Genomic DNA, 55,656 nt, shown 5'->3' on the forward strand with positions numbered 1-55,656 from the left:
GATTTGACATGGGTTCGGGTGCCTTAGGCTGGACGAAGCCGGCAGGCCTGGCGGGACGCTTTACCCCGCCGGGCCTGCCGGCTTTGGCCTGCCCCGGGTACCCGTAAGGGCCCCATGTCACATCGAGCCGGCCCGCACCACCAAGCCACCTGAGCGTCGAACTCACGGTCCTCGAACGTAGGACTCACGCGCCCCGAACGTAGGACTCACGCGCCCTCAACGTAGGACTCACGGGTCCCCAACGTTCGACACACGGGTCCTGAACGTTCGACACACGCGTTCCGGACGTAGGACACGCGTGACGCGAACGTAGGACACGCGCGGGTTTACGGGTCCAGCTCCCGCGCCACCGCCCGCACCACCTCGGCGATCAGCTTCGTGTTCTTGCGGTCCGGGTACCGCCCCCGCCGCAGCTCGGGCTGCACCTTCAGCTCCAACAGCTTGATCATGTCCTCGATCAGGCCGTGCAGCTCCTCCGCGGGCCGCCGCCGGGCCTCCGCCACCGAGGGCGCGGGGTCGATCAGCCGGACCGACAGCGCCTGCGGCCCGCGCCTGCCCTCGGCCATGCCGAACTCGATCCGCTGACCGGCCTTCAAGCCCTCGACACCCGGAGGCAGCGCGGATTTCCGCACGTAGACGTCTTCGCCGCCGTCCTGGGTGACGAAGCCGAAGCCCTTCTCCGAGTCGTACCACTTGACCTTGCCGGTCGGCACCGTTCCCACCATTCCTTCAAGCGATCACACGACGAACGCGCCCCGGGCGTGCCCGAGGCGCGTCCCACCAGATTAGCCAGAACACCGCCGGCGGGGCACCTCCGATCGCGCGACTACCCTTCACCCCATGTCGACCCCGAAGCTGATGCCCCTGGCAGTGGCGTTGTTCGCGCTCGGCGTGGTGGCCATCGTGGCGATGTTCGTCGCGGGCGAACGCGGTCTACCCGCCTGGGTGTTCGCCGCGGGCTGGCTGCTCGCGCCCGCCGGCCTCGCCCTGGGCGTGGTCGGCGTCGTCAGGGGCGCGCGGCCCCGGCGGTGAGCCGGTCGGCGTTCGCCCGCAACCAGTCGGGGAACCCCGTCAGGTCCGGCAGCACCACGTCCGCGCCTTCCGCCGTCAGCTCTTCGGCGTCGCACGGGCCGCTCGTCACGCCCACGGACACCGCGCCGGCCGCCTTCGCGCCGCGCACGTCGCCCACGTGGTCGCCGACGTACACCGCCGCGCCGTGCGCCTTCAACGCCTCCGCCTTGCCCGTCGACCACAGCTCGCCGAACAGGTGATCGACCTCCCAGTCGAACGCGGCCAGGTGCAACGCCGCGTTGGCCCGGTACTTGCCCGTCACCACGATGGTCGTCCCGCCCAGCTCACGCACCACCGCAAGCGCTTGCGCCGCGCCCGGCAGGGCGACCGTGGCCGGGATGACGACCTCCGGGTACAGGGCGCGGAACCGGGCGACGAGGTCCGGGATCTCCGCCTCGGGCACGCCGAAGTCGCGGTAGATCATGTCCAGCGGCGGGCCGAGGTTCGCCGCGAAGCGCGCGCCGTCGAGGGGGTAGCCGCTCTCCGCCCCCACCGCGTCCATCACGGCCGCCATGCCCGGTCGCGGGTCGATCAACGTCATGTCCAGGTCGAATCCCACGGTCAACGGCACGCTACGAACCCTAGGCGCTGTGCCAAGCTTTGCGCCGTGACGGAACTCACCCGGGACCTGCTCGACGCGGCGGCGGAGCTGATCGCGACCCACGGTTCACGGGGCCTGCGCATGGCGGAGGTCGCCGGCCGGGTGGGCGTGAGCCGGCAGACCGTCTACAACGAGTTCGGCAACAAGGAACGGCTGGTGCAGGCCGTGGCGCTGCACAAGACGGCCGAGTTCGTGGACGGCGTCCGCGAGCGCCTGCTGGGCACGCCCGACCCGCTGGACGGGCTGCGGCGCGGCATCGCGTTCGCGTTCGACCTGGCCGCCCGCGACCCGCTGGCCAAGTCGGTCCTCGACGGCGCGAACGCCGAGGACATGCTGCCGCTGCTGACCACCCGCGGCAAACCGGTGCTCAGCCTGGCCACGGCGGTGTTCGCCCAGCACGTCCGCCGGCACTGGCCCGGGCTGCCGGACGCCCGCGTGCACCTGATCGCGGAGACGATCGTGCGGGTGGCGCTGAGCCACCTGCTGACCCCGGGCAACCGCCGGGTCGAGGCGGTGGTGCAGGTGACGGAGGCGTTACTCCACCACTGCACCACCCCCGCGACGCAGCCACCGCCCCCGGCGCGGCCCGTCAGCCGGCCGTGACGTCCTCGTAGGTCAACCCGATCCGCTCCCCCGCCCGCGTCAGCGTCCGCAGGATCGCCAACGACTCGTCGGGCCGCATGGACGGGCTCTCCGTCTCCCCCGCCCGGACCCGGTTCACCACCTCGCGCAGCTGGGGCACGTACCCGGCCCCCTCCTGCTCGTGCCGGTGCTCGACCCCGTTCACCACGATCCGGCTCGGGTTGAACACCGCCTCGGGCACCTCGACCAGCCCCCGCGTGCCGTACACGACCGCACCCGACTTCAACGGGCTGACCAGCGACGACCCCAGCAGCGCGTGCGCGCCGCCCGGGTAGCCCAGCAGCATCCCGATCTCCGCGTCCACGCCGTCGACCAGCCGGCCGTGCGCCTGCACCGTCTCCGGCTCGCCCAGCAGCAGGTGCGCGAACGACACCGGGTAGATGCCGAGGTCGAACAGCGACCCGCCGCCCAGCGCCTTGTTCCACAGCCGGTGCGCCGGGTCGTGCTCCAGGGTGAAGCCGAAGTCCGCCCGCACGGACCGGACCTCGCCGATCTCCCCCGCCGCGATCAGCTCCGTCATCCGCACCACGAGCGGGTTGAAGCGGGTCCAGATCGCCTCCATGAAGAAGAGGCCGCGCTCGCGCGCGAGGTCCACCACCTCTTGCAACTGCGCCAACGTCAGCGTGGCGGGCTTCTCGCACAGCACGTGCTTGCCCGCCGCCAACGCCGCGAGGGCGACCGCGTGGTGCTGGACGTGCGGCGTGGCGACGTAGACGACGTCCACGTCCGGGTCGGCCAGCAGGTCGGCGTAGTCGCCGTACGCGCGCGGGATGCCGTGCTTGGCCGCGAAGGACTCGGCCTTGGGCAGCGCGCGCGACGACACCGCGAGCACCTCGACGTCGGGCAGCAGGCGGAGGTCGCCGGTCACGACGTCGGCGATGCCGCCCGTCGCCACGACACCCCAGCGGAGTTTGTTCGACACGGGACGGGAGCTTAATCGGGCAAGATGGACCCGTGAGGCTCATCCTGAACCTGATCTGGCTGGTCCTGAGCGGCTTCTGGCTGGCCGTCGGGTACGCGGTCGCCGGCGTGATCTGCTGCGTGCTGATCATCACCATCCCGTGGGGGCTGGCGTCGTTCCGCATCGCGAACTACGCGCTGTGGCCGTTCGGGCGCACGGTCGTGGACCGGCCCGACGCGGGTGCGCCGTCGCTGCTGGGCAACATCGTGTGGATCGTCGTCGCGGGCATCTGGCTGGCCATCGGCCACGTGGTCACCGGCGTGCTGCTGTGCGTGACGATCATCGGCATCCCGCTGGGCGTGGCGAACTTCAAGCTGGTGCCGGTCTCGCTGATGCCGCTGGGCAAGGAGATCGTGCCCGCCCCGTGACGCGGGTGACCTAGTCGGGCTCGCCGTCGAGCCGGACGACCAGGCACGGCCCACCGCTGTAGAGGCCCGCGTCCACGGCCAGCACCCGGCCGTCGGCGTACCGCAGCGGGCCGTCGACCTGCTCCGGCGGCACGCCGAGCTGGTCGGCGATGACGCTGTGCCCGTGCACGACCTCCCGGCCGCCGAGCACGTCGAGCAGCTCGTCCGCCACCGCCGCGCCGTCCGGGCCGCGGAACGCGTACCGGGTGGTCATCTTCCGCCAGCACTCCCACCACTGGTCCAGGTCGTCGCCCCGGAGGACCTCCCGGACGGCCTCGTTGACCTCGTCGATCGTGTCGCCCCACTCCAGGTAGGCGAGGGTGTCGGAGTGCATCAGCAGGTGGCCGTCGACCTCCACGAGCACCCGGCGGGTGGTGAGCCACTCGATGTGGGCGTCGGTGAGCCGGTCCTGGTCGCTGCGCAGGCCGCCGTTGAGCAGCCAGCTGCGGGCGAAGCTGCGGGGCGTGGGCGCGCCGGGGACGTTGCGGTCGCCGAACCGGTGCATGCCCAGCAGCAGCACCTCGTGGTTGCCGATGAGGGCGTCGACCCGGCCGTCGCTCTGGTCGGCCAGGCGCATCACGAACTCGATGACCCCGATCCCGTCGGGGCCGCGGTCGACGAAGTCGCCGAGGAACCACAGCTCCGCGTCGCCGCCGCACCAGTCACCGTCGGCATCGACCAGGCCCGCGGCGTGCAGGGCGCGGGTCAGCTCGGCGAGGTGCCCGTGCACGTCGCCGACCACGAAGAGCGGTCTGTCCACACCTGCGACCATAAGCGACGCGGGGACGCCGCGCGCACAAGTCGATCAGCGCCCGGCCGGGACGCTTCGGCCGCTCCTCCCCCGCGGGGGTGAGGAACCGGCGTCCGACCGGGCGGCGGGAGCCCGCCCGCGACCCGGCGACCACGGCCCGGGGCGCTCACCGCCGCGGTCGGCGCGGCCGACCGCACGCTCGCCGACACGGCCAACCGCAGTCGAGCGCACCCCCACCGACGCGGCCGACCGCCGTCGAGCGCACCCCCACCGACGCGGCCGACCGCCGTCGAGCGAAACCGCACCGACGCGGCCGTCACGTCCCGGCCCCGCGGTCACCGCCGCGGTTGGGGATCGCGGGCTCAGGCCGGGTCGCCCTGCTCGTCCGGGAACGGGTTCGCCGAGTGCCCCACCAGGTCCGCGATCGACTTCACCACCCGCGTCGGCCGGTACGGGTACAGCTCCGCGGTCGTCTCCGCCGAGATCCCGGTGAGCACCAGGATCGTGCGCAACCCCGCCTCCAGCCCGGACCGCACGTCGGTGTCCATCCGGTCGCCGATCATCAGCGTCTGCTCCGAGTGCGCGCCCAGCGCCCGCAGCGCCGACCGCATCATCAGCGGGTTCGGCTTGCCCACGTAATAAGGGGCGCGCCCGGTCGCGCGCTCGATCAGCGCCGCGATCGACCCGGTGGCGGGCAGCGACCCCTCGCGCGACGGCCCGGTGGCGTCCGGGTTGGTCGCGATGAACCGCGCGCCCTCCTCCACCAGCCGGATCGCCTTGGTGATCGCGGTGAAGCTGTAGGTGCGCGTCTCGCCCAGCACCACGTAGTCCGGGTCGCGGTCGGTCAGCACGTACCCGATCTCGTGCAGCGCCGTGGTCAGGCCGGCCTCGCCGATCACGAACGCCGACCCGCCCGGCCGCTGCGAGTCCAGGAACTTGGCGGTGGCCAGCGCGGACGTCCAGATCGCCGCCTCCGGCACCTCCAGCCCCGTGCGGGACAGCCGGGCGCGCAGGTCGCGCTGGGTGTAGATCGAGTTGTTCGTGAGCACCATGAACGGGATGTCGTTCGCGGTCAGCTCGGCGACGAACTCGCTCGACCCCGGGATCGGGTGCTCCTCGTGCACGAGCACGCCGTCCATGTCCATCAGGTAGTTCCACTGAGCGGCCATGGCGGACATGCTGCCGGCTCAGGCGTCGACCACGCGCCGGCGGAACGTCTCGATGAGCGCCACGTTGTACCGCTCCAGCACGTCCCGCTCCTCGGGGGTGAAGCGCGCCAGCACCTCGCGCAGCGTCTCCCGCGCCCCGGCGACCAGGCCGGCGAAGTCGCCCTCGTCGGCCGCGGTCACCTCGACCAGCACCTTCCGCCGGTCGTGCGGGTCGCGCACCCGCCGCACGTAGCCCGCCCGCTCCAGCCGGTCGATCACGCCCGTCACGGCCCCGGTGGACAGCCCGGACAGCTCGGCGATCCGACCGGCGGTGATCGGCCCGCCGGAGCGCAGCGCGAGGTCGAGGCACTTCTCGTCGGTCGCCGACAGGCCCATCCGCTCGGCCACCCGGCTGTGGAACAGGACGGTGAGCGCGCTGCTCTCCCGCGCGTAGGCGCTGAACCGCTCCAGCACGTCGGCGGGCACCTCGTGCTCACTGGTCATGGCAGGCAATTTAGCGTTCCGACGACCGGTATCGGCATCCTCGTCCGACTCGCCGCCCGCCGGCATCCCCCGTTCACCCCAGCACCCGCGCGTGTCCGCCGATTACCCTGGTTGGGGTGACAGCTGTCGAGTTGGGGCTACCCGTCGTGCGCGGCAACCCGGACACCTCCGAACGGCCGGGCTCGCCGCTGCTGGTCGACCGGTTCGGCCGGGTCGCGACCGACCTGCGCGTGTCGTTGACCGACCGCTGCAACCTCCGCTGCACCTACTGCATGCCCGCCGAGGGCCTGGCGTGGCTGCCGAAGCCGGAGCTGCTGTCCGACGCCGAGCTGGTCCGGCTGATCGGCATCGCGGTGACCCGCCTCGGCGTGACCGACGTCCGGTTCACCGGCGGCGAGCCGCTGCTGCGGCCCGGCCTCGACGACGTGATCGCGGCGACGACGGCGCTCGACCCGCGACCACGCGTCTCGATGACCACGAACGGGTTGACCTTGGCCCGCCGCGCGACCGGGTTGGCCGCCGCGGGCCTCGACCGGGTGAACGTCTCGCTGGACACCCTCCGCCCGGAGCGGTTCCTCGCGCTCACCCGGCGGGACCGGCTGTCGGACGTGTTCGCGGGCCTGGCCGCCGCCAGGGAGGCCGGGTTGGCACCGGTCAAGGTGAACACCGTGCTGATGCGCGGAGTGAACGACGACGAGGCCGTGCCGCTGCTGCGGTATTGCCTGGACCAGGGCTACGAGCTGCGGTTCATCGAGCAGATGCCGCTGGACCCGCAGCACGGCTGGGACCGCGCCGACATGGTCACCGCCGAGGAGGTCCTGGCCGCCCTGCGCACCGGGTTCGCCCTGACGCCCGAGCCCGGCGAGCGGGGCGCCGCGCCGGCCGAGCGGTGGCTCGTGGACGGCGGCCCGGCCGTGGTGGGCGTCATCGCGTCGGTGACGCGGCCGTTCTGCGCGGCCTGCGACCGGACCCGGCTCACCGCGGACGGCCAGGTGCGGAACTGCCTGTTCAGCCGGTCGGAGACGGACCTGAGGGCGTTGCTGCGCGGCGGCGCGTCGGACGAGGAGATCGCGGACGCCTGGCGCGGCAACGCGTGGGCCAAGGCCGCGGGGCACGGCATCGACTCGGCCGGGTTCAGCCAGCCCGACCGACCCATGAGCGCGATCGGGGGCTGAGGGTGCGGCTGACGGTGCGGTACTTCGCGGGCGCGCGGGCGGCCGTGGGCGTCCCGGACGAGAGCTTCGACCTGCCCGCGGGCGCGACTACCGTGGGTGCGGCGATCGACGCGGTGCGTGCCCGGCACGGCGAGCGGGTGGCCCGCGTGCTGCCCGCGTGCAGCTTCCTGCTGGACGGTGTGGCGGTCCGCGACCACGACACGCCAGTGTGGTCCGGAGCACAACTGGACGTGTTGCCACCCTTCGCCGGGGGCTGATTCATCGCCACTCTTGCGGATTAACACGTGAGCTAGACCTCACTCCGCGTGATTGATCTCGGTGAATCTCGGAACGGAAACGGACCGATAACGGTGCTCTGAGCAGGCTAAACGGGGCAGTCGAGTAGTCACCCGCCCGCGTTACAGTGACGTGCGTCACGTGCTCGATCATTTGGCGCGAGGCTCCCGGTTACGTACCGTCGCTCTTCGGTTGGCCCCGACCGACCAAGAGCAAGACCGGGACGCCTCGCACCGAACCTGTCCACCGGCGCCCCGGAACACCCCCCGAGCGAAAGACAACCGCTGGACAGGACAAGCCGAACGGCGCACCGGGCCCGAACCCGAGCCGATCGAGCAGGTGCGGGCGGCAGAGAGGGAAATGGCTTCTTACCGAGGCAAGCACCGTCCGACCACCGGTTCCCCCGCCCGGAGCATCGCGAAGGTCGCCGTCGCCGGCGTCATCGTGGGCGCTCCGCTGGCCATGGCCGCCGGCACCGCCGGCGCGCAGGGCAGCGGCGTGAACTGGGACGCGGTCGCCGCGTGTGAGAGTGGCGGCAACTGGAGCATCAACACCGGCAACGGCTACTACGGCGGTCTGCAGTTCCTGCCGTCCACGTGGCAGGCCAACGGCGGCTCCGGCATGCCCCACCAGGCTTCCCGCGAGGAGCAGATCCGCGTCGCGGAGAACGTCCTGCAGTCGCAGGGCATCGGCGCGTGGCCCGTGTGCGGGCCGAAGGGCCTCGGCGGCGCCCCCGCGCCCGCCCGGACCGCCCCGGCCCCGGCGCAGCCGCGCCAGGCCGCCCCGGCCCCGGTCCAGCAGGCCGCGCCGGTCCAGGAAGCGCCCGCCCCGGTGACCGTGGCGCTGCCGTCGTCCAACCCGAACGGCGACTACGAGATCAAGGCGGGCGACAGCCTGTCGAAGATCGCGGACGAGCTGAAGGTCGAGGGCGGCTGGGCCAAGCTGCACGAGCTGAACAAGGAGTTCATCCCGAACCCCGACCTGATCCTGCCGGGTCACAAGATCGCGACCAAGTGACTCGTGGCCGGCGCGAGCCGGTGCACGGCGGCGGAAAGGCCCTCGGACCACCCCCCTCGGTGGTCCGGGGGCCTGATCCCGTTCCCGGGCCCGGCCGCCGGCCGAGGACGTGACCGCTCGGCGGGACCGGCCTCGAACCGCGAACCCACGCGGGCGGCACACCGCCCGCCCCTCGGCTCCCGCCATCGGGAGCGGCCCGTCGGCCCGAACCCGCTCCCGCGGAGCGGCCCGTCGGCCCGAACTCGCTCCCGGGGACCGGCCCATCGGTCCGAACCCCTCCCCGGGGACCGGTCCGTCGCCCCGAACCCCTGCCGGAGACCGGTCCGTCGTCCCGGACCCCTGCCGGGGACCGGTCGGTCGGCCCGAACCCGCGGCCGGGTTCAGGGCATGTTGACCCACTCGTCGGTGCCGTCGGTGAAGACCTGCCGCTTCCACACCGGCAGCCGGCGCTTCACCTCGTCGACGAGTTCCGAGCACACCGCGAACGCCTCGCCCCGGTGATCGGCCGACACGGCGCACGCCAGCGCCACGTCCCCGATCGCGAGCGCGCCCACCCGGTGCGACACGGCGACGGCCCGCACGCCGGCGAACCGGCCCACCACGTCCGCCACCACCTCGGCCACCACCGCGCCGGCCGTCGGGTGCCCGACGTACTCCAGCTCGCGCACCGAACGCCCGTGGTCGTGGTCGCGCACCACGCCGGCGAACGTCACCACCGCGCCCGCCGCCGCGTGCTCCACCAGCTTGGCGTGCTCGTCCACCGACAGCGGCTGCTCGCTGACGGTCGCGCGCAGGACCTCGGTCATGCGTGGTCACCTCCGGCCACCTGGTCGACGGCGTGCTCGAGCAGGGTCCCGAGCACCTCCAGCCCGTCGCGCACCCCGCCGGTCGAGCCGGGCAGGTTCACCACGAGCGTGCGGCCCGCGACACCCGCCACCCCCCGCGACAGCACGGACGTGGGCACGCGTGGCCAGCCTGACATGCGGATGGCGTCGGCCACACCCGGCACCTCGAAGTCCAGCACGGACCGGGTCGCCTCCGGGGTGCGGTCGGTGGGGCTGATGCCCGTGCCGCCCGTCGTGACGACCACCGCGACCCCGTCCGCCACGGCCGCGCGCAACGCCTCGGCCACCGGCTCGCCGTCGGGCACCACGACCGGGTCGGGCACGTCGTAGGACCGCTCGCGCAGCCACGCCGCGATGATCGGCCCGCCGCGGTCGGCGTACACCCCGGCCGCGGCGCGGTTCGACGCCGTGATCACCCGTGCGGTCCTGGCGGTCACGGGCGCTCCCACCGGCCGCTCTTGCCGCCTTCCTTGCGCTCCACCCGCACCGCGTCCAGCGTCGCCGCCGGGTCGACCGCCTTCACCATGTCGTGCAGCGTCAGGCCGGCCACGGACACCGCCGTCAGCGCCTCCATCTCGACGCCGGTGCGGTCGGTGGTGCGGACGGTCGCGGTGATGCGCACCTCGCCCTCGCCCAGCGCCAGGTCCACCTTCACCCCGGACAGCGCGATCGGGTGGCACAGCGGCACCAGCTCCCACGTCCGCTTGGCCGCCATGATCCCGGCGATGCGGGCCGTGGCGAGCGCGTCGCCCTTGGGCAGCCCGTCGCTGCCCAGCAGCGCCACGACCTCGTCGGTCGTGCGCAGCACGCCGGACGCCACCGCCGTGCGCGTGGTCGGCTCCTTCTCGGACACGTCGACCATGCGCGCCGCGCCGGCGGCGTCCAGGTGGGTGAACTCGTTGCCCATGCCGTGATTATCGCCGCCGCGCGGGAACGGCGGCGGCCAGGCGGCGACTACGCGGCGACCACGCGGTGACTAGGCGGTGGCGGACTCCGTGGCGGCCTTCCGCACGGCTTCCGCGACCGCGGGCGCGACGGAGGCGTCGAAGACGCTCGGCACGATGAACGACGCGTTGAGCCGCTCGCCGTCGACCACGTCCGCGATCGCGTTGGCGGCGGCGATCAGCATCGAGTCGGTGATCGTGCGGGCGTGCGCGTCGAGCAGGCCCCGGAACACGCCGGGGAACGCCAGCACGTTGTTGATCTGGTTGGGGAAGTCGCTGCGCCCGGTGGCCACGACGGCGGCGTGCTTCTGCGCCTCCATCGGGTCGATCTCCGGGTCCGGGTTGGCCAGGGCGAACACGATCGCGTCGGAGTTCATCGTGGCGACCTGCTCCGCGCCGAACAGGTTCGGCGCGGACACGCCGATGAACACGTCCGCCCCGACCAGCGCGTCGTGCAGCCGACCGCTGACGTTGTCCTTGTTGGTCGCCGCCGCGATGGACTTCAGGTTGTCGTCCAGGCCCGGCCGGTCGCGGTGCACGATGCCGTCCACGTCGACCGCGACCACGTCGCCGGGCTGCTGCTTGAGCAGCAGCCGGATGATCGCGCTGCCCGCCGCGCCCACGCCGCACACCACGACCTTGCAGTCGGAGATCTTCTTGTTGACCACGCGCAGCGCGTTGCGCAGCGCGCCGACGACCACGATCGCGGTGCCGTGCTGGTCGTCGTGGAAGACCGGGATGTCCAGCTTCTCCCGCAGCCGCGCCTCGATCTCGAAGCAGCGGGGCGCGGCGATGTCCTCCAGGTTGATGCCGCCGTAGACGGGGGCGATCAGCTCGACCGCGCGGATGATCTCCTCGGTGTCCTGGGTGTCCAGGCACACCGGCCAGGCGTCCACGCCGGCGAACTTCTTGAACAGCGCGGCCTTGCCCTCCATCACCGGCAGCGCGGCGGCGGGGCCGATGTTGCCCAGGCCGAGCACGGCGGAGCCGTCGGTGACCACGGCGACCGTGTTGCGCTTGATGGTGAGGCGGCGCGCGTCGTCCGGGTTCTCCGCGATGGCGGTGCAGACCCGGGCGACGCCGGGGGTGTAGGCGCGGGAGAGGTCGTCGCGGTTGCGCAGCGGCACCTTGGACGAGATCTCGATCTTGCCGCCGAGGTGGACCAGGAACGTCCGGTCGGACACCTTGCGCACCACGATCCCGGGCAGCAGGCCCAGGGTGTCGGTGATGTCCTTGGCGTGGTTCGCCGACAGCGCGTTGCACGTGAGGTCGATGATCACCCGGTCGGTGTGCGACTCGACCACGTCGAACGCGGTGATCACCCCGCCGGCCCGGCCGACGGCCGACGTCAGGTCGCCGGCGGCCGACGCCGACGGCGGGGCCTCCAACCGGACGGTGATCGAGTACCCAGGGCCGGGGACCGGCATCGAACCTCCCAGAACGGCACAGCTCAAGAGGCGTCGAGCGTAGTCCGCGCGAAAATACGGAACGCGCGCGGCTCGGCAGCCGCGCGCGTCCGCGCCTAGCGGTTGATCTCGGTCACAGGGTGGCGGTAGCCCAGCTCTTCGGCGGGCAGCGGGAAGGTGACCTTGCCGAACGGGGACAGCGCGCCCTGCACGTCGCTGGCCAGCTCGGAGACCGCGTACTTGCCGTCGGCCGGCGGCTCCGGCCAGTGCGGGTCGATGCGCTCGGGGCGGGCCTTGGCCACGGTTCCTCCTCGGTGGTGCCTTCGTCGGGACCAGTGTGCCTCATCCGCGCAGGTGGCGGTCCGGGTGCCCGGTGCGACGAGAGCCGCGCCACGATCCGGTTCCCGCACCGCCCCCGCGACGCGCGGGCCGCCGGTCGCGCCAACCCGGTCCCGCATTTTCGCGGTCCGGTCGGGCGAATTCCGCTTTCGGCGCGCGGCAGTGCGCCGTAAGGCGCAGCAATCACCACCGATCGGCATCGCCGCCGGCCGCGAAAGGATTCTTGCCGCTGCCCGATCACCGCAGGTACGCTGCGAGAAGCCGCGAAATATGCCCGCCGCTGTCGCACCCCGCCGCCGACATCACCCGGCGAAACGGAAGGGCACCATCGTGAAATACCGCTTGATCGCCATTCGCGTGGCGACCTCGTGCGCGGCGCTGTGCGCCTTCGCGCTCCTCGCGGTCGGCACCGCCTCCACCACACCACCCGCCACCGCGTCCGCCGCCGACGCCCTCGTCTCCGGCACCCTCCTGCCCACCACACCTCTCCCCACGTCCACGACCTCCCCGGCGCCGGACAAGGCACACCTGTTCAACCCCAACTCGGGGCTGTGCCTCAACGTGGCCAACGGCAGCATCGACCCCGGCGCCAGGACCGAGATTTACAACTGCCTCGACAATCCGGTCGAGGACTGGGTGTTGAACGACCAGGGGCAGCTCTACAACCCGAATTCCGGTTTGTGCCTCAACACGGTGAACTACGACGTCAAGCCGAGCACCCGCACCGAGATCTGGGCGTGCAACGCGAAGGTCGCGCTCTGGTCGTTCAACGGGAAGAACCTGGTGCACAAGCAGTCCGGCCTGTGCCTCAACACGGTGAACTACGACATCAAGCCGGGCACCCCCACCGAGATCTACTTCTGCAACGGCAACCCCGCCGAGTCCTGGAGCTGGTGGCGGTTGTGAGGCGCGGCCGGGGGTCGGCGCGCGGCAGGCCGCCGACGACCCCCGGCGGCGAGCGGATACCGTGGTGAGGATGGCCGGCACGACCCTCGCCGAGTGGCTGCGGGCGCAGGACGACACCGCGCTCGTGGCGCTGCTGCGCGCCCGGCCGGACCTGGCCACCCCGCCGCCCGCCGACACGACCGTGCTGGCCACCCGCATCGGGTCGCGCGCGTCCGTGGCGCGGGCCTGCGAGGACCTCGACACGCTGACGTTGACGGTGCTGGAAGCGCTGCTCGTGCTGGACGCCGACCTCGCGCCGGTGCCCCGGTCCGCGGTGCAGGAGCTGTTCGGCCCGACCGACATCGGCCCGGCGCTCGACGCGCTGCGCCTGCGCGCGCTGCTGTGGGGCGGCGACCACGCGCTGTCCACCCCGCCCGCGACCCGCGACGCGGTCAACCCGTTCCCCTGCGGGCTGGGCCGCTCGGTGCCGCGCCTGGCCGACGCCGATTTGTCCGAAGTGGACCCCGACGAGCACCGCGTGCTCCAGACCCTCGCCGCGGGGCCGCCGATCGGGCAGACCAAGGACGCCGCGCACGTCGTCTCGCTCGCCAACGCCCGGACGCCCATCCAGAAGCTCCTCGCCCGCGGCCTGCTCGTCCGGCGCGACAACCAGACCGTCGAGCTGCCGCGGGAGATCGGGCTGAAGGTCCGGGGCGACCGGCCGCTGGGCGCGATCCGGACCACCGAGCCGCCGCTGACGACGTTCCGCCGCGACGTCGCCGACGTCGACCACACCGGCGGCGGCGAGGCGTTGGAGCTGTCGCGGCACGTCGAGGCGCTGCTGCGGAGCTGGTCGGAGGAGCCGCCCGCGGTGCTGCGGTCCGGCGGGGTCGGCGTGCGGGAGCTGCGCCGGCTCGCCAAGGACCTCGACGTGGACGAGCGCCGGGCCGCGCTGCTGGTCGAGCTGGTCGTCAACGCGGGCCTGGTCGCCGACACCGAGGGCCTCGAACCGGAGTGGGTGCCGACCACGCAGACCGACGCGTGGCTGGTCGCCGCGCCCGAGCACCGCTGGGCGACGCTCGCCCAGGCGTGGCTCGACCTGCCCCGGCTGCCCGGCCTGATCGGGCAGCGCGACGACCGCGACCGCCTGCTCAACCCGCTCGCGCCGGAGCTGAACCGGCCGGGCGCGCCCCGGGACCGCCGGCGCATCCTCGAAGCCCTGGCCGCGTTGGCCCCGGGCACCGCCGTGACCGACCCGGACGAGCTGGCCGCCGTGCTGGCGTGGCGTGCGCCGAGGCGGGGCGGGCGGCTGCGCGACGAGCTGGTGCGCTGGACCGTGGAGGAGGGCACGCGGGTCGGCGTCCTGGCGCACAACGCGATCACGTCGCAGGGCCGCGCGCTGCTCACCGAGGGGCCGGGCCCGGCGGCGAAGCGGCTGGCCGACGCGCTGCCCGCGCCCGTGGACCACGTGCTGGTGCAGGCGGACCTGACCGTCGTCGCGCCCGGCCGGCTGGACCCGGAGCTGGCCGACGAGATCGCGCTGGTGGCCGACGTCGAGTCGGCGGGCAGCGCCACGGTGTACCGGGTGCGGGAGAGTTCCGTGCGGCGGGCGTTCGACGCGGGCCGCAGCGCGGGCGACCTGCACGAGCTGTTCCGGTCGCGGTCGCGCACCCCCGTGCCGCAGTCGCTGACCTACCTGATCGACGACACGGCCCGCAAGCACGGTCGGCTGCGCGGTGGCGCGGCCGGGTCGTTCCTGCGGTGCGACGACCCCGTGCTGATCGCCGAGGTGCTGGCGCACGCGGCGGCGGAGCAGCTGGCGCTGCGCCGGATCGCGCCGACGGTGCTGGTGAGCCCGTTGCCGTTGGCGGAGGTGCTGGACGGGTTGCGGGCGGCCGGTTTCGCCCCCGCCGCCGAGGGGCCGGACGGCCACGTGCTGGACCTGCGGGCCGGCGGGCGGCGGACCGCGGCCAAGGGCCGGCGCCGGACGGCGCAGCCGGGCGCGGCGTCGGACGAGCAACTGGCCGAGCTGGTGCGGCTGGTGCGGGCGGGCGACCGCGCGGCGACGACCTCGGGCGGCGCGCGGGTGTCCGTGCCGGGGCACCTGGGCGCGGGGCCGTCGGCGACGCTGGCGTTGTTGCAGCGGGCCGCCCGGGAGGGGCGCAGCGTGCTGGTCGACTTCGTGGACGGGCACGGCACCGCGGCCCGACGCGTGATCACGCCGCAGGCCGTGGGCGGCGGCGTGCTGGAGGGCGTGGACGTGAGCTACGGCGAGGTGCGCCGGTTCCCCCTGCACCGCATCACGTCGGCCGCCCTGGTCGAGGACGACGGAGCGTAACCACCCGTCGGGGACTGTTGATCACCTGATCGGCGACCCGGGGAGGTCCTAGCGTCGAGTCACGGCCCTCCGCCGACAGCGGAGCGCCGGGGCACCACACGCGCGCGTCGAACGGCCGGGTGAACCCCGCCCGCTCGGGCACGTCGAAAGGGCGGCCTCCTACGAGGAGACCGCCCTTCGACGCGGGAGCGGCCGGACACGACGCCGGATCGAGGGAGCACCGACGGATGGCACGTCCGTGGCGGGACGTCAAGGCGGACAAGGCGCGGCGCGACGAGGCGGCGGGCCGGGACGTGGAGCGGTGCCGGGCGGAAGCGCGCGCCCGGACGCGGGAGCACGTCCTCGACTTCCACCGGGCGCGCCCGACCCGGCCACCGCCGGCCGGGCACGGCGGAGGGCGGCCTCCGCCGGGGAGACCGCCCTCCGTCACGACCGCCGTCGGACCGGTGCGCGCCGGTCGACCGGGAGCCCCGTCAGCCCGCGCGGACCGACATCCACTGGCGCATGGCGTGCTCCACCAGCGTGATCAGCGTCTGCTTGGTCGACTGCCGGTTGCGCGCGTCGCACGTCACGATCGGCACGGACTGGTCGATCGTCAGCGCCTCGCGCACGTCCTCGATGCGGTGGTGCAGCAGGCCGTCGAAGCAGTTGACCCCGACCACGTACGGCAGTTGCCGGTCGTCGAAGAAGTCGATCGAGGCGAACGCGTCGGCCAGCCGCCGGGTGTCCACGAGCACGATCGCGCCGATGGCGCCGCGCACCAGGTCGTCCCACATGAACCAGAACCGGTGCTGGCCCGGTGTGCCGAAGAGGTACAGGATCAGGTCCTGGTCCAGCGACACCCGGCCGAAGTCCATGGCCACCGTCGTGGTGACCTTGTTCGGCGTGGCCGAGAGGTCGTCGACCCCGGCGCTGGCCTCGGTCATCACCGCTTCGGTGGTCAGCGGAACGATCTCCGACACGGAACCGACGAACGTAGTCTTGCCCACGCCGAAGCCACCGGCCACCACGATCTTCGCGGAGGTCGTCGGCTTCTTGGCGCCTTCGGCCGCGTTGGGGCTAGAGCCTGCGAAGCCCACTGAGCACCCTCTCAAGGAATTCAATGGACGGCCGGTCCCCCACGACCAGGCCGCCCTGGTGAATCAAAACCAAACCCATGCTCGCCATGTCGCCGATCAACACCCGCACCACGCCGAGCGGGAGCCGGAGGTGGGCGGCGACCTCGGCCACCGACCTGGTGTCGGTGCACAACCCGCAGATCGACCGGTGCTCGGGGAGCACCGCCGCGTCGCGTTCGAGCCCGCGTTCGCTGGTCGACACCAGCGCTTCGATCGCGAGGTCGTAGTCGGGCCGGGTGCGGCCACCGGTCCGGGTGTACGGGCGTACCAGCGACCCGGACTCGGCCGCCGGGTTCTCCTCGCGCCGCACGACCGGCTGGGGACCGGTCGTGTAGGGCACTTGTTCCGGCACGCTGTCGGGCAGGCCGTGGGCACCGAAGAGATCGGCGCCCGGACCTCCGAACAGGCCGCTGCCGTACCCGTCGATGTCGAACCGGTTGGGAACGTCGTCGTAGTCGTACGACGAGTCGTCAACCTCACGCTGAGACATATCGCCTTGCCCCTGCCCTGTGCCTTCGACCCGTGTGCCCGGCGCCTGTTCCGCACGGCGGCGCGGCCACGAGTTGGGTGCGTCCTCGGCTTCCTCGTCCTGTGCGGGGTCGGCATCCGGCTCAGCGAATTGGAAGCCCCCGACCGCCCACTCCTGGTAGTTGAAGTTCCTACCGAAGCGGCGACCGCCGGCGCCAGATCGTTCAGCCATTTACCTTCACCCCCACGATCTCATGAGGATCTACCGCCGAACCACGCCCTGGAGCTGCGCGCGCAGCTCCGGGGTGAGCTGCTGGCCCACGCGCTCGACCAGGAGCGTCATCTCGTACGCCACGAGGCCGATGTCGCAGTTCGGCGCCGCGAGCACGGCGAGGCACGAACCGTCGCTGATCGACATCAGGAACAGGTAGCCCCGTTCCATCTCGACCACGGTCTGGTTGACCGCGCCCGCCTCGAAGCACCTGGCCGCGCCCGCCGTGAGGCTGACGAGACCGGATGCCACGGCGGAGAGCTGCTCGGCGCGGTCGCGGGGCAGGCCCTGCGAGCCGGCGAGCAGTAGCCCGTCCGCCGACACGACCACGGAATGTGCCACACCGGGAACCCGGCGCACGAAGTCGGTGATAAGCCAACCAAAGCTGCCTGGCTGAGCTGCGGTCGTCACTCCTGCTCCTCGTCTTGCCGGCTCGACATGTCACCAGCGTAAGCGTCGATCAAAGCGTGCCGCCCACGACGGACGCCCTGCTGAAGACTCGACATGCGTCCACGGATCGCGTCAGCGGACCGTGGGGGCAGCGGGGGCCGCTGCGGTTGCCGCTCCGCCGCCGAGGTCGGCGACGGCGCGGCGGATCCCGGCACAAGCTGAGCCTTGGGCACCCGCTTGGGCAACCCCGCTTGTGTCGTGGTCTCGGGTGCCTTGTTCAGCAACGCCTGCGCGGCCTGCCACCCCTCGTCGGCGGGCGACTGCCACACCGACGCGGCGGGTGCGGCCGGCTCGGGTTCGGCGACCGGTTCGGGCTCGGTCACGCGGGTCACCTCCGCGGCGCGCTTGGGCAGGTTGGCGGGCGAACCGGGCTGCCGCTTGGGCAGCCCGCCCTCGGTCAGACTAGTGCCCTCGGTCCGGTCGGACTCCGACTCGCCCCGCTGGGGCAGGCCGTTGCTACGACCGGCGGCCGGCAGGCCCCGCTGCGGCAGCGCGTCCTCGGACGTGGTGGGCGCGACCGGCGGCACGGCCCGCGGCGTGCGGGTCGGCAGACCGGACTCGGCGACGGGCGCGGACCGCTCGGGCTCGGGCGCCGGCGGCACCGCCTGCGCGGCCGCCGCGGACGTCTCGCTGCCCACGGCCTGGAACCACTGGGAGAGCACCGCCTCGTAGATCGGCAGCCGCTCGGTCGGGGCGTCGAGGTCGGCCTCGGCCGGGCGGGCGGCGGCCCGCGGCGCGGAGCCGTTGCGGTGCGGTTCCGGCTCGGGCTCCGGCCGGTGCTCCGGCTCCGGCTCGGCCAGGAATCCGCTGTCCACGGGCGCGAACTGCGTCGTCTGGAAGCCGTGCTCGTAGTCGGAGTCCTGCTCGTCGCGGTCCTCGTAGGCGGTGAAGAGCGTCGGCTCGCCGAACGAGCCCTCCGGCTCGCGGTCCGGGTCGCGCTCCTGGCCCAGCCACGGCTGCGACACCTCGGCCGGGGTCTCCGCGGGGACCGCGGGCAGCGGCGTGGCGTCGCCGAAACCGGGCACGCGGGCCGGGTCCTGCTCGCCCTCGCCCTGCACGAAGCTCACCGGGAACGCGGGCTCGCCGTCGATGCGGGACAGGCTCGGGAAGCTCGTGTCCTCGTCCAGGCGGGACATCGTGCCGGTGCCGAACGCGCCGGCGATGCCGGACGCGCGCTGCGCGGTCGACCCGAAGCCCGAGTCGCCGAAGCCGGGGTCGCTGCCGAACGCGGAGTCGCCCGCGAACGCGGACGCCTGCTCGGCGCCCGTCGTGCCGGACGACGAGACCAGCGTGTCGGGCACCAGCACGAGCGCGGTGGTGCCGCCCTCGATGTCCTCGTTGGACCGCAGCCGCACCTTGATGTCGTGCCGCTTGGCCAGTCGCGCGACCACGTACAGGCCCATGCGGCGGGACACGGCGACGTCCACGTCGGGCGGGTCGGCGAGCCGCCGGTTGGCGTCGGCCAGCTCCTGCTCGCCCATGCCGACGCCGCGGTCCTGGATCTCGATCGCCAGCTCGCCCTTGCGGGTGCGGGCGGTGCGCACGGTGACCTTGGTCACCGGGTCGGAGAACGCGGTCGCGTTGTCCAGCAGCTCCGCGATCAGGTGCACGAGGTCGTTGACCGCGCGGCCCTGGACGGTCAGCTCCGGGGTCTGGCCGACCTGCACCCGGGCGTACTGCTCCACCTCGGACACCGCGGCGCCGAGCACCTCGGCCGCCGGGACCGGGCGGGTGAGCCGGCGGGACAGGTCCGTGCCGGAGAGGACCAGCAGGTTCTCGCTGTTGCGCCGCATGCGGGTGGCGAGGTGGTCCAGCTCGAACAGGCTGGCGAGCTGGTCGGGGTCCTGCTCGTCCTGCTCCAGCCGGTCGATCAGATTGAGCTGGCGCTCGACCAGGGCCTGCGAGCGGCGGGACAGGTTGACGAACATCGAGTTGACGTTGTCGCGCAGCAGGGCCTGCTCGGCGGCCAGCCGCACCGCCTCGCCGTGCACCGCGTCGAACGCCCGCGCCACCTGGCCGACCTCTTCGCGGGTGGTGATCGGCACCGGGTCGATGGCCGTCTTCGCCGCTTCCTGCGGGTTCGGGTCGGCGAGGATCCGGCCGACCGCCTCGGGCAGGCCGTGGTCGGCGACCTCCAGCGCGGTGCGGCGCAGCGTGCGCAGCGGGTTGAGGATCGAGCGGGCCACGAACAGCGCCATGACGATGGCCAGCAGCAGCGCGCCCAGCACGATGCCGGAGTCGCGGAACGCCGCGCCGCGGGCCTCGCCGGTCAGCTCGTCGGTGCGGTTCTGCAGCTGCTCCAGCAGCAGGTTCTCCACGTCCCGGGTGAGGTTCACGGTCAGCGTGGAGGCGATGTCCCACTTCTCCGGGCGCAGCGACGTCATGGGCGCGCCGGCCGCGGCCAGGTTGAGCGCCGTCTCCTGCATGTCGTTCGCGGTGTCGACGATGAGGCCGGTGACCATGTCGTCGTAGATCTTGGCCTGGTCGGGGGTCGCGGACTTGCGGAAGTCGTTGCGGGCGGCGTCCAGCTCGGCGTTGGCGGCGAGGAGCTGCCGTTCCTGGCCGGGGCCGAACCCGCCGCGCTGGAAGACGTCGAGCATGATGCCGCGCTTGCGCGACTCCTGCTCCTTGATGCGCGCGATCGCGTTGGTGGCCAGGTGCAGCCGCACCAGCTCGGGCTGGTTGATGCCCGCGATGGCCTGCTCGCCGAGGTCGAGGAGGCTCTCGACGGACTCGGAGTAGGTGCGCAGGACCGCGTCGGACGGGTACTTCGTCTCGCGGACCGCGTTGCGCAGGCTGTTGAGCCGGTCGAGCTGGCTGGACGCCCGGCGGAACCGGGTGACCACGTCGTCGTCGAGGTCGGCGCTGAGGTCGGCGATCTTGCCGTTGAGCGCCTGCACGGTGTCCTCGACGCGCCGGAGCTGGCGGTCGAGCACCACGCGGTCGAGCTGGCGGCCGGACGCGACGTGGCTCGCGCTCAGGTCCCGTTCGCGCTGGAGCTGCTGCACCAGGTCGGCGACCGCCGACTCGAGCTGGATCTGGTTCGCCAGGCGGTTCAGCTCGCTCGCGGCGGCGAGGTCGGAGTTGACCCGCAGGCCGCCGAGGGCGATCGCGGCGACGGTGGGGATCAGCAGGACGGCGGTGAGCTTGGTGGGCAGCCGCCAGTTGCGCAGCCGCCAGGCGGCCGTGCGGGTCTTGTTCTGCCGCGCGGCCGCGGTCGACCCTGCCGGAGGGGTCCGGGTACCCGTTGACTCGGTCACAGTTCCATCACTCAGCGCAGCCAGTCCGTCACCCGTTCCGGGCCTTTCGGAGCGCGGTGGAATCCCCACGCCTGTCTGGCTGGGACCTCTCTCTCGACGGGCCACCCTGGGCTTCCTCTTCCGGCAGCAGTGTTCCCCGGCCTCTCCCCCACGGACCGAAGCATGGACTCGAAATCGGGCCGAATTGCAGCACAGGAGCCGTGGTGCCGGCTAGTCACCCCACCCTCCGCCGCCGGGGCACGACAGTCAGCGACGACCTGTGCCACCAGGCGGGGAGCGTAGTGCCCGCCCCCGGTCCCGGGGAAGACTCCGGAAGCACTCACCGTATCGGAGCAGGACTGTCGTTTCATACCTCTGGGTGGTTACCATCCCGGCATCGACAAGTGCGTCGAAATATTCGTTGATCAAAAAGACCCCGCTCTCGAGGTCATCCCGGCGAGAGGTGCCATGCCTACCCCAGCGCGTGTTCTGCGACGTGCGGCAGCGTTGTTCGCCTGTGCCGCGACCTTGACGGCGTGCGGACTGCTGCCCGGCACCGACGGGAACAGCCGCCCCGACGTGGAACGCACCACGCTGCGCATTGGCGTGCTCCCGGTGGTGGACGTGGCGCCGCTGCGCCTCGCCTTCAACAACAAGGTGTTCGAGAAGGCGGGCCTGCAGGTGCAGCTCGTGCCGCTGAACAGCGAGGAAGAGGGCGTCAAGCAGCTCGGCACCACGCTCGACCTGACCTGGGCGACGCACGTCACGCTGTTCCGCGCCTACGCCGAGGGCACCCAGCTCCAGCTCCAGGGCGAGGCGTACCAGGCGGGCGCGAACACGATGGCGCTGGTCACGCTCGACGAGAACTACGACAGCCCCGGCAAGCTGGCCAGCCCGCGGATCGCGGTGCCCTCGACCGGCGACGTCGGCGCGCTGACCACGAAGGCCGTGCTCAAGACGGCCGGGGTGGAGAAGCAGCGGATCAGGCCGGTCGAGATGCCGTTCGAGCAGATGGTCACGGCCATGGAGGCCAAGCAGGTCGACGCGGCGTGGATGACCGAGCCGTACATCACGCAGGCGCAGAGCGGCTCCGGCGCGCGCATCCTCACCGACACCGCGGTCGGCCCGACCAAGGACTTCCCCATGTCCGGGTACGCGTCGAGCAAGAAGTTCGCCGACGACAACCCGCGCACGCTGGCGCTGTTCCGGCAGGTCCTGCGGGACGCGCAGGAGGCGGCGTCCAACGACAAGCTGTCCGTGCAGAACGCGCTGACCGGCTACATGGACGTGGACCAGCGGACCGCGGCGCTGGTGTCGGTGGGCACGTTCCCGCTGTCGCTCAACCCGATCCGGCTCCAGCGCGTCGCGGACATGATGGACACCGAAGAGGTGTTGCCGGAGCGGTTGGACGTGGGCGGGTTGTTGCCGCCCGGAACCACCAACTGACGCACCGTCATCGCGTTAGGGGGCCTTCCCATTGCGGAAGGCCCCCTATTTTCGATTCAGGCTTCGGTCAGGCAGATCGTCGTAGCGGGCTGTGAGTAAACGGACACGGTGTCGCCGCTCTCGCACTCGTTCTCGTCCGCGCGGCCGGTGACGACCTTGCCCACCTTGTAGGTCGCGCCCGAATCGCAGGCGACCTTGGTCGTTTTGGCGGCCACAATCGAGCCCTCCTGCTTGAAGCAGTCGCCCTCGGCGGCGTTGAGCATCAGGCACAGCTTGAAGCCGTTGCTGCGCCGTCCGCCGCTGTCGGTGTACTCGGCGTAGTCGCCGTCCGGGCAGGAGTCGGTGCTGCTGTCCAGGTTGGCGGCCACCTTGAACGCGGCCTCGCCGGAGGAGCAGTCGATCTTCTCCACGTCGGCGTCCGTGACGCTGGCCGAGATCACCTTGATGCAGTCGCCCGCCTCCGCGCCCGCGGGGCCGGTGACGTTGGCGATGATGCCCGCGACGACCACGCCCACGATGCCCAGCGCGACCACGGCGACCAGGGCCTTCGCGCCGCGGGACGTGCCCTTGGCGGGCGGCGGGAACTGCTGCGGGTAACCGGGCTGACCGGGCTGGCCCGGCGCGGCGTACTGGCCCGGCGCGGCGTACTGGCCCGGTGCGCCGTACTGGCCCGGCTGCGGGTACTGGGGCTGCGGGTACTGGGGCTGCGGGTACTGGGGCTGGGCGTACTGCGGCGGTTGGCCCTGGTAGCCGGGCATGGGCTGGTACTGACCCGGCGGGTACGGCTGGCCGGGGTACGGTTGGCCGGGGGCCGGGAAGCCCTGCGGCGACGACGGCGAACCCCAGCCCGGCTGCTGGGGTGGCGGGAACCCCTGCGGCCCGTCGGGGGTGGGCTGGCCTGGGGTCGGCTGGTTGGGGGGCGTGGTCACCTGGTGTTCCTCTCGATTCCGGCGAGCGGAACCTACCCCCGGGCACGGCGCGGGCGCACCGGTTTCAGCCCATGTCGGTGGCGGGGACCAGGCAGAACGTGACGGGCGGCTCGGGGTAGGTCAGCTTCTGCCCCTTCGCGCACTCGACGGGCTCGCGGGCCACGCCCGCCACCCGGACGGCCTGGGCCGTGGTGCAGTCGACCTTGCGCATCCCGGCCGTGCGGTCGCCCAGGTAGCAGGAGCCCTCCACGAAGTTGGGGATCAGGCACAGCGTGGCCGAGCGGGTGAAGACCGTGTACGGCGCGCCGCCGCGCGGGCACTGCGAGGCGTCGTCCACCACCTTGGCCACGCGCACGTTGGCCTGCTCGGAGGCGCAGTCGAGCGCCCGGTAGGCAGCGCCCTCGTCGGCCCGTTCGAGGTGCGCGCACACGCCCGGCTCGGGACCGTCGGGGCCGCCGCCGATCAGCGTGACCGCGAACGCGCCCGCCACCACGAGCGCGACCGCGCCGACCACCAACCTGATCTTCCGCATGGTCCAGGACATCGGCACGGCCGCGCGCCGGGTTGAGCGCTGTCACCCGGCAGGGGTCACATCTCGGCCGGTTCGAGGCAGTACGTGACGGCCGGCTCGGGGTAGGACATGCCCGCGCCGTCCGGGCACGCCTCCAGGTCGGTGGAGCCCTTGACGACCTTGGTCACCTTGATGGTCTCCGGGCCGGTGCACGGGGTCTTGACGAAGCCGGTGCCCTCGTCGGGCTTGTAGCAGCCGCCCTCGGTCATGTTGGGCAGGAGGCAGAGCTTGTGGTTGTCGCCGACCGGGACGATCTCGGTGTAGAGCCCTTCCTCCGGGCAGGCGGCGTCGGCCGCGTCGAGGAGCTTGCCGACCTGGAAGGACGCCTCGTCGGAGGCGCAGTCGTGGGACTCGACCTTGGCGCGGTCGTCACCCTCGGAGGTGACGCTGACGCAGTCGCCGACCTCGGCGCGGGAGTCGCCGGTCAGGCGGTACACGCCGTAGGCCGCGATGCCGATCAGGAGCAGGACCAGCACCGCGATGAGCACCTTCCGCCCGGTGCCGCCGGCGCCCGGCCGGTCCCCGCCACCGTCCGCCGACGCGCCGGAGGGCTGCCGGCCGGCGACGGGGTCGGCGTCGGCGGAGGCCGATCCGGCGGGCGACTCGTCCTGGACCGGGCCCGGTGCGGCGGCCGGGTCGGAGGCGGGGACGGGGCGTGCGCCCGGCACGGCGGTCGGGCCGGCGGGAGTGGTCGGTTCGTTGCCCGGCACCGGGCGTTCCCGAGCGCCGGCGCCCGGCTCGGGCGTCAGGTCGGGGCCGGCGTCCGGGGAGCCGGAGGCGAGCCCGGACGACGCCGGGCTGGAGAGCCGCCGCTCCTGCGCCGACGCGGCGGCCTCCTCGGCGGCGGCGATGCGCTCGGCATCGGCGGGCGGCACGTCGGGCCGGGCGGAGGGGTCGCCCCCGGTCGGCACGTCGTCGGCGGGTCGACTCGGCTCGTTGCTCATGATCAATCCTCGCTGGACGGGTGCGCGTGGTGTCCAAAAGGTAGCGCCACGCGCACCCGCGAGCGGATCAGGGAACGACGCGTCAGGCGTTCTCGGCGGGCGCGAAGCAGAACGTCGTCTTCGGCTCCGGGAACAGCAGCGGCACGGCGTCGGTGCAGGCGCTCTCGTCCGCGCTGCCCTTGACCAGCTTGGTCAGCTTGTAGACGCCGGGCTTGCCGCAGTCGACGGCCGGGTAGCCCATCTGCGTGGTGTCCTCGACGTCGTAGCAGCTGCCCTCGACCAGGTTCGGCACCAGGCAGACCTTGGTGTCGGGGCCGCGGCGGGCCGTCTCGGTGTACTCGTCGTAGTTCTCACCGCACGACTCGTTGAGCTTGAGCACCTTGCCGATGGTGTAGTTCGCCTCGGCCGCGCCGCAGTCCACGGTCTTGAAGTCGGGGTTGCTGTTGGTGCCGGTGAGGCTGGCGCAGTCGCCCGCCTTGGACTGGGCCGCGTCGCTGGTGAAGTAGTTGATGCCGTAGACCACGACACCCGCCACGACCAGGCCGATCACCGCAGTCAGGATGCGCGCGAGGATGCCCTTCTTCTTCGGCGCGGGCGGAATCTGACCGGGCTGCGGCGCGTTCTGGTACTGCGGGGCGGGAGCGCCCTGGTACTGCGGGCCGTTCTGGTACTGCGGGGCGGACGCGGGCATGTCCGTGCTCATGAGGTGGACCTTCTTCATCGGGGAAGCCCCTGATGCATCCGCGCGTAGGGTCGCGTGGCGGGGCGCAGGGACGCTATCCGCTGCGCCACACGGCCGTACCCGGCTTTACCGAACCGAGTCCGTAAGCGTTGGGTTGACCCCCGCGTACCGTCCGCTACCGACTTGCACGCGGTATGCACACTTGAAGGACACCAAGCGACAGGAGCGCGCACCAGTGACCGACGGCCCTCTGATCGTCCAGTCGGACAAGACCCTGCTCCTGGAGGTCGAGCACCCGCTGTCGGACGACGCGCGCACCGCCATCGCGCCGTTCGCCGAGCTGGAACGCGCCCCCGAGCACGTCCACACCTACCGCATCACGCCGCTGGCGCTGTGGAACGCCCGGGCCGCGGGCCACGACGCCGAGCAGGTGGTCGACGCGCTCGTCCGCTACTCCCGCTACCCCGTGCCGCAGCCGCTGCTGGTGGACGTGGTCGACACGATGGGCCGGTTCGGCCGGCTCCAGCTCGCCAACCACCCGGCGCACGGCCTGGTGCTGAACTCGCTGGACCGCGCGGTGCTGGAGGAGGTGCTCCGGCACAAGAAGGTCAAGCCGATGCTCGGCGCGCGGGTCGACGAGGACACCGTCGTGGTGCACCCCAGCGAACGCGGCCGGCTCAAGCAGCTGCTGCTCAAGATCGGCTGGCCGGCGGAGGACCTGGCCGGGTACGTGGACGGCGAGGCGCACCCGATCGACCTGGTCGAGGACGGCTGGCAGCTGCGCGACTACCAGCGGCTGGCGGCGCAGGCGTTCTGGGCGGGCGGCTCGGGCGTGGTCGTGCTGCCGTGCGGCGCGGGCAAGACGCTGGTCGGCGCGGCGGCGATGGCCGAGGCGGGGGCCACCACGTTGATCCTGGTCACGAACACCGTGGCCGGTCGGCAGTGGAAGCGCGAGCTGGTGGCGCGGACGTCGTTGACCGAGGACGAGATCGGCGAGTACTCCGGCGAGCGCAAGGAGATCCGGCCGGTCACCATCGCGACCTACCAGGTGATCACCCGCAAGTCGAAGGGCGAGTACAAGCACCTGGAGCTGTTCGACTCGCGGGACTGGGGCCTGATCGTCTACGACGAGGTGCACCTGCTGCCCGCGCCGGTGTTCCGGATGACCGCCGACCTCCAGTCGCGGCGACGGCTGGGGCTGACCGCGACGCTGGTGCGCGAGGACGGCCAGGAGGGCGACGTGTTCTCGCTGATCGGCCCCAAGCGGTACGACGTGCCGTGGCGGGACATCGAGGCGCAGGGCTGGATCGCGCCCGCCGAGTGCACCGAGGTCCGGGTGACGCTGACCGACAACGAGCGGCTGGAGTACGCCACGGCCGAGCCGGAGGAGCGCTACAAGCTGTGCTCCACGGCGCGGACGAAGCTGCCGGTGGTCAAGGCCATCCTCGACCGGCACCCGGACGAGCCGACGCTGGTCATCGGCGCGTACCTGGACCAGCTGGAGTCGCTGGGCGAGGCGCTGGACGCGCCGGTCATCCAGGGCTCGACCAAGAACAAGGAGCGCGAGGCCCTGTTCGACCGGTTCCGGCGCGGCGAGCTGCGGACGCTGGTGGTGTCGAAGGTGGCGAACTTCTCCATCGACCTGCCCGAGGCGTCGGTGGCCGTGCAGGTGTCGGGCACGTTCGGGTCGCGGCAGGAGGAGGCGCAGCGGCTCGGCCGGTTGCTGCGGCCCAAGGGCGACGGGCGGCAGGCGCACTTCTACTCGGTCGTGTCGCGGGACACGCTGGACACCGACTACGCCGCCCACCGCCAGCGGTTCCTCGCGGAGCAGGGCTACGCGTACCGGATCGTGGACGCCGACGACCTACTCGGCCCCCGGCTCCCCGACCTCGGCTGACCGGATTTGGTCGAGCGCTCGCCGGAAGTGCTCGACCACCTTCTCCAGGCCGGCCTCGGTGACGACCATGCTCAGCTCGCCGCCGCGCCGGCCGCTGAAGGTGACCTGCACCTCGTCGCCGACCACCTCCGACTCGATCGAGCACTGCTCCTCGACCCGGACCCACGAGTCGACCGCGATTCCACCGTTCGTGAACACGCTGAATCCCCTTCCCGCGACGGCGGCTGGAGTATCTTTCCAGGATCTGGATGCCCAGTTTGGAGCACACTACAAGCGAGTGCACTCTGAATGGGATCGCTCAAGCGAGTGAAAGGTTCACCGTGGTCGCGTCCTCCACCAGCCCGACCGTGCTCAAGCGCTGGGTCGCCTTCGAACTGCGCAAGCTCCGCGAGGACGCCGGCATCAGCCGGGACGAGGCGGCGAAGTCGATCAAGGGCAGCGTGCAGAACATCGGGCACATCGAGACGGCGCGGTCGCTGCCCAAGCCGTTGGAGCTGGAGCGGCTGCTGGAGCTGTACGGCGTGCCGGAGCGGTCGGAGTTCTTCCTGGAGCTGCGGACGCGTGCCAAGAAGGGCCGCGACTGGTGGATCGGGTTCGACGAGTCCACGGTGCCCGAGTACTTCAAGCTGTTCCTCGGCCTGGAGTCGTCGGCGGTGAAGATCGAGAGCTGGGACGCCATCGTCGTGCCCGGCCTGTTCCAGACCCCCGACTACGCCCGCGCCATCATCCGCGACGGCGATCCGAGCCTGTCGAACACGGAGGTGGCGCGCCGGGTCGAGCTGCGCATCGCGCGGCAGGAGGAAGTGCTCGACCAGGAGGACGCGCCGCAGGTGTGGGCGGTGATCTCCGAGGCCGCGCTGCGCCTGGAGGTCGGCGGCCGGGATGTCCTGAAGGCCCAGCTGGCGCACCTGCTGGAGCGGCGGGAGGACCCGAACGTCGAGATGCAGGTACTCCCCGCCTCCGCCGGTGCGCATACTGGAACCGAGGGTCCGTTCACCGTGCTGACCTTTCCCTCGGAGGTGGCACATGATCCCGGCTGCGTCTACACCGAGACCCGCGTCAGGGGCATCTACTACGAAGATCCCGCGCAGGTGTCGGCCTACCGCGATGTGTTGACCCGCTTGCGGGTCCGCGCGGACAAGCCGGAACACTTCCCCGGCTGGGTCAGGAAGACTATGAAGGATTTGTGATCGACGTGGAGTTCCAGTGGCGGAAGTCGTCCTACAGCGAGTCGGCGAACGGCTGCGTCGAGGTCGGCTGGCGCAAGTCGTCCTACAGCCAGGCTCAGAACGGCTGCGTCGAGGTCGGGTCCTCCCCTGGCCTGGTCGGCGTGCGCGACTCGAAGCTGGGTGACCGGAGCCCGGTGTTGACGTTCAGCCGGCGGGCGTTCGCGGCGTTCCTCGCGGCTCGCTGAGCAGGCCCGCCCTAAGCTTCCCCGGTGCTCGTCTACTCGATCCCGATGCGCAACCGGTTCCGCGGCATCACGGTGCGCGAAGGCGTGCTGCTGGAAGGGCCTGCGGGGTGGGGTGAGTTCTGCCCGTTCCTCGACTACTCAGACGACGAGTGCGCGCCCTGGCTGGCGTGCGCGGTGGAGGCCGTCGAACGGGGTTGGCCTGCGCCGGTCCGGTCGCGGATCCCGGTCAACTGCACGGTTCCCGTCGTCTCCCCGGAACGCGCGCACGACATCGTCGCCCGCTCCGGCTGCGCCACGGCCAAGGTGAAGGTCGCCGATCCCGGCACGCCGCTCGCCGACGACCTGGCCCGTGTCGAGGCGGTGCGGGACGCGCTCGGTCCGTCCGGCGCGATCCGGGTCGACGCGAACATGGCCTGGGACGTCGACACGGCGGTCGCGGCGATCCGCGAGCTGGACCGCGCGGCGGGTGGGCTGGAGTACGTCGAGCAGCCGTGCCCGTCGATCGAGGAGCTGGCGGCGGTGCGGCGGCGGGTGGACGTGCGGATCGCGGCGGACGAGTCGATCCGGCGGGCGGAGGACCCGTTGAAGGTGGCGGTGGCGGGCGCGGCGGACGTGGCGGTGATCAAGGTCGCGCCGCTGGGCGGGGTGCGGCGGGCGTTGGCCGTGGCGGAGGCGTGCGGGCTGCCGTGCGTGGTGTCGTCGGCGGTGGAGACCTCGGTCGGCATGGCGGCCGGGCTGGCGCTGGCCGCCGCGCTGCCGGAGCTGGACTTCGCGTGCGGGCTGGCCACGCTGTCGCTGATGGACGGCGACGTGACCACCGACTCCCTGCTGCCGGTGGACGGCCACCTCCCCGTGCCCGCGCACGCCCCGAAACCGGACCGCTTCGCCGACTTCGCCGCCGACCCCACCACCACCGCCCGCTGGCTGGCCCGCCTGGAGCGCGTCCGGGCGGTGCTGGACCGGTGACCGGTGCGGCTCAAGGCCAGGTACGCCGGATCCCGGACTCCCCGACCGCGTAGATGGCCGGTCCGCCCCTTCCGACCGCGTGGTCGACAACCGACCGGGCGCGTTGGAGGCGAACGATCATCTCCTCACGGCGGAGTTGCTGGTTGTTCAAGTAGAAGAGAGCGGCGGAGTGCGCCACCAGGGGCGCGCCCGCGTCCCAGGCCGCGGTCGAGGAAGAACTCAAGCGGCGACACGCTGCGCGGCCCGACAGATCGCCTCGACCTGCTCCGGGGCCAGGTCGTACTCGTACGCGACGTCCTTCAGCGAATCACCCGCCAACCACATCTCGACGATCGCGTCGACCGGCACCCGGTTCTCCTGGGTGACCGGTGCGCCGTGCCCGAACCTCGGGTCGATGACCACCGGTGCGTTGTCCGGGTACTGCCGCAACCTCAACGAGGAGGCGAACTCGTCGTCCGCGTCCCACGAGATGTACCGGAGGTAACCGTCGAGCACCTCTCTGATCGGACGCTGCTGGTCCCCGACCCGGGCCAGGTCGCCGTCGGCGTAGTCGAGGAAGATGTCGACACCGTCCGTGACGATCTTCTTCGTGGCCAGTCCGTAGGCGGTGCCGAACTCCCGTCGCACCGCGGCCGCCGCGTCCCTGATCTTCCGCTTCGTGAGGCCGAGATCGCGAAGCGACCGCAGGACGTACGCCTCGACCACGGCCACGAACGGCACCGTCGGCCAACCGCGGCGCTCCGGCGGCACCCGGTGCACCAGGGGTGCGCCGCCTGCCTCCTCGGCCAACCAGTGGTTCAGCGTCCGCTGCGGGATGAGGAGGTGCCGGGCGGTCTCCTTCGCGGTCAGCACCGGGTCGCGGAACCTGTCGAGCACCACATCACCCCCTCGCCGGCTTCCAGGGGTCCGATCCTACGACCGCCCCGGCGGGGCGTGCCCCGGGAACTCGCCGCCCGGAGGGGTGGTCGCGTCCCGGCGGTTCGTCCGACTGCGGCACGAAGGTCGGGTCCGGGAACACGGTGGGGCCGACGATGCGATCACGCTCGTACATCGCGCGTACCGCCGCCGACCCCACCACCACCGCCCGCCGGCTGGCCCGCCTGGAGCGCGTGCGCGACGTGCGGTGACGGCTCCGGCCTGCCCACGGGGGCAGACTTGCGGGCAGGCACGGGGGAAGGAGCGGGTCCGGACGTACGCTGGGCCGCCGATCCCCCCACCGCCACGGAGGCACCGCCATGTCCGTAGACGCCGCGCACGGGTCCACCGCGAGGACGTTGCACTCGCTGCTCATGGACACCGGGAACCTGTCCAAGATCCTCACCCCGGAGGAAGTGCAGGTCTGGGCCGGGCTGGCCGAGTTCTTACGGAAGTCCTTCGAGGGGTTCGTCGCCACGACCGACCGCAAGACGTTGGCAGACACCACCGCGGACCTCTGCACGGCCTACTACGCGCACAACAAGCCCATGTGGTTCAAGGAGAGCGACTACGCCCGGCAAACCGACGGGCTCTCGGAAGCCGTCATCGGGTTCCTCGAGACGTTCATGGTGCGCAACGGGCAGTGGGACTACCTGCGCAACCAGGACTGGTTCACGGACAACCAGTACGTCGTCGCCGTGGAGGCGAACTACTACCCGGACCGGACCGGGTCGAACGAGCGCCCGGCGTTCCACAAGGACAGCGCCGGCATCAACGTCTTCGCGAACCTGATCTTCGCCAACACAAGGCCGATGGAGGCGACCGAGTGGTTCGCCGACCTGGAGGAGCCGAGCGCGAAGCGGGCGCAGTGGCAGCAGCGCAACGTCCCCGCCGGCTACCTCAAGGACCTGGCCGTCGCCCGTGAGGCGCTGCGCGGCAAGGACACCGGTCCGGTGAGCGGCGGGGTCACCGGGAAGGAGTACACCTACGTCTCGTGGGTGGACGACCTGGTCTGGCACTCGACCCCGGCCCCGAGGCGGCGGGTCCCGTTCACCGTCGAGGACGCGCAACGCGCCTACCCGGTGCTGGTCCGGACCTTCGCCGGCGACTTCGGGTACGTCGACCGGAAGTTGGAGATCACGGTGCTGGGCGCCGAGCTGGCCAGGTCCTTCGCCGACGACCCGGAGACCCTCCTGCACGAGTGGGCGACGCGGAACAAGCAGCCGGTCCGCGACCTGGAGTCCGCCAAGAACGCGTGGGCCGCGGTGTACCAGGGCAACGGAGGCAAGGCGCGGTTCGACCAGGACGTGGAGACCCGCGGCCGGAAGACCTGGCGCATCACCGGTGGGTACGCCATCGCCAACTCGCAGGACCCGAACCTGCCCGGCAGCGAAACGCTCCTCGAAACGCCCGCCGGCCTGTCCAACCGCGAGCGGTCCAACAGCCTGGACGAGAACCGGCAGACCCTGGAGGCGGTGCGCGGGGACAACGTCGGGGTCCCGCGCTCGTTCATCCGGACGTGGGTGCGGCTGGTGCGCCACAACAGCACGGAGCTGACGACCTGACGGGAGCCGCCGCCCACCCCGGACCCGGCGTCAGGGGTGGGCGATGGGCGCGCCGAGGCTGCGCACGACGCCGTCGGTGCGGTCGAGGGCTTCGGTGCGGCGCGGGTTGGCGGGCACCCGGGTCAGGTCCACGACGCGGATCGGCGGGCCGAACTCGACCAGCGTCGGGATGTACGACGCCTCTCGGGCGGTCCAGCCGGACGGTCCCTTCACGAACGTGAAGCGGGTGACGATGCCCTCCTCGGTGATGCCGCGCGGCTCGGAGTGGCGGGCCACCTCGTTGCCCATGCCGTAGACGACCCACTTGCCGCCGATCTGCTCGATCGGCTGCACGGCGTGCACGTGCGTGCCGATGATCAGGTCCACGGCCGGGTCGGCGAGCAGCGCCCTGGCCATCTCGCGCTGCTCCGGCGTCGCCTCGTGCTGGTACTCGTTGCCCCAGTGCAGGCTGGCGACGACGACCTCCGCGCCGGCCTCCTTCGCCGCCCGCGCCGCCGCCAGCACGCCGTCGACCGAGAGCTGGTTCGCCATCCACGGCTGGGGCAGCGGGATGCCGTTGAACCCGTAGGTGAACGCGATGTGCCCGACCTTCACGCCCTTCACGTCGAGCAGCAGCGGTGTGGCGGACTCCTCGGGCGTGCGGAACGAGCCGGTGTGCTTCAGCCCGGCGGCGTCCATCGCGTCCAGCGTGGTCCTGATCGCGGGCGCGCCGCGGTCGAGGGTGTGGTTGGAGGCGGTGGAGCAGCTGTCGTAGCCGATGTCCTTCAGCGCCGACGCCACCTCGGGCGGCGCGCTGAACGCCGGGTAGCCGTAGGTGGGCGCGCCGGGCGCGGACAGCGGCGTCTCCAGGTGGCAGATCGACACGTCGGCGTCGACGGCGTCCCGGAGCCCTTCCAGCAGCGGCACGAAGTTGCGCGCGCCGTCGGCGTCGGCCTGCTCGGTCAGGGCGGGGTGGATCAGGATGTCGCCGCCCGCGGCGAGGGTGAACGACGGGGGCTCCGGCTCGGCCGACGTGGTCGTGGCGGTCGGCTGGCGCGCGGACGTGATCACCACCGGCGAGCCCGTGCACGCGGCCAGCAGGCACAGGCAGGCGGCCAGCCCGAGGACCGGCCGCCCGCCGCGGGCGTTCAGCGGTGCCGCCCGCGGAGCCTGCGCACGAGCAGCGCCACGGCCAGCAGCGCGGCCGCGACCGGCAGCACCCGCTTGAGCACGGGCACGCCGGCGGTGCCGACCAGGTCGATCGGCTGGTCCGGCACGGCGCGCAGGTGCGGCGTGCCGGCGGTCCGGGTGGTGGTCTGGGCGGCGGTCCGGGTGGGAGTCACCTCCTCAGCTTCCGCCGGCGCGAGCCGCGTCGCCAGGCATTCGGCGAACTCGGCGATGATCCGGCCGCTGACCTCGCTGATCAGACCCCGGCCGAGCTGGGCGGGCCGACCGGTGACGTTGAGGTCGGTGACCACGGACACGTCCGTGCCCGCGCCGGCCGAGGTCAGCGCCACGGACACGGTCGCGGACGCGGTGCCGTTGCCCCTGGTGTCCTTGCCGGACGCCTTGAGCACGGCCGCGCGCACGCGTTCGTCGACCGACGTGAACTCGCCGGTCCCCTTGTAGAGCAGCGTGACCGGCCCGAGCTTCACCTTCACGGTGCCGGTGAACTTCCGCCCGTCGACGCCGGTGAGGGTGGCCCCCGGCATGCACGGGGCCACCTTCTCCGGGTCGAGCAGCGCCTCCCACACGTCCGGCACGGGCGCGGGCACGGTGAACCGGTGTTCGAGCTTCATGCGCTCACCGCGGCGGTCACCGCCCGTTCGGTGAGCACGCGGGCGAGGTGCGACCGGTACTCGGCGTCGGCGTTGCCGTCGCTGGGCGGGTCGGTCCCCTCGGCGGCGCGGGTGGCGGCGGAGGTGATCGCCTCGGCCGTCGCGGGCTGCCCGACCAGCGCCTCCTCCACGGCGCGGGCCCGCACCGGGGTGGGTCCCATGTTGGTCAGGCCGACCCGGGCGGCGGCGATCCGGCCGTCGACCACGCGCACGGCGGCGGCCACGGCCACGATCGACCAGGCCTGGGCGACCCGGTTGAACTTCTCGTAGTGCGCGCCCCAGCCGCTGAGCTTGGGCACCTTGACGTGGGTGAGCAGTTCGTCGGGGGCGAGCGCGGTGGTGAAGTAGTCGACGAAGAACTCGGCCGCCGGCACCTCGCGCGTGCCGTCCGGACCGGCGCACACCATCACCGCGTCCAGCGCCAGCGCGGGCGCGAGCAGGTCGCCGGCCGGGTCGGCGTGGGCGAGCGACCCGCCGAACGTGCCGCGGTGCCGCACCTGCGGGTCGGCCACGGTGTCGGTGGCCAGGCGCAGCAGCCGGGCGTGCTCGCGCACCAGCGGGTCGCGCTGCACCTCGTGGTGCGTGGTCATCGCGCCGATGCGCAGCGAGTCGCCCTCGTCGTGCACGCCGACGAGTTCGGTCAGCCCGGACAGGTCGATCACGGCGGTGGGCGCGGCCAGCCGCATCCGCAGCACCGGGATGAGGCTCTGGCCGCCGGCGAGCACCTTGGCGTCCTCGCCGGCCTCGGCCAGGGCGCGCACGGCCTCGGCCACCGAGGTGGGCGCGACGTAGTCGAACGGGGCCGGGATCACCGGGCACCTCCCCTGGCGTCGGTGGAGTCGAGCGAACCGAGGCCGCCGCCCGCGCCGGGCGTGGCGGGCACGTCCGCGGTGGCGCCGCGGTGGATCGCCTTCCACACCCGCATCGGGGTGCACGGCATCTCGACGTCGGTCACGCCCAGGTGCCGCACGGCGTCCACGACCGCGTTGACCACGGCGGGCGTGGAGGCGATCGTGCCCGCCTCGCCGACGCCCTTCACGCCGAGCGGGTTGCTGGTCGCGGGCGTCTCGGTGCGGTCGGTGGTGAAGTGGGGCAGGTCCGCCGCGGACGGCAGCAGGTAGTCGGCGAACGTGGCGGTGGTGAGCGTGCCGCTCTCGTCGTGCACCGCCTCCTCGAAGAGGGCCTGCGCGATGCCCTGCGCCAGGCCGCCGTGCACCTGGCCCTCGACGATCAGCGGGTTGACCACCTTGCCGACGTCGTCCACGCACACGTACGAGCGGATCTTCACCGCGCCGGTCGCGGTGTCGACCTCGACCGCGCACAGGTGCGTGCCGTGCGGGTAGGAGAAGTTGTCCGGGTCGAACGTGGCCTCGGCGTCCAGGCCGGGTTCCACCCCGTCGGGCAGGTCGTGCGCGACGTGCGCGGCGACCACCACGTCCGCCAGCGCCATGGTCGTGGACGTGCCGCGCACGGAGAACGCGCCGTCGGCGAACTCGACGTCGTCCTCGCCGACCTCCATGAGGTGCGCGGCGATCGTGCGGGCCTTGGCCAGCACCTTGTCGGCGGCCAGCACCACCGCCACGCCGCCGACGGCCAGGGACCGGGAGCCGTAGCTGTCCATGCCGCGGTGCGCGACGCGGGTGTCGCCGTGCAGCACCTCGACGTCCTCGAAGGGCACGCCGAGCCGGTCGGCGACGATCTGGCTCCACGCCGTCACGTGGCCCTGGCCGTGCGGCGACGTGCCGGTGATCAGCTCGACCTTGCCGGTGGGCAGCATGCGGATCGCCGCGTGCTCCCAGCCGCCGGCCGCGTAGCGCAGCGCGCCGAGCACGCGGGACGGGGCGAGCCCGCACATCTCGGTGTAGGTGGAGATGCCGATGCCGAGCTGCACCGGGTCGCCGGCGGCGCGGCGCGCGGCCTGCTCGGCGCGCATCCCGTCGTAGTCGAACAGCTCCTTGGCGCGGGCGGTGGCGGCCTCGTAGTGGCCCGAGTCGTAGGTCAGGCCGGCGACGGTGGTGAACGGGAACTCGTCGTGCCGGATCCAGTTCTTCTCGCGCAGCTCCAGCGGGTCCATGCCCAGTTCGGCGGCCAGCTCGTCCATGATCCGCTCGATGGCGAACGTGGCCTCGGGCCGGCCCGCGCCCCGGTAGGCGTCGGTGGGCACCTTGTTCGTGAACACGTTCGTGCAGGTGAACCGGTACGCCTGGAACTTGTAGATGGCGTTGAACATGAACGCGCCCAGGATCGGCACGCCCGACGAGATGAGCCGCAGGTACGCGCCCATGTCGGCGAGCAGGTCCACCTTGAGGCCGGTGACGGTGCCGTCGCGGCGGGCCGCGATCGTGATGCGCTGCACCTGGTCGCGGCCGTGGTGCGCGGACAGCATCGACTCGGTGCGGGTCTCGGTCCACTTGACCGGTTTGCCGAGGCGGCGCGCGACCAGCAGGGTCAGCACCTCCTCGGGCGTGACCTGGAGCTTGCCGCCGAAGCCGCCGCCGACGTCCGGGGCGATGACCCGGATCTGCTGCTCGGGGATGCCGAGCACGGCGGACAGCATCCACCGCAGGATGTGCGGGACCTGCGTGGACGACCACAGCGTCACCGAGCCGGGCGACGGGTCGACCACGACCGAGCGGGGTTCCATGAACGCCGGGATGAGGCGCTGCTGGCGGAACGTGCGCTCGACGACCACCTCGGCCTCGGCGATCACCCGGTCGACGTCGGACCCGGTGCCCGCCTCGGCCGAGTCGTACACCCAGGTCGCGCTCTTGTTCGTGCCCAGTTCGGGGTGCACGAGGTCGGCGTCGTCCTCGACGGCCTTCACCATGTCCAGCACGACCGGCAGGTCCTCGTAGTCGACGTCGATCGCGGCGAGCGCGTCGTGCGCCTCGGCCGCGGTGCGGGCCACGACCACCGCGACCGCCTCGCCGGCGAAGTTGACCCGGTCCACGGCCAGCGACGGCGCGGGCGGCGCGAGCATGTCCTCGGTGATCGGCCACGCGCACGGCAGGCTGCCCTGCTCGTCGGCCAGGTCCTGACCGGTGAGCACGACGAGCACGCCGGGCATCCGCACGGCCTCGGACACGTCGATCGAGACGATCCGGGCGTGCGCGACGGGGCTGCGCAGCACGGCCAGGTGCAGCATGCCGCCGAGCTGGAGGTTGTCGGTCCAGCGGGTGGCGCCGGTGATGAGCCGGGCGTCCTCCTTGCGCCGGCGGGGCCTGCCCACCTCGCGGGCGTCGGCCCCGGGTTCGGCGGTGGCGGTCATTCGGCACCCCCCGCGAGGGTGGTCCGCCGGGCGGCGTCGCGCACGGCGCGGACGATGTTCTGGTAGCCGGTGCAGCGGCAGAGGTTGCCCTCCAGGCCGTGCCGCACCTCGTCCTCGTCGGGGTCGGGGTTGTCCCCGAGCAGGTCGATGGCCTGCATGATCATGCCGGGGGTGCAGAACCCGCACTGGAGCGCGTGGTTCTCGTGGAACGCCTGCTGGACGGGGTGCAGCTCGCCGTCGCGGGCCAGTCCTTCGATCGTGGTGACCTCGCGGCCGTCGGCCTGCACCGCGAGGACGGAGCAGGACTTCACGCTGCGCCCGTCGAGGTGCACCGTGCACGCGCCGCAGTTGCTGGTGTCGCAGCCCACGACGGTGCCGGTCTTGCCGAGTCGTTCGCGGAGGTGGTGGACCAGCAGGGTGCGCGGTTCCACCTCGTCGCTGTAGGCCACGCCGTCGACGGTGACCGTGATCCGCATGAACCCTCCAAGTGTGGTGGTGATGGGGGCCACACCGAGCCTGCTCGTCGTTGTCGCGTCAAACAACCCTCACTTGTGGATGGCCCCGTCGGTGCTGGTCAGGCGGTCACCTCCCCCGCCCCAGCGCAGGGCGATGATCTCGGCCGCGATCGACACCGCCGTCTCCTCGGGGGTGCGCGCGCCGAGGTCCAGGCCGATCGGGGACGCGAGGCGGGCCAGTTCGTCCTCGGTGACGCCCGCCTCGCGCAGCCGGCGCAGCCGGTCGTCGTGGGTGCGGCGGGAGCCCATCGCGCCGACGTAGCCGATCTTGAGCCGCAGCGCGACCTCCAGCAGCGGCACGTCGAACTTGGGGTCGTGGGTGAGCACGGCGACCACGGTCCGCTCGTCCACCAGGCCCGCCTCGGCCTGGGCGGCGAGGTAGCGGTGGGGCCAGTCCACGACCACCTCGGCGGCGTCGGGGAACCGGCTCTTGGTCGCGAACACGGGACGCGCGTCGCACACCGTGACGTGGTAGCCGAGGAACGCGCCGAGCCGGGCGACGGCGGCGGCGAAGTCGATCGCGCCGAACACCAGCATCCGGGGCGGCGGCTCGAACGAGTTCACGAACACCGCCATGCCCTCGCCGCGGCGCTGCCCGTCCGGGCCGTAGCGCAGGGTGCCGCTGCGGCCGGTGGCGAGCAGGCCGCGGGCGTCGTCGGTGATCGCGTCGCGGGCCCGCGCCGACGGCAGGTCGCCCGCGGCGCGGTCGGGCCAGACGACGACGCGCCGGCCCACCCACTCGGGGTGTTCCACGACCGTGGCGACGGCCACCGGCTCCTGCGCCCGCACCGACTCCAGCACCTCGGGCAGCTCGGGGAACGTGGCGCGGCTGACCGCCTCCACGTAGACGTCGATGATGCCGCCGCAGGTCAGGCCGACCGCGAACGCGTCGTCGTCGCTCACCCCGTACCGCTGGAGCACGGGCTCGCCGGAGCCGACGACCTCCCGTGCCAGCTCGTACACCGCGCCCTCGACGCAGCCGCCGGAGACGCTGCCGACGACGGCGCCGTCCGCGCCGACCAGCATCGCCGCGCCGGGCGGGCGGGGCGCGGAGCTGAACGTGGCGACGACCGTGCCGACGCCGACGGTCTCCCCCCGGTCCACGCGTTCGACCAGGTCGGCCAGGACATCACGCAAGTCGGACCTCCTCCAGCAGGGCGTGCAGGGTGTCGAGGCTGTGCCCGGCGAGCAGCCGGTCCAGGTGCGGCAGGGCGGCGACGATGCCGGACTGCACCGGCTGGTAGCCGTCGTGGCCGGCGTGCGGGTTGACCCAGACGACCTTGTGCGCGAGGCGGCGCAGCCGGGCCGCCTGCTCGGCGAGCAGCGCGGTGTCGCCGCGTTCCCAACCGTCCGAGCAGATGACGACGACGGCCCGGCGGGCCGCGCCGCGCTGCCCCCAGCGGTCCAGGAAGACCTTGATCGTCTCGCCGAGCCGGGTGCCGCCCTCGAAGTCGGGGACGGCGCGGGCGGCGGCGGCCAGCGCCTGCTCGGGGTCGCGGTGGCGGAGCTGGCGGGTGACGCGGGTCAGGCGGGTGCCGAGCGTGCAGACCTCGACGGGCATGCGACGGGCCACGACGTGCGCGAAGCGCAGGAGGGCGTCGGCGTAGGGCTTCATCGAGCCGGACACGTCGATCAGCAGCACGACCTTGCGCGGCCGGGTGGCGCGGCGGCGGTGGCGGGGCCGGGTCGGCTCGCCGGTGGCCAGCATGTCCCGGAGCGTGCGGCGCGGGTCCAGCACGCCCCGGCGGGCGGGGGTGCGGCGCAGCGCGCGCCGGGTGGGCGGCACGGGGTCGAGCGCGGCGAGCAGCTCGTCGAGGTGCCGCTTCTCGGCGGGGCTGAGGCCGGCGATGTCCCGGTGCCGGAGGACCTCGACGTCACCGGCGGCGACCTTGAGCACCTCGGACCGCCGCCCGCCCGTCCCGTCCCCGCCGCCGAGCGCGGCGAGCCGTCCGGGCTGCCGCGCGCGTGCCGCGGGCGACCGCCACCCCACCCCGCCGAACCAGGCCGCGAACGCCGCGTCGTAGCGGGGCAGGTCGTCGGGCTCGCCGCACAGCGTGACGCGGCCCGCCCAGTACACGTCCTCGGGCCGGGCGAGGTCGAGCAGCCCGACCGCGGCGACGAACGCGTGCACCCTCTCGGGCCCGCACGCCACGCCACCGTGCCGCAGCGCGCGGGCGAAACCCACGAGCCCGGTGGACGCCCCGGCTCCCGTCATCTCCCGATTGTGCCTTCGGCCACCCCGTCCAGCACACCGGCCGAAAGGGCGCGGCGGGCGTCCTCCCGGTACTTCAGCACCGCGCCGAGCGTGATCGCCGCCGTCTCCGCGTCCAGCTCGGCGCGGCCCAGGGTGAGCAGGGCCTCGGCCCAGTCCAGGGATTCCGCGACGCCCGGCGGTTTCAGCAGGTCCAGCTCCCGCAGCCGGCGCACGGCCGAGGCGACCTGGTGCGCCAGGCGCTCGGTGACGCCGGGCAGCCGGCGGCGCAGGATGGCGACCTCGCGGGGCAGGTCGGGGTGCTCCAGCCAGTGGTAGAGGCAGCGGCGCTTGAGGGCGTCGTGCACCTCGCGGGTGCGGTTGGAGGTGAGGACGACCAGCGGTGGCGTGGTCGCCGCGACGCGGCCCAGTTCGGGGATCGTGACGGCGTTCTCGGCCAGGATCTCCAGCAGGAACGCCTCGAACTCGTCGTCGGCCCGGTCGACCTCGTCCACGAGCAGCACGCACGGCGCGTCCTCCAGCGCCCGCAGGAGCGGGCGGGCGAGCAGGAACCGGCGCGTGTAGAGGGACGCCTCGGCCTGCCCGGCGTCCACCGGGCCGGCCGCTTCGAGCGCGCGCAGGTGCAGCAGCTGCCTCGGGAAGTCCCAGTCGTAGAGGGCCTGCGTGGCGTCGATGCCCTCGTGGCACTGGAGGCGGATCAGGGGCAGGTCGAGGGCTCGGGCGAGGGCGACCGCGAGGGACGTCTTGCCGGTGCCCGGCTCGCCCTCGCAGAACAGCGGGCGGTGCATCCGCAGGGCCAGGTAGGCGGCGGTGGCGATGCCCCGGTCGGGCAGGTAGCCGACCCGGTCCAGCCGTTCGGCGAGGTCGTCTGGCGTCACGTCCCCGAGCCTAGGCGGCGGTAGCGGCCCGGCGCGGCGCCGTGGGCGCGCTTGAACGCGGCGGCGAACGCGAACTCCGAGGTGTAGCCGACGCGGCCGGCGATGGCGGCGAGCGGCGCGTCCGTGTCGCGCAGCAGCCGCGCGGCGGTGGTCATGCGCCACCACGTCAGGTAGGCGATCGGGGGTTGGCCGACCAGGGCGGTGAAGCGCTTGGCGAACGGGGCGCGCGACAGGCCGGACGCGGCGGCCAGGGCCGCGACCGTCCACGGGTGCGCGGGGTCGCGGTGCATGTGGTGCAACGCGGTGCCGACGACGGGGTCGGTGAGGGCGGCGGCCCAGCCGGTGGTGTGCTCCCGACCGCTGAACCAGGCCCGCAGCAGGTAGAGCAGGAGGGTGTCGAGCAGGGCCGGGACGAGGGCGTCCGAACCCGGCCGCGGGCGTTCCAGCTCGGCGGCGAGGAGGGTCGCGGCGGCGCGCGGCTCCGGGCCGGACACGAGCACGGTGTCGGGCAGGTCGCGCAGCAGCGGGTGGACGTCCGCCGGCTCGTACGCGCCGCACACCGTGACGGTGGTCGGGTCTGCGGGCACGGGGTGGTCGGCGGCGAAGCCCGGGGCGTTCGGGTCGCACGCCTCGCCGGCCGGCGGGGTGGTGGGGCTGTCCGCGAGCACGTGCCCCCGGCCGTCGGGCAGGAACACGACGTCGCCGGCGCGCAGCGCGACCGGCTCGGCGTGGTCGCGCAGCAGCCAGCACGTGCCCTCCAGCACGACCTGGAACCCCGACGCGCCGGGCACCGGCGCGAACCGCTGTGCCCACGGCGCCTCCCACGCCACCCGCGCGGCGACGGGCCGCCCGGTGCGCATCACCGTGATCACGTCGCTCAGCACGTCCACGAAGACGATTGAACATGATCGCGGGATCCACGCGCATGGATCGTCTTCCGGGTGGCGCTTAACGTTCGCCGACATGAGGAGCGCACGGATCCACGCGTACGGCGGGCCCGAGGTGATCGTGGTGGACGACGTCCCCATCCCGGAGCCCGGGCCCGGCCGGGTGCTGGTGCGGGTGGCCGCGACCTCCTTCAACCCGACGGAGGTCGCGGTGCGGGCCGGCCGGTTCGCCCTCCCGCTGCCGCACGCGCTGGGCTGGGACGTGGCGGGCACGGTCGACGGCGCGCCGGTGGTCGGCTGGATCGAGGGCGCGGCCGCCGAGTACGCCGTCGCCCCGCCGGAACGGCTGGTCCCCGCGCCGCGCGCCATCCCGCTCGCGGACGCCGCCGCGCTGCCCCTGGCCGGGCTCAGCGCGTGGCAGATGGTGGTCGAGCACGGGGGCGTGCGGCCCGGTCACCGGGTGCTGGTCAACGGCGCGGGCGGCGGGATCGGCGGCTTCGCGGTGCAGTTGGCCAAGCACGCGGGCGCGCACGTGACCGCCACCGCGTCCGCGCGCAGCGCCGCCGCCGTGCGGGCCCTGGGCGCGGACGAGGTCGTCGGGTACGGGCCGGTGGGGCGGTTCGACGTCGTGCTCAACCTGGTCGCCGACGCGGAGGTGGCCCGGCTGGGCGGGGTCGTCGTCTCCGCCACCGCGAGCGACGCCCCCGACGCCCACTTCGTCACCCGGTTCGACGCGGACGGGCTCGCGCGGCTGGTGGACCTGGTGGACCGGGGCGTGGTGGCGGTCGACGTGTCGGAGCGGCACGACCTCGCGGACCTGCCGGAACTGCACCGGCGGGCCGAGGCGGGCGACCTCAGGGGCAAGGTCCTGGTGACACCCTGAGGGCGGGGGTCCGGGGGAAGTCAGGGTGCGTCCCCGATGCCCCGAACGGCCCCCGCGGAGCACCCTTGAGCCATGACGAACAACACGATGCACCAGGCCACCGACGTGCTGAACCAGGCGACCGACAAGGTCAGGAAGTTCCGCCGCAGCCGCACCGACAGGATGGTCGCCGGCGTCTGCGGCGGCGCCGCCGAGATGCTCGGGGTGGACGCCGCGCTCATCCGCATCCTGCTGGTCGCCGCCACCCTGTTCGGCGTCGGCGCCGGCGCGATCCTCTACCTCGCCGCCTGGATCCTCGTGCCCGAGGCGGAGTGACGCCGGTCAGCGGGGGAAGCCGGGCACTCCCGGCAACCGCTGCCACGGCCGGGGACCGTCGAGGGGGCGGTACTCGACGCCGAGCGCGTCGAGCCGCGGCAGGTGGTGCTCGGCCAGCCGGGTCAGGAACTCCGCCTCGTCCCGCCCGGCGGGGCTCCACACGACCTCGGCGAACGCGCTCAACCGGGGGAACGCGGCGTAGTCGAGGCGCCGCGGCGAGTCGAGGTGCTCGGTCCACAGGTTCGCCTGCGCGCCCAGCACCCGGTCCGCCGCCGCCGGCTCGTACCGGTAGACGTCCTCCAGCGTGGTGACGGTGCCGACCGGGATCGGCTCGTCGGGGTGGTCGGACTGCCGGTAGTCGAGGTAGAGGCGCCGCTCGGGGCACATCACCACGTCGTGACCGCGGTCCAGCGCGGTGAGGCCCGCGTCCTCGCCCCGCCACGCCGCGACGACGGTGCGGGTCGGCAGCGGTCCGACGCCGAGCACCTCGTCCCACCCGAACGGCCGCCGTCCGCGCTGGTGCAGGTGCTGCGCGAGGCGGCGCACGAGCCGCCCGTCGCTGCCCGCCGCCTCGTCGCCGCCGAGCCCGACCACCTCGCCGGGGAACACGTCCAGCAGCTCGTCGAACACCTGCCGGTAGAAGTCCACGACCGACTCGTCGGACCGCAGCACGTTCGGGTTGACGCCCCAGTCGGTCCACACCCCGCCGCCGGACACGCCGAGTTCCGGGTAGGCCGCGATGGCGGCCTGGCTGTGCCCCGGCACGTCGATCTCCGGCACCACGGTGACCTGCCGCTGCGCCGCGTACGCGACGACCTCCCGCAGGTCGTCCTGGGTGTAGTGGCCGCCGTGGGGCCGACCCGCGAAGCCGCCGGAGCGCCGGTCGCCGAACCGCGAGTCGGGCCGCCACCCGCCGACCTCGTGCAGCCGGGGGAAGCGCCGCGACTCGAACCGCCAGCCCTGGTCGTCGGTCAGGTGCAGGTGCAGCACGTTCAGCTTGTGCACGGCGAGCAGGTCGACGTACCGCAGCAGGTCGTGCTTGGGCAGGAAGTGCCGGGCCACGTCGAGCATCACGCCGCGCCACGCGAACCGCGGGTGGTCCACCACCTCGCACACCGGCAGCGTGACCGCGCCGGGCGGCACGGCGCGGAACGCCCGCGGCCCGCTGAGCTGCCGCAACGTCTGCCGCGCGTAGAACTCGCCCGCGTCGTCGGACGCCCGGACGCGCACGCCCTCCGCCGACACGGACAGGCGGTAGCCCTCGGCGGGGCCCGCCACCCGTTCGACCTGGAACGTGCCGTCGAACGGGACTTCGCCGTCACCCCTGGTGAACGACACGGGGCGGGGCAGGATCGTCACGACTTCACCGCCCCGGCCAGGCCCGCGACCAGTCGCCGCTGCACGAGGACGAAGAAGATCAGCACCGGGATCGTCATCAGCGTCGATCCTGCCATGATCGCGCCCCAGTCGTTCTGGTCCGGTTTGACGAACACCTGCAACGCCAGCGGCAGGGTCTGGTTCTCCGCCGCCGAGATGATGAACGTCTTGGCGAACAGGAAGTCGTTCCACGCGTGGATGAACGACAGCACGCTCGTCGCCACCAGACCGGGCGCGACCAGCGGGAACAGCACCTGCCACAGGAACCGGGACCGGGACGCGCCGTCCAGGGTCGCGGCCTCCTCCAGCTCCGCCGGCACGGCCGCGACGAACCCGCGCAGCATCCAGATCGCGAACGGCAGGCTGAACGCCAGGTGCACCAGCACCAGCGAGCCGAGGTGGTTGAGCCCGAACGCGGGCGCCACGTCCCGCACGGACCGCATGACGAAGAACAGCGGGATGGTCAGCGCCTCCACCGGCACCATCTGCACCACGAGCAGCATGATCAGCAGCGTGGTGCGGCTGCGGAACCGGAACCGGGTCAGCGCGGTGGCCGCCAGGAACGCGATCAGCAGGCTCAGCAGCACCACCGCGACCGCCACCACCACGCTGTTGAGCAGGTAGCGGCCGAAGCTCTGCACGGTCAACGCCCGCACGAAGCTGTCGAGCGTGGGCGCGAGGGTCCACGGCCGCGGGTCGGCCGAGATCACCTCCGCCTCCGGCTTGAGCGCCGTGAGCACCATCCAGTACAGCGGGAACGCCACCACGGCGGCCACGGCGACCGTGACGCCCTCGGCGATCCCCCGCGACACGCGCCGGTTCACAGCACCTCCCCGCTCCGCCGCAACGCCCGCAGGTAGCCGAGGGTGACGAGCAGCAGCAGCACCGTCATCACCACGCCGATGGCCGCGCCGAGCCCGTACTCGGAGGCGGCGAACGCCTGCTGGTAGGCGTAGACGTTGAGCACCAGGTTCCGGCCGGCGATGCCGCCGCCGTTGGTCATGACGTAGACCTGGGTGAACACCTTGAAGTCCCAGATGATCGACTGGATCGTCACCACGATCAGCAGCGGCCGCAGCAGCGGCAGGATCACGCTCCGCGCGGTCCTCGCCGTGCTCGCGCCGTCCAGCGCGGCGGCCTCCAGCACCTCGCCCGGGACGGCCTTGATCCCCGCGTACAGGGTGACCATGACGAACGGGAACGAGCACCAGATCACCTGCGCCGCGACCAGCCCGAACGCCACCCACTTGTCGTAGGTCCAGGAGAACCCGGTGGTGCCCAGGACCTCGTTGACGAACCCGAGGTTGGCGTCGAACAGGAACAGCCAGATCGTGGACCCGGCGACCGCGGGCGTCGCCCACGCGCCCAGCGCGGCCAGGAACAACGTCGTCCGGGCCCAGGCGCGGACCCTGGTGGCCAGCACCGCGAGCACGGTCCCGACCAGCAGGGTCCCCGCCACGCACACCGCGGCGAACGCGACGGTCTGCCCCAGCACGGACCAGAACCGCGCGTCGGCGAACAGGGTCGCGTAGTTGCCCAGGCCCAGGAAGGTCAGCGGCGCGCCGCCGCTGACCTGCTCCTGGCCGTAGTCGAACAGGGAGATCAGCACGAGCTGGTAGATCGGGTAGCCCATCAGCCCGACCAGCACCAGCAGGGCCGGGGCGAGGTAGGCGTACGCGATCCGCCCGTCGCCCTTGCGCGCGGTCATCACGAGCCGAAGGCGGCGTTCATCTGCTCGGCGGCGGCCGCGGCGGCCCGGTCGAGGTCCTCCCCGCCGGCCGCGACCTGCTGCACCAGCGTCGGCAGCACGGCCTGCGCGTCGATCTTGGCCCAATTCGGGGTGACCGGCACGAACCGCGTGCCCGCCTCCAGGGTCGCGATGAACGGCTCCAGCACCGGGTTGGCCTTCGCCACCTCGGCCTGCACGTCGGCGAACGTCGGCAGGTTGCCCATGGCGTCGAACATCCTGCGCTGGTACTGCTTGCCGCCCAGCAGCCGCACGAAGTCCTCGGCCAGCGTCCTGCGCTCGGTGCCCTTCAGCACGCCGAGCAGGTTGCCGCCCGCGAACGCGGGGGCGATCTCGCCCGCCTTCCTGCCGGGCAGCGGCACGACCGCGTACTTGCCCGCGGCGGCGGAGGCGTCGACCGACTTGCGGTTGAAGTCGCCGCCGACGACCATCGCGGCCTTGCCGGCGCGGAACGCCTCGACGCTCGCGTCGCCGCCGTTGCCGGCGCACTGGGCGGGCGGGCAGATGTCGTCCGCGATCAGCTCGGTGTACTGGCGCAGGCCGGCCTTGGACTCGGGGCTGTCGATGGCCGCGACGTACCGGTCGCCGTCCTTGCGGGCGATGTCGCCGCCGTTGGCCCACACGAACGGCAGCGCGCCGTAGGTGTACTTGCCGCCGGCGGAGATGCCGAGCAGGTCGGGCTTCGCGGCGCGGATCCGCCGGGCGAGCGGCGCGATCTCCTCCAGCGTGGCCGGCGGCTGGAGGTTCAGCTCCCGGAAGACGTCGGTGCGGTAGTAGAGCGCGCGCACGCCGACGAACCACGGCACGCCGTAGACCTTCCCGTCCACCTTGCCGGTGTCCAGGACGGCGGGCAGCAGGTCCTTCGCGTCCGGCCAGTCGCCGAGGTCGAGTTCGGCGAACCCGCCGCCCGCGACGTAGCCGGCCAGGTCGGTGTTGCCGAACTCGGCGACGTCGGGCGCGCTGCTCGGGTCGCTGAAGGCGGCCTTGAACCGCTCGGCGCGGGTCTGCACCTGGATGTACTGCACGTCCACCGTGACGCCCTGGTGCGCCTGCTCGAACTCGGCGACCGCGTCCCGGACGACGGCCTCCTTCGGGCCCCGGTTGACCTCGTCGAACAGCCAGACCCGGAGCTGCCCGGTCTGCTCGTCGCCGCCGGCGGGCGCCGGGCCGGACTGGACCGGGGCGCACCCGGCCAGCACGACGGCGCCCACGACCGCTGCTACTGCGAACCGCATCTCGCCCACCTTTCCGGTGTGTCGCACCCCAGCGCGTTGCGTCATCTGCAACGGCCATTTCACGGGAAGCAACGGCGATGCTAATGTCCGGATCGGCAAGCGGTCTAGACCAAGTTCGCCCAGGTCCGGACCGCGTCGGCGGACACCGGGGCGTCCCACCCGCCTGGCCGCACGGCGCTCCCGACGTGGAACCCGGTGACGCCCACGGCCTTCAGCGGGGCGACGTGCCCGGCCTTGAGCCCGCCGCCGACGAGCAGCCGGGCCGCGCCCTGCCGGGCGGCCAGCCGCTCCAGCACGCCGAACCCGTCCGCGACGCCCTTAGCGCTGCCCGCGGCGAGGACCGTGTCGCAGCCCAACCGGGTGACCACGCCCCACGCCGCCTCCGGGTCGGCCGAGTTGTCCAGCGCGCGGTGGAACGTCCACGCGCACCCGTCCAGCTCCGCGACCAGGGCCGCGCACGCCGCCTCGTCCACCCACCCGTCGGCGTCGAGGAAGCCGAGCACGAACTCCGACGCGCCCGCCTCGCGCAGCGCCGCGGCGTCGCGCCGCAGGCGGTCCAGGTCGCCGGGCGCGAACCCGGGCGCGTCCCGGAGCATGACGCGGACCGGCAGGTCGGTCGCGGAGAGCACGTCGCGCAGCACGGCGACCGGCGGCGTCAGCCCGTCCGCGGCCATGTCGACGGTGAGTTCCAGCCGGTCCGCGCCACCGGCCTGCGCGGCCTCGGCGTCGGTGGCGTCCAGTGCGATGACCTCGAGCATGGTCTGGACCATAGTGCGCGGTGGGCCGGCCGGGCTGTTCCGTGAACTGTTAAGGCGCGCAGGTGTATCCACCGTAGAACTACTCACTCCTTATCTGATGACCGGTCCTCAACCCCGAATGAGGAGGCCGCATGAGCGCCACTCCGCCTGGCGTCGAAGAGCTGGACCCCGCACGGGCCGTCACCGACGAACTGGAGGAGCAGTTCGCCGGGGAGGACCCCGCGGACGGGGTGGACCCGACCGAACAGCCGGACGACGACCTGCCGGTCGCGCCGACGGGGCACCACCAGACCCACGGCGTGCCCGCCGACGTGACCGCCACGCCGGTCGCCGGCGACTGAAAGCCTCCGGGGGGAGGGGGTGGCGGTCGGTCGGCTTCGAGGGGTGTCGATCGGCGGCCACCGCGCTTGGGGGGAGGCGGTCCGCGGTGCGAGGGGGGCATCGCGGACCGCCGCCGCGCCGGTCACGGGACCGGTGTGTGACGATCAGCTCCGGCTGGGGGGACGCCGAGGAGGAGGTGACGACGTGGGAGAACTGCGCACGGCCGGTGAGCGCCCACCGTGGGAAGGGCTCGACGGGACGGACCGGCACGCGGCCTGCGTCGTCGCCGCGCGCGACGGCGACCGCAGGGCGCTGGACGTGCTGGTCGCCGACCTGACGCCGCTGGTGTGGCACGTGGCGCGCGGGCACGGGCTGGACCGCAGCACCGCCGAGGACGTGGTGCAGACGGTCTGGCTCGCGCTGCTGCGGCACCTCGACCGCCTGGTCGAGCCGCGCGCCCTGGCCGGGTGGCTCGTCGTCGCGACGCGCCGCGAGGCCCAACGGACCTGGACACCGGCTCGCCGCGAGGCGGCGCTGAGCGACGAGCTGGCGGAACAACTGGAGAGCGAGTACGGCCTGCCCGAGGACGCCGCCCTGGTCGACGACCGGGACCACCGGCTGTGGCGGGCGTTCGGCCGACTGTCGCAGAGGTGCCAGGAACTCCTGCGACTCACCGTGCTGGCCGGCCGGGCGGAGTACCGCGCGGTCGCCGAGGCACTGTCCATGCCACGCGGCAGCATCGGCCCCACCCGGGGCCGGTGCCTGACCATGTTGCGCACACATCTCGACGCGGAAGGAGGATCGCGGTGAACGACATCGACCCGCGCGATGACCGCAGAGGCCAAGAGGACACCGCTGTCCTCACGGAACTGAACCGCCTGGTGTACGAGTTGGACGCGCCCCCACCGGGGCTCGTCGAACGGATCCAGTTCGCGGTGGCGCTGGAGAACCTGGACGTCGAGGTGGCCCGCTGGGAACGCGCGGGCTCGTTCGCGGGGGTGCGCGGGGGCAGCCCCGGCACGATCACCTTCACGGTGGACAACCTGACGTTGATGGTGAACTTCACCTCGACCGGCGCGCGGCACCGCATCGACGGCTGGCTCGTGCCCGCCGGCGAGCACACCGTCGAGGTACGGGTGGCCGAGCACGAGTCCAGCACCACCAAGGCCGACGACGGCGGCCGGTTCGTGCTGTCCGACGTGCCCGCCGGCACCACGCAGATCGTGGTGCACCTGGTCGACTCGCGGGGCGAGCCCGGCCGGACGGTCGTCACGCCGACGATCATGTTGTAGCGCCCGCCGCGGTGGGTCGACCGGCAGGGCGCTCACGGAGAGTGATCCGTTCGGCTCACGCAGAACCTCCACAAGACGGCTTCTCGGCCACGTTCCGTGTGCTGGCATTAAGGACGTGCCCGTGCCTCGTGCTGCCCCGTCGACCTCCCCGCGCTCGGCGGACGCCCTCGAAGCCGCCAGGGACCTGCACGGACGGGCCTACCGTGCGGCGTCGGCCGGGCGGCCCGCGGAAGCGGTGACCCTGCTGCGGCGCGGCCTGCGGGCACTGCCGGTGATGTCGTCGGACGTCGAAGTGACCACGGTCCGCATCCGGATCCTGATCACCCTCTCGTACGGCGAGGCCGAGACCGACTCGGTCGAGGACGGCCTGGCGCGGCTGCGGACGGCGGACGGGTTGATCGCGACGCTGCCCGAGGGGCGGGACGCGGTCGGCCTGCGGGCGATCGTGAAGGACCAGGAAGCGCTCATCCTGCACCGGGCGGGGCGGACCGCCGAGGCCCTCGCGCTGCACGACGAGTCGGTGCGCGAGCTGGAGGCCGGGTGGGCGGCCGGCGCGGTCGGCGCGGCGACGCTGGCGACGGCCCTGATGAACCGCGGGTTGACCACCATCGCGTTCGGCCTGCCGGAGGCCGCGGAGCGCGACCTGGGGCGCACGATCGAGCTGGCCGAGGCCGACGACCTGCCGCTGTTGAAGGCGAAGGCGCTGGGGAACCTCGGCGACGTCGCGCACCTGACCGGTGACGTGCCCCGGTCGCTGGCCCACCACGAGCAGGCGGAGCGGATGTTCCGGGTGCTCGCGCCCGACCTGGTGGCGCGGACCCGGATCGACCGGGCGCGGGTGATGCTCGCCGCCGGGTTGGCGGACGAGGCGGCCGGGCACCTGGACGAGGCGCTGGTCGTGCTGCGGCGGCGGCGCGTGGGGCAGGACCTGGCGGAGGCCGAGCTGGCGCGTGCCGCGGCGGCGCTGCTGCAAGGCGACCCGGCGACCGCGCGTCAGCTGGCGGACCAGGCCCAACGCCGGTTCCGGCGGCGGGGCAGCCGGTCGTGGGCCGAGCTGGCGGCCCTGATGCGGCTGCGCGCCGACTTCGCCGCCACCGCCTCCCCCGACACCGCCTCCCGCGACACCGCCACCGCCTCCCCCGACGCGGAACCCGCCCCACCGCCCGCCGAACCCCCTCCCGCCGAGCCCTCACCCCCTCCTGTCCCGTCTCTGCCCGCTCCCGCGCGACCCGCGCCCCCTTCCGCCGAATCCCCCTTCGCTGCTGCCGAGCCCTCGTCCGCCTCGGCCGGACCCCCGTCCGGGGGAACATTCATCCCTCATCCGGGTGTTTCGGCGACCGCTCACCCCGGCGGTCCGGCGGCCACCCGGCCCGATGGCTCGGCGGGCTTCCGTCCCGGCGGCTCGGCGGCTGCCCAACCCGATGGCTCGGCGGCTGCCCGCCCCGGCGGTCCGGCGGCCACCCGGCTCGATGGCTCGGCGGGCTTCCGTCCCGGCGGCTCGGCGGCTGCCCAACCCGATGGCTCGGCGGCTGCCCGCCCCGGCGGTCCGGCGGCCACCCGGCTCGATGGCTCGGCGGGCTTCCGTCCCGGCGGCTCGGCGGCTGCCCAACCCGATGGCTCGGCGGCTGCTCGCCCCGGCGGCTCGGCGGTCCCCCGCGCGGATGGCGCGGCGGCTGCCCGACCCGATGGCTCGGCGGCTGCCCGACCCGGCGGTCCGGCGGTCGCCGCGCGGCGGTCGCGCGGACCCGCCCGCGTCACACCGGCCCGCGCGACCCGGCTGGCCGACCGGCTGACCGCCGCCGGCCTGACCGACGAGGCGGCCGTGGCGCGCCTGCTCGCCGTGCGGACCGCGATCCGCCGGGGCGACCCGGCCACCGCCCGCGCGGTGCTCGACCGGGTGCCGGAGCCGGGTCCGATCACGCCGGTCGACCACCGGATGCTGCTGCGGCTGTGCCGGGCCGAGCTGGCGGTGGCCGTCGGCGAGCCGGGGCGCGCGTTGCGGGAGGCCGAGGAGGGGCTGGCCGAGCTGGGGCGCGTACGCGACCGGATGGGCGGCCTCGACCTGCTGTGCGGCACCGCCGTGCACGGCCGTGAGCTGGGCGAACTGGCCGTCGGGCTGGTGCTGGAGCACGACGGCGACGCCGAGGCGACCTTCGACTGGCTGGAGCGGACGCGGGCGCAGGTCTACCGGTACGAGCCGCTGCCGGCCATCGACGACCCGGTGCTGGCGCGGCGGGTGGCGCAGTCGCGGTCGTTGTCACGGGCCGTGCAGCAGGCCCGGTTGGACGGCCGGCCGGTCGCCGAGCTGGAGGATCGGCTGGACGAGCTGCACCGCGAGGTGGCACGACTGGGGTGGCACACGAGCGTGTGGGGCCGACCACGCCCCGTGGCCGGTGTGGCCGCCATCCGTGCCGCATTGGGTGACCGTGCCCTGGTGAGCTTCGTGACCCACCGCGACGTGCTGTCGGCCGTGGTCCTGGTGGCGGGCGGGGCGACGCTCGTACGGCTGGGTCGGGCCGCGGAGCTGTTCGAGGACGTCCGGCAACTGCACGCCGACGTGGACGTGCTCGCCCCCGACCACCTCCCGCCGGCGCTGGCGGGTGCCGTCGCGGCATCCGCCGCACTGCGCGCCGAGCGGCTGGACGAAGCCCTGATGGGGCCGCTGGCCGGGCTGGTCGGACGGCGCGAGCTGGTCGTCGTGCCGACCGGTGAGCTGTACGCGGTGCCGTGGCACGCGCTGCCGTCGCTGCGCGGCCGGCCGGTCGTCGTCGCGCCCTCGGCGACCGCGTGGCTGACCTCGGTGTCCACACCGACGTCCGCGACCCGGGTCGTGCTGGTCGGCGGGCCGGGGCTGCCGGAGGTCGTCGGCGAGGTGAGCGACCTGCGCGCCACCTACCCCGATGCAGTGACACCCGAAGCAGTGAATGACGTCCTGGCGAGCCTGGACGGCGCGCGGCTCGCGCACCTGGCCGCGCACGGCGAGCACGTCACCGACAACGCCCTGTTCTCCCGGCTGGAACTCGTCGACGGTCCCCTGTTCGCCCACGAAACCGCCCGCCTCCGCACCGCGCCCGAGCAGGTCGTGCTGGCCGCGTGCTCGCTGGCGCTGAGCCACATCCGGCCCGGCGACGAGGCGCTGGGTTTCGCCGGCGCGCTGCTGGCGAGCGGGTCGCGCACCGTGGTGGCCGCGGTCAACAAGGTGGGCGACCGGGCCGCCGCGCACACCATGGCAACGTTCCACGCGGCCGTCGCCACCGGCAAACCACTACCCCACGCCCTGGCCGAAGCAACCGCCACCGACCCCCTCCGCCGCCCGTTCGTGTGCTTCGGCGGCTAACCCCTCCCCCTGCCCTTCCCCTGCCCTTCCCCCCACCTGCCGCCCACCCCACCCGACCACCGCTCACCCCGCACTCACCCCATCTCCCGCCCGTCCCCGACCAGTCACCCATCCACGCGGCCCGCCTTCCCCAGGGCTCGCTCGTCACGGGTCTGCTCACCACGGGGGCCGCGCGTCACGGGTCTGCTCGCCACGGGGCCGCGCGTCGCGGGTCCGCTCGCCACGGGGCCTGCTCGCCACGGGCGTCGGGCGTCACGGGCCTGCCAGGGCTCAAAACCCGCCGAGCAACGCCCCCGCGTGGCTCACCGCCACGGTGTGCGTGGCGAACCCCGACTCGGTCCCGACGTGCAGCAGGAAACCGGTGGGCTCGGCGAGGTACCCGGTCTGCCGGTCGGCGCGCAGCGTGAGCGACGTCTGCCGGTACGTGCTGGGCGAGACCGACACCTCCGTGCCCGCGAACGGCACGCTGATCGCCCGGTGCACGTGCCCGGCCAGGACCCGGGCCACGTTGCCGTGCCGGGCGAGCACGGCACCCAGCGCCGGCCCGTCCTCCAGCCGCATGCCGTCGAGGAGCGGGATCCCGACCGCCACGGGCGGGTGGTGCAGGCAGACGAACGCCGGCACCTCGGGCCGCTCCCCCAGCACGCCGTCGAGCCAGGCCAACTGCTCGTCACCGAGCCACCCGGCCGGCCCGTCCGGCCGCCACGAGTCAAGCGCGATCACCGTGAAGCCGGGGTGGGCGACCGCGTACCGCGCCGACGTCCCACCGCCGAGGAACGCCGTGCCGCCGAACACCTCCACCAACGCCTGCGGGTCGTCGTGATTGCCGGTGGTCAGGTGCAGCGGCAGGGGGAAGCCGCCGATCAGCTCGCGCAGCTGCTCGTAGTCGGCGACCTGCCCGTGGTCCGCCAGGTCGCCCGTGATCACCACGCAGTCGGGCCGCGGGTCCAGCGCGAGCACGCGGCCCAGCGCCAGGCGCAGCGAAGCGGCCGGTTCGGCGGCCAGGGCATCCGTCCGCAGGTGCGGGTCGCTCAGGTGCGCGATGAGCACGTGGTCAGCTCCAGTCCGAGGGGGTCGAGCCTGCGGCATGCCCTGTGTCGGGGCGGCGGGTCGGAGGGTGGGAGGCGGCGGGTGTCGGGGCGGTGGGTGTCGGGGGGCGGGTGTGAGGCGGCGGGTGGTGAAGCGGCGAGTGTCGGGGGGCGGGCGTCGGGGGCGGGCGTGGGGTGGGCGGCTGGGTAGCGGTCGGCGGGTGGCGGGGCGGGTGGGCGGCTAGGTGGCGGGTGGTGGGAGGCGGGGATCGGGGGTGGATGGGCAGGCGGGGTGGATGGGCAGGCCGGGTGGTTCGGGGTTCGGTCTCGTTTTAACCGAGGTGCGGTAACGGTGTTTCCGTACACTTTCCGGCCGATCTCACCCGATCGTGTATCCGAGGTCGTGCGGGGCAGTGCGGGAGGGGGCTCCGGACCACCATTCCACCCCCGGCACGGCGAAGGGCCCGGTTCGCCAGGGGCGAACCGGGCCCTTCGAGACTTCGGCCGATCGGGACCGGGTCGGGTGACCCGAGGTCCGATCAGAAGTCCATGCCGCCGGCGTCCGGGACGGCCGGGGCGGCGCTGGCCTTCTCCGGCTTGTCGGCCACCACGGCCTCCGTGGTGAGGAACAGGGCGGCGATCGACGCGGCGTTCTGCAGCGCCGAGCGGGTGACCTTCGTCGGGTCCGGCACGCCGGCCGCCAGCAGGTCCTCGTACGCGCCGGTCGCGGCGTTGAGGCCGTGGCCCACGGGCAGGCCCTTGACCTTCTCCACCACGACGCCGCCCTCGAGGCCGGCGTTCACGGCGATCTGCTTCAACGGGGCCTCGACGGCGACCTTGACGATGTTCGCGCCGGTCGCCTCGTCGCCCTCCAGGTTCAGGCCCTGGAACGCGATCTCGGCGGCCTGGAGCAGCGCGACGCCACCACCGGCGACGATGCCCTCCTCGACGGCGGCCTTGGCGTTGCGCACCGCGTCCTCGATGCGGTGCTTGCGCTCCTTCAGCTCCACCTCGGTGGCGGCGCCGGCCTTGATCACCGCGACACCGCCGGCGAGCTTCGCCAGGCGCTCCTGCAGCTTCTCGCGGTCGTAGTCGGAGTCCGACTTCTCGATCTCGGCGCGGATCTGGTTGACGCGGCCCTGGATCTGCTCCGGGTCGCCCGCGCCCTCGACGACGGTGGTCTCGTCCTTGGTCACGACGACCTTGCGGGCCTTGCCCAGCAGCGACAGGTCGGCGTTCTCCAGCTTGAGGCCGACGTCCTCGGTGATGACCTGGCCGCCGGTGAGGATGGCGATGTCCTGCAGGATCGCCTTGCGGCGGTCGCCGAAGCCGGGCGCCTTGACGGCGACGGACTTGAACGTGCCGCGGATCTTGTTGACGACCAGCGTGGCCAGGGCCTCGCCCTCGACGTCCTCGGAGATGATCAGCAGCGGCTTGCCGCCCTGCATGACCTTCTCCAGCAGCGGGAGCAGGTCCTTGACCGACGAGATCTTCGAGCCGTAGAGCAGGATGTACGGGTCCTCGAGGACCGCTTCCTGGCGCTCGGGGTCGGTCACGAAGTAACCGGAGATGTAGCCCTTGTCGAAGCGCATGCCCTCGGT

General features: G+C 73.1%; 57 protein-coding genes (1 of these 57 only partly in view). 20 read left to right on the plus strand and 37 right to left on the minus strand.

What is annotated here, in order from left to right:
* Window positions 1-326: 326 nt before the first annotated feature.
* Complete coding sequence (locus ACWEFJ_RS25520) at window positions 327-713, minus strand: cold-shock protein (RefSeq protein ID WP_033432288.1); 387 nt, start codon at window positions 711-713, stop codon at window positions 327-329.
* 127 nt (window positions 714-840) lie between these two features.
* Here ACWEFJ_RS25520 and ACWEFJ_RS25525 point away from each other — a divergent pair, with 127 nt between their 5' ends.
* Entirely contained in the window at window positions 841-1,032 is a 192-nt protein-coding gene (locus tag ACWEFJ_RS25525) for a hypothetical protein (RefSeq protein WP_378083642.1), read from the plus strand.
* Here the strand turns inward: ACWEFJ_RS25525 and ACWEFJ_RS25530 are convergent.
* On the minus strand, window positions 1,007-1,642 hold the full coding sequence (locus ACWEFJ_RS25530; protein ID WP_378083644.1) for an HAD family hydrolase: 636 nt from the start codon (window positions 1,640-1,642) through the stop codon (window positions 1,007-1,009). The genes ACWEFJ_RS25525 and ACWEFJ_RS25530 overlap by 26 nt on opposite strands.
* Before the next feature lie 36 nt (window positions 1,643-1,678).
* Here ACWEFJ_RS25530 and ACWEFJ_RS25535 point away from each other — a divergent pair, with 36 nt between their 5' ends.
* Entirely contained in the window at window positions 1,679-2,275 is a 597-nt protein-coding gene (locus ACWEFJ_RS25535; RefSeq protein WP_449715294.1) for a TetR family transcriptional regulator, read from the plus strand.
* Here ACWEFJ_RS25535 and ACWEFJ_RS25540 read toward each other — a convergent pair.
* Window positions 2,262-3,236, minus strand: a complete 975-nt coding sequence (locus tag ACWEFJ_RS25540) for a Gfo/Idh/MocA family protein (protein WP_449715295.1) — start codon at window positions 3,234-3,236, stop codon at window positions 2,262-2,264. The two genes, ACWEFJ_RS25535 and ACWEFJ_RS25540, sit on opposite strands and share 14 nt — an antisense overlap.
* 32 nt (window positions 3,237-3,268) lie before the next feature.
* On the opposite strand from ACWEFJ_RS25540, the gene ACWEFJ_RS25545 reads away from it, so the two are divergent.
* Window positions 3,269-3,643 carry a YccF domain-containing protein gene (locus ACWEFJ_RS25545; protein ID WP_378083650.1) on the plus strand — a complete coding sequence of 125 codons (375 nt, stop codon included), beginning with the start codon at window positions 3,269-3,271 and terminating at the stop codon, window positions 3,641-3,643.
* 10 nt (window positions 3,644-3,653) lie between these two features.
* Here the strand turns inward: ACWEFJ_RS25545 and ACWEFJ_RS25550 are convergent, their stop codons facing one another.
* The 3 genes from ACWEFJ_RS25550 to ACWEFJ_RS25560 form a co-directional block, all read right to left on the minus strand.
* The gene (locus ACWEFJ_RS25550) at window positions 3,654-4,442 is read right to left on the minus strand and encodes a metallophosphoesterase (protein ID WP_449715296.1); all 789 of its coding nucleotides are present in this window, start codon (window positions 4,440-4,442) and stop codon (window positions 3,654-3,656) included.
* Window positions 4,443-4,795: 353 nt separating this feature from the next.
* Window positions 4,796-5,602 carry an HAD-IIA family hydrolase gene (locus ACWEFJ_RS25555; RefSeq protein ID WP_378083654.1) on the minus strand — a complete coding sequence of 269 codons (807 nt, stop codon included), beginning with the start codon at window positions 5,600-5,602 and terminating at the stop codon, window positions 4,796-4,798.
* Window positions 5,603-5,620: 18 nt separating this feature from the next.
* The gene (locus ACWEFJ_RS25560; RefSeq protein ID WP_378083655.1) at window positions 5,621-6,085 is read right to left on the minus strand and encodes a MarR family winged helix-turn-helix transcriptional regulator; all 465 of its coding nucleotides are present in this window, start codon (window positions 6,083-6,085) and stop codon (window positions 5,621-5,623) included.
* Window positions 6,086-6,201: 116 nt separating this feature from the next.
* Between ACWEFJ_RS25560 and moaA the strand changes: the two genes are divergently transcribed.
* From moaA to ACWEFJ_RS25575, 3 genes are all read left to right on the plus strand, one after another.
* Entirely contained in the window at window positions 6,202-7,260 is a 1,059-nt protein-coding gene (gene moaA, locus ACWEFJ_RS25565) for a GTP 3',8-cyclase MoaA (RefSeq protein ID WP_378083658.1), read from the plus strand.
* Between the two features lie 2 nt (window positions 7,261-7,262).
* Window positions 7,263-7,517, plus strand: a complete 255-nt coding sequence (locus ACWEFJ_RS25570) for a MoaD/ThiS family protein (protein WP_378083660.1) — start codon at window positions 7,263-7,265, stop codon at window positions 7,515-7,517.
* Between the two features lie 379 nt (window positions 7,518-7,896).
* Window positions 7,897-8,553 (plus strand): transglycosylase family protein, encoded by a 657-nt coding sequence (locus ACWEFJ_RS25575; protein ID WP_449715297.1) that lies wholly within the window; start codon window positions 7,897-7,899, stop codon window positions 8,551-8,553.
* 380 nt (window positions 8,554-8,933) lie between these two features.
* On the opposite strand, the gene ACWEFJ_RS25580 is transcribed toward ACWEFJ_RS25575, so the two are convergent.
* The 5 genes from ACWEFJ_RS25580 to ACWEFJ_RS25600 form a co-directional block, all read right to left on the minus strand.
* Window positions 8,934-9,359: a molybdenum cofactor biosynthesis protein MoaE gene (locus ACWEFJ_RS25580; protein ID WP_378083665.1), complete on the minus strand. Its 426-nt coding sequence runs from the start codon at window positions 9,357-9,359 to the stop codon at window positions 8,934-8,936.
* A complete protein-coding gene (locus ACWEFJ_RS25585) occupies window positions 9,356-9,835 on the minus strand; it encodes a MogA/MoaB family molybdenum cofactor biosynthesis protein (protein ID WP_378083666.1) in 480 nt (159 codons plus the stop codon). The genes ACWEFJ_RS25580 and ACWEFJ_RS25585 overlap by 4 nt, the downstream gene beginning before the upstream one ends.
* Window positions 9,832-10,305 (minus strand): cyclic pyranopterin monophosphate synthase MoaC, encoded by a 474-nt coding sequence (gene moaC / locus ACWEFJ_RS25590; protein WP_449715298.1) that lies wholly within the window; start codon window positions 10,303-10,305, stop codon window positions 9,832-9,834. Before moaC ends, ACWEFJ_RS25585 begins: the two co-directional genes overlap by 4 nt.
* 69 nt (window positions 10,306-10,374) lie before the next feature.
* Window positions 10,375-11,769, minus strand: a complete 1,395-nt coding sequence (locus tag ACWEFJ_RS25595) for an NAD-dependent malic enzyme (protein WP_378083670.1) — start codon at window positions 11,767-11,769, stop codon at window positions 10,375-10,377.
* A gap of 95 nt (window positions 11,770-11,864) precedes the next feature.
* The gene (locus ACWEFJ_RS25600; protein WP_378083671.1) at window positions 11,865-12,050 is read right to left on the minus strand and encodes a hypothetical protein; all 186 of its coding nucleotides are present in this window, start codon (window positions 12,048-12,050) and stop codon (window positions 11,865-11,867) included.
* A 367-nt stretch (window positions 12,051-12,417) separates the two neighbouring features.
* Here ACWEFJ_RS25600 and ACWEFJ_RS25605 point away from each other — a divergent pair, with 367 nt between their 5' ends.
* Window positions 12,418-12,993, plus strand: a complete 576-nt coding sequence (locus ACWEFJ_RS25605; protein ID WP_449715299.1) for an RICIN domain-containing protein — start codon at window positions 12,418-12,420, stop codon at window positions 12,991-12,993.
* Window positions 12,994-13,063: 70 nt separating this feature from the next.
* Window positions 13,064-15,310, plus strand: a complete 2,247-nt coding sequence (locus ACWEFJ_RS25610) for a helicase-associated domain-containing protein (protein WP_449715300.1) — start codon at window positions 13,064-13,066, stop codon at window positions 15,308-15,310.
* A gap of 473 nt (window positions 15,311-15,783) precedes the next feature.
* On the opposite strand, the gene ACWEFJ_RS25615 is transcribed toward ACWEFJ_RS25610, so the two are convergent.
* Genes ACWEFJ_RS25615 through ACWEFJ_RS25630 form a run of 4 tightly spaced genes read right to left on the minus strand, consistent with a single transcriptional unit; the run spans window position 15,784 to window position 20,877 of the window.
* On the minus strand, window positions 15,784-16,389 hold the full coding sequence (locus ACWEFJ_RS25615; protein WP_106617122.1) for a GTP-binding protein: 606 nt from the start codon (window positions 16,387-16,389) through the stop codon (window positions 15,784-15,786).
* Window positions 16,370-17,128, minus strand: coding sequence for a DUF742 domain-containing protein (locus ACWEFJ_RS25620; RefSeq protein WP_378083677.1), 759 nt, complete (start codon window positions 17,126-17,128; stop codon window positions 16,370-16,372). Before ACWEFJ_RS25620 ends, ACWEFJ_RS25615 begins: the two co-directional genes overlap by 20 nt.
* A gap of 30 nt (window positions 17,129-17,158) precedes the next feature.
* Window positions 17,159-17,578, minus strand: coding sequence for a roadblock/LC7 domain-containing protein (locus ACWEFJ_RS25625; protein WP_189221129.1), 420 nt, complete (start codon window positions 17,576-17,578; stop codon window positions 17,159-17,161).
* Entirely contained in the window at window positions 17,575-20,877 is a 3,303-nt protein-coding gene (locus tag ACWEFJ_RS25630; RefSeq protein WP_378083680.1) for a sensor histidine kinase, read from the minus strand. The genes ACWEFJ_RS25625 and ACWEFJ_RS25630 overlap by 4 nt, the downstream gene beginning before the upstream one ends.
* 558 nt (window positions 20,878-21,435) lie before the next feature.
* Between ACWEFJ_RS25630 and ACWEFJ_RS25635 the strand changes: the two genes are divergently transcribed.
* Window positions 21,436-22,302, plus strand: coding sequence for an ABC transporter substrate-binding protein (locus ACWEFJ_RS25635; protein ID WP_449715301.1), 867 nt, complete (start codon window positions 21,436-21,438; stop codon window positions 22,300-22,302).
* 56 nt (window positions 22,303-22,358) lie between these two features.
* On the opposite strand, the gene ACWEFJ_RS25640 is transcribed toward ACWEFJ_RS25635, so the two are convergent.
* The 4 genes from ACWEFJ_RS25640 to ACWEFJ_RS25655 all read right to left on the minus strand — a co-directional run bounded on the left by ACWEFJ_RS25640 (window position 22,359) and on the right by ACWEFJ_RS25655 (window position 25,449).
* The gene (locus tag ACWEFJ_RS25640; protein ID WP_449715302.1) at window positions 22,359-23,231 is read right to left on the minus strand and encodes an LppU/SCO3897 family protein; all 873 of its coding nucleotides are present in this window, start codon (window positions 23,229-23,231) and stop codon (window positions 22,359-22,361) included.
* 64 nt (window positions 23,232-23,295) lie between these two features.
* Complete coding sequence (locus ACWEFJ_RS25645) at window positions 23,296-23,763, minus strand: LppU/SCO3897 family protein (RefSeq protein WP_378083686.1); 468 nt, start codon at window positions 23,761-23,763, stop codon at window positions 23,296-23,298.
* 56 nt (window positions 23,764-23,819) lie between these two features.
* The gene (locus tag ACWEFJ_RS25650) at window positions 23,820-24,746 is read right to left on the minus strand and encodes an LppU/SCO3897 family protein (protein ID WP_449715303.1); all 927 of its coding nucleotides are present in this window, start codon (window positions 24,744-24,746) and stop codon (window positions 23,820-23,822) included.
* 82 nt (window positions 24,747-24,828) lie between these two features.
* Entirely contained in the window at window positions 24,829-25,449 is a 621-nt protein-coding gene (locus ACWEFJ_RS25655; RefSeq protein ID WP_378083691.1) for an LppU/SCO3897 family protein, read from the minus strand.
* A gap of 214 nt (window positions 25,450-25,663) precedes the next feature.
* Between ACWEFJ_RS25655 and ACWEFJ_RS25660 the strand changes: the two genes are divergently transcribed.
* Window positions 25,664-27,325 carry a DNA repair helicase XPB gene (locus tag ACWEFJ_RS25660; RefSeq protein WP_378083692.1) on the plus strand — a complete coding sequence of 554 codons (1,662 nt, stop codon included), beginning with the start codon at window positions 25,664-25,666 and terminating at the stop codon, window positions 27,323-27,325.
* On the opposite strand, the gene ACWEFJ_RS25665 is transcribed toward ACWEFJ_RS25660, so the two are convergent.
* The gene (locus tag ACWEFJ_RS25665) at window positions 27,293-27,523 is read right to left on the minus strand and encodes a hypothetical protein (protein ID WP_449715304.1); all 231 of its coding nucleotides are present in this window, start codon (window positions 27,521-27,523) and stop codon (window positions 27,293-27,295) included. The genes ACWEFJ_RS25660 and ACWEFJ_RS25665 overlap by 33 nt on opposite strands.
* Window positions 27,524-27,645: 122 nt before the next feature.
* Between ACWEFJ_RS25665 and ACWEFJ_RS25670 the strand changes: the two genes are divergently transcribed.
* From ACWEFJ_RS25670 to ACWEFJ_RS25680, 3 genes are read left to right on the plus strand one after another with little or no spacing between them, the layout of a single operon-like run.
* The gene (locus ACWEFJ_RS25670; protein WP_449715305.1) at window positions 27,646-28,515 is read left to right on the plus strand and encodes a helix-turn-helix domain-containing protein; all 870 of its coding nucleotides are present in this window, start codon (window positions 27,646-27,648) and stop codon (window positions 28,513-28,515) included.
* Window positions 28,512-28,739 carry a DUF397 domain-containing protein gene (locus tag ACWEFJ_RS25675; protein WP_449715306.1) on the plus strand — a complete coding sequence of 76 codons (228 nt, stop codon included), beginning with the start codon at window positions 28,512-28,514 and terminating at the stop codon, window positions 28,737-28,739. The genes ACWEFJ_RS25670 and ACWEFJ_RS25675 overlap by 4 nt, the downstream gene beginning before the upstream one ends.
* A gap of 24 nt (window positions 28,740-28,763) precedes the next feature.
* The gene (locus tag ACWEFJ_RS25680) at window positions 28,764-29,705 is read left to right on the plus strand and encodes an o-succinylbenzoate synthase (protein WP_449715307.1); all 942 of its coding nucleotides are present in this window, start codon (window positions 28,764-28,766) and stop codon (window positions 29,703-29,705) included.
* A gap of 219 nt (window positions 29,706-29,924) precedes the next feature.
* Here ACWEFJ_RS25680 and ACWEFJ_RS25685 read toward each other — a convergent pair whose 3' ends face one another.
* Entirely contained in the window at window positions 29,925-30,581 is a 657-nt protein-coding gene (locus ACWEFJ_RS25685) for a DUF433 domain-containing protein (protein ID WP_378083702.1), read from the minus strand.
* Window positions 30,582-30,940: 359 nt separating this feature from the next.
* Here ACWEFJ_RS25685 and ACWEFJ_RS25690 point away from each other — a divergent pair, with 359 nt between their 5' ends.
* The gene (locus ACWEFJ_RS25690) at window positions 30,941-32,185 is read left to right on the plus strand and encodes a hypothetical protein (RefSeq protein ID WP_449715308.1); all 1,245 of its coding nucleotides are present in this window, start codon (window positions 30,941-30,943) and stop codon (window positions 32,183-32,185) included.
* 30 nt (window positions 32,186-32,215) lie between these two features.
* Here the strand turns inward: ACWEFJ_RS25690 and ACWEFJ_RS25695 are convergent, their stop codons facing one another.
* From ACWEFJ_RS25695 to ACWEFJ_RS25735, 9 genes are all read right to left on the minus strand, one after another.
* Window positions 32,216-33,316, minus strand: a complete 1,101-nt coding sequence (locus ACWEFJ_RS25695; RefSeq protein ID WP_378083814.1) for a CapA family protein — start codon at window positions 33,314-33,316, stop codon at window positions 32,216-32,218.
* Window positions 33,313-33,963 carry an SRPBCC family protein gene (locus ACWEFJ_RS25700; protein ID WP_378083706.1) on the minus strand — a complete coding sequence of 217 codons (651 nt, stop codon included), beginning with the start codon at window positions 33,961-33,963 and terminating at the stop codon, window positions 33,313-33,315. Before ACWEFJ_RS25700 ends, ACWEFJ_RS25695 begins: the two co-directional genes overlap by 4 nt.
* Window positions 33,960-34,814, minus strand: a complete 855-nt coding sequence (locus tag ACWEFJ_RS25705; RefSeq protein ID WP_378083708.1) for an FAD binding domain-containing protein — start codon at window positions 34,812-34,814, stop codon at window positions 33,960-33,962. The genes ACWEFJ_RS25700 and ACWEFJ_RS25705 overlap by 4 nt, the downstream gene beginning before the upstream one ends.
* Entirely contained in the window at window positions 34,811-37,270 is a 2,460-nt protein-coding gene (locus ACWEFJ_RS25710; RefSeq protein ID WP_378083711.1) for a xanthine dehydrogenase family protein molybdopterin-binding subunit, read from the minus strand. Before ACWEFJ_RS25710 ends, ACWEFJ_RS25705 begins: the two co-directional genes overlap by 4 nt.
* The gene (locus tag ACWEFJ_RS25715; protein WP_378083714.1) at window positions 37,267-37,746 is read right to left on the minus strand and encodes a (2Fe-2S)-binding protein; all 480 of its coding nucleotides are present in this window, start codon (window positions 37,744-37,746) and stop codon (window positions 37,267-37,269) included. The genes ACWEFJ_RS25710 and ACWEFJ_RS25715 overlap by 4 nt, the downstream gene beginning before the upstream one ends.
* A gap of 69 nt (window positions 37,747-37,815) precedes the next feature.
* Window positions 37,816-38,922, minus strand: coding sequence for an XdhC family protein (locus tag ACWEFJ_RS25720; protein WP_449715309.1), 1,107 nt, complete (start codon window positions 38,920-38,922; stop codon window positions 37,816-37,818).
* The gene (locus ACWEFJ_RS25725) at window positions 38,915-40,000 is read right to left on the minus strand and encodes a vWA domain-containing protein (RefSeq protein WP_449715310.1); all 1,086 of its coding nucleotides are present in this window, start codon (window positions 39,998-40,000) and stop codon (window positions 38,915-38,917) included. The genes ACWEFJ_RS25720 and ACWEFJ_RS25725 overlap by 8 nt, the downstream gene beginning before the upstream one ends.
* Window positions 39,997-40,875 carry an AAA family ATPase gene (locus ACWEFJ_RS25730; RefSeq protein ID WP_449715311.1) on the minus strand — a complete coding sequence of 293 codons (879 nt, stop codon included), beginning with the start codon at window positions 40,873-40,875 and terminating at the stop codon, window positions 39,997-39,999. Before ACWEFJ_RS25730 ends, ACWEFJ_RS25725 begins: the two co-directional genes overlap by 4 nt.
* A complete protein-coding gene (locus ACWEFJ_RS25735; protein WP_449715312.1) occupies window positions 40,872-41,765 on the minus strand; it encodes an AraC family transcriptional regulator in 894 nt (297 codons plus the stop codon). The genes ACWEFJ_RS25730 and ACWEFJ_RS25735 overlap by 4 nt, the downstream gene beginning before the upstream one ends.
* A 73-nt stretch (window positions 41,766-41,838) precedes the next feature.
* On the opposite strand from ACWEFJ_RS25735, the gene ACWEFJ_RS25740 reads away from it, so the two are divergent.
* Both ACWEFJ_RS25740 and ACWEFJ_RS25745 read left to right on the plus strand, forming a co-directional pair.
* On the plus strand, window positions 41,839-42,645 hold the full coding sequence (locus tag ACWEFJ_RS25740) for an NADP-dependent oxidoreductase (RefSeq protein ID WP_378083724.1): 807 nt from the start codon (window positions 41,839-41,841) through the stop codon (window positions 42,643-42,645).
* Between the two features lie 72 nt (window positions 42,646-42,717).
* Entirely contained in the window at window positions 42,718-42,960 is a 243-nt protein-coding gene (locus tag ACWEFJ_RS25745; RefSeq protein WP_378083725.1) for a PspC domain-containing protein, read from the plus strand.
* Between the two features lie 6 nt (window positions 42,961-42,966).
* On the opposite strand, the gene ACWEFJ_RS25750 is transcribed toward ACWEFJ_RS25745, so the two are convergent.
* The 5 genes from ACWEFJ_RS25750 to ACWEFJ_RS25770 all read right to left on the minus strand — a co-directional run bounded on the left by ACWEFJ_RS25750 (window position 42,967) and on the right by ACWEFJ_RS25770 (window position 48,077).
* Complete coding sequence (locus ACWEFJ_RS25750; protein ID WP_378083727.1) at window positions 42,967-44,319, minus strand: beta-N-acetylhexosaminidase; 1,353 nt, start codon at window positions 44,317-44,319, stop codon at window positions 42,967-42,969.
* On the minus strand, window positions 44,316-45,161 hold the full coding sequence (locus ACWEFJ_RS25755) for a carbohydrate ABC transporter permease (protein WP_378083729.1): 846 nt from the start codon (window positions 45,159-45,161) through the stop codon (window positions 44,316-44,318). The genes ACWEFJ_RS25750 and ACWEFJ_RS25755 overlap by 4 nt, the downstream gene beginning before the upstream one ends.
* Window positions 45,158-46,045, minus strand: coding sequence for a carbohydrate ABC transporter permease (locus ACWEFJ_RS25760; protein WP_449715313.1), 888 nt, complete (start codon window positions 46,043-46,045; stop codon window positions 45,158-45,160). Before ACWEFJ_RS25760 ends, ACWEFJ_RS25755 begins: the two co-directional genes overlap by 4 nt.
* Complete coding sequence (locus ACWEFJ_RS25765; RefSeq protein ID WP_449715314.1) at window positions 46,045-47,319, minus strand: extracellular solute-binding protein; 1,275 nt, start codon at window positions 47,317-47,319, stop codon at window positions 46,045-46,047. The genes ACWEFJ_RS25760 and ACWEFJ_RS25765 overlap by 1 nt, the downstream gene beginning before the upstream one ends.
* Window positions 47,320-47,423: 104 nt before the next feature.
* Entirely contained in the window at window positions 47,424-48,077 is a 654-nt protein-coding gene (locus ACWEFJ_RS25770) for a copper homeostasis protein CutC (protein ID WP_378083734.1), read from the minus strand.
* 131 nt (window positions 48,078-48,208) lie between these two features.
* Between ACWEFJ_RS25770 and ACWEFJ_RS25775 the strand changes: the two genes are divergently transcribed.
* The 4 genes from ACWEFJ_RS25775 to ACWEFJ_RS25790 all read left to right on the plus strand — a co-directional run bounded on the left by ACWEFJ_RS25775 (window position 48,209) and on the right by ACWEFJ_RS25790 (window position 53,027).
* Window positions 48,209-48,418: a hypothetical protein gene (locus ACWEFJ_RS25775; protein WP_449715315.1), complete on the plus strand. Its 210-nt coding sequence runs from the start codon at window positions 48,209-48,211 to the stop codon at window positions 48,416-48,418.
* Window positions 48,419-48,602: 184 nt separating this feature from the next.
* The gene (locus tag ACWEFJ_RS25780) at window positions 48,603-49,208 is read left to right on the plus strand and encodes an RNA polymerase sigma factor (RefSeq protein ID WP_378083740.1); all 606 of its coding nucleotides are present in this window, start codon (window positions 48,603-48,605) and stop codon (window positions 49,206-49,208) included.
* A gap of 59 nt (window positions 49,209-49,267) precedes the next feature.
* The gene (locus ACWEFJ_RS25785) at window positions 49,268-49,690 is read left to right on the plus strand and encodes a carboxypeptidase regulatory-like domain-containing protein (protein WP_378083815.1); all 423 of its coding nucleotides are present in this window, start codon (window positions 49,268-49,270) and stop codon (window positions 49,688-49,690) included.
* A gap of 121 nt (window positions 49,691-49,811) precedes the next feature.
* Window positions 49,812-53,027 (plus strand): CHAT domain-containing protein, encoded by a 3,216-nt coding sequence (locus ACWEFJ_RS25790; RefSeq protein ID WP_449715316.1) that lies wholly within the window; start codon window positions 49,812-49,814, stop codon window positions 53,025-53,027.
* 270 nt (window positions 53,028-53,297) lie between these two features.
* Here the strand turns inward: ACWEFJ_RS25790 and ACWEFJ_RS25795 are convergent, their stop codons facing one another.
* On the minus strand, window positions 53,298-54,077 hold the full coding sequence (locus ACWEFJ_RS25795) for a phosphodiesterase (RefSeq protein ID WP_449715317.1): 780 nt from the start codon (window positions 54,075-54,077) through the stop codon (window positions 53,298-53,300).
* A 517-nt stretch (window positions 54,078-54,594) separates the two neighbouring features.
* Window positions 54,595-55,656, minus strand: the 3' portion of a protein-coding gene (gene groL / locus ACWEFJ_RS25800; protein WP_378083745.1) for a chaperonin GroEL. 561 nt of this gene lie beyond the right edge of the window; 1,062 of the gene's 1,623 nt are visible here — the last part of the coding sequence; its start codon lies beyond the right edge, outside the window; its stop codon occupies window positions 54,595-54,597.

The sequence above is a fragment of the Actinosynnema sp. NPDC004786 genome (assembly GCF_053601135.1).

Bases quoted from the DNA above. Each gene is read 5' to 3' on its own strand.
- ACWEFJ_RS25525 (WP_378083642.1), top strand. From the start codon at position 841: ATGTCGACCCCGAAGCTGATGCCCCTGGCAGTGGCGTTGTTCGCGCTC.
- ACWEFJ_RS25555 (WP_378083654.1), bottom strand. From the start codon at position 5,602: ATGGCCGCTCAGTGGAACTACCTGATGGACATGGACGGCGTGCTCGTG.
- ACWEFJ_RS25560 (WP_378083655.1), bottom strand. From the start codon at position 6,085: ATGACCAGTGAGCACGAGGTGCCCGCCGACGTGCTGGAGCGGTTCAGC.
- ACWEFJ_RS25575 (WP_449715297.1), top strand. From the start codon at position 7,897: ATGGCTTCTTACCGAGGCAAGCACCGTCCGACCACCGGTTCCCCCGCC.
- ACWEFJ_RS25580 (WP_378083665.1), bottom strand. From the start codon at position 9,359: ATGACCGAGGTCCTGCGCGCGACCGTCAGCGAGCAGCCGCTGTCGGTG.
- moaC (WP_449715298.1), bottom strand. From the start codon at position 10,305: ATGGGCAACGAGTTCACCCACCTGGACGCCGCCGGCGCGGCGCGCATG.
- ACWEFJ_RS25595 (WP_378083670.1), bottom strand. From the start codon at position 11,769: ATGCCGGTCCCCGGCCCTGGGTACTCGATCACCGTCCGGTTGGAGGCC.
- ACWEFJ_RS25610 (WP_449715300.1), top strand. From the start codon at position 13,064: ATGGCCGGCACGACCCTCGCCGAGTGGCTGCGGGCGCAGGACGACACC.
- ACWEFJ_RS25620 (WP_378083677.1), bottom strand. From the start codon at position 17,128: ATGGCTGAACGATCTGGCGCCGGCGGTCGCCGCTTCGGTAGGAACTTC.
- ACWEFJ_RS25645 (WP_378083686.1), bottom strand. From the start codon at position 23,763: ATGCGGAAGATCAGGTTGGTGGTCGGCGCGGTCGCGCTCGTGGTGGCG.
- ACWEFJ_RS25650 (WP_449715303.1), bottom strand. From the start codon at position 24,746: ATGAGCAACGAGCCGAGTCGACCCGCCGACGACGTGCCGACCGGGGGC.
- ACWEFJ_RS25655 (WP_378083691.1), bottom strand. From the start codon at position 25,449: ATGAGCACGGACATGCCCGCGTCCGCCCCGCAGTACCAGAACGGCCCG.
- ACWEFJ_RS25690 (WP_449715308.1), top strand. From the start codon at position 30,941: ATGTCCGTAGACGCCGCGCACGGGTCCACCGCGAGGACGTTGCACTCG.
- ACWEFJ_RS25700 (WP_378083706.1), bottom strand. From the start codon at position 33,963: ATGAAGCTCGAACACCGGTTCACCGTGCCCGCGCCCGTGCCGGACGTG.
- ACWEFJ_RS25710 (WP_378083711.1), bottom strand. From the start codon at position 37,270: ATGACCGCCACCGCCGAACCCGGGGCCGACGCCCGCGAGGTGGGCAGG.
- ACWEFJ_RS25715 (WP_378083714.1), bottom strand. From the start codon at position 37,746: ATGCGGATCACGGTCACCGTCGACGGCGTGGCCTACAGCGACGAGGTG.
- ACWEFJ_RS25725 (WP_449715310.1), bottom strand. From the start codon at position 40,000: ATGACGGGAGCCGGGGCGTCCACCGGGCTCGTGGGTTTCGCCCGCGCG.
- ACWEFJ_RS25740 (WP_378083724.1), top strand. From the start codon at position 41,839: ATGAGGAGCGCACGGATCCACGCGTACGGCGGGCCCGAGGTGATCGTG.
- ACWEFJ_RS25745 (WP_378083725.1), top strand. From the start codon at position 42,718: ATGACGAACAACACGATGCACCAGGCCACCGACGTGCTGAACCAGGCG.
- ACWEFJ_RS25760 (WP_449715313.1), bottom strand. From the start codon at position 46,045: ATGACCGCGCGCAAGGGCGACGGGCGGATCGCGTACGCCTACCTCGCC.
- ACWEFJ_RS25765 (WP_449715314.1), bottom strand. From the start codon at position 47,319: ATGCGGTTCGCAGTAGCAGCGGTCGTGGGCGCCGTCGTGCTGGCCGGG.
- ACWEFJ_RS25770 (WP_378083734.1), bottom strand. From the start codon at position 48,077: ATGCTCGAGGTCATCGCACTGGACGCCACCGACGCCGAGGCCGCGCAG.
- ACWEFJ_RS25775 (WP_449715315.1), top strand. From the start codon at position 48,209: ATGAGCGCCACTCCGCCTGGCGTCGAAGAGCTGGACCCCGCACGGGCC.